This is a genomic window from Sagittula sp. SSi028 (assembly GCF_048553715.1).
GTDB lineage: Bacteria > Pseudomonadota > Alphaproteobacteria > Rhodobacterales > Rhodobacteraceae > Sagittula.
In genome coordinates this window covers 1-56,873 of the sequence record NZ_JBLZNC010000011.1, presented here as the reverse complement: position 1 = coordinate 56,873, position 56,873 = coordinate 1, and the positions used below count along the sequence as shown (strand labels likewise).

The window sequence follows — 56,873 nt, the reverse complement described above, 5'->3', positions numbered from 1 at the left end:
GGCCTTGGCGTCATAGGACAGAATGGTCTCGCCCTCCGCCTCGGTCAGGGTGACATCGGCACCGCCCTTGGCATGGCCTGCCGCCCCACCATTGCCCTGACCACTCAGCGACAAGGCATCCGGTGCCTGCGAGGTGTCCAGTTCCACAACGCCGCTAAAGCGTGCTTTGACCGGGCCGACCTTGAGCAGGATGGTCGCCTCGAATGTGTTCTCGGCGGTCTGTGTCAGCTCCTCACAGCCGGGAATACAGCGGCGCAGCACCTCGGGTTCTTGCAGCGACGCGCAGACCACGTCCTTGGAGGCATTGATGCGGATTTCGTCCTTGAGTTCCATGAAAGGGTCCTTTTGTCAGCAACAGGGAAATTTGATCTGGGCGAGGATGTCGGCCTGTTTGGCCGAAGGGGTCCATGTTTCGCGCAGCCGTGCCCACCAGCCTTGTGCGACTGGGGCTGCGGAGGCAGAGGGGGCGGGCGTTTGTGGATCACTCTGGGTCATGGGGGCCTCTGGTCTGGCGGCGGCGGATCTGGATTAGTTCGGCAAGGATCGACAGGGCGATCTCCTCGGGCGTGACCGCCCCGATATCGAGCCCCGCAGGCGCCGACACCGAAGCCACGCGATCCGCCGCGATGCCATCAGCGATCAGCTTTTCCGACAGGGCCGCATATTTCTTTTGACTGCCGACAAAGGAGACACTCTCGGCGCTTGAGGTCAGCGCATCCTTGAGCGCGGGCAGATCGCCTTGGCCTTGGGTCGCGATGACCACGGCGCGCAATCGGCGGCTTTGACCGGCCGGGCCGGGGGCATCGACCACCGACCACTGGAAACGCGGTGCGAGCTCGGCCAATGCCTTGGCCACGGGAGAGGCCCCCACCACCGCCAGTTCGGGCATTTGCAGGATCGGTTCGATAAAGATGTCGATGGTGCCGCGCGACGGACAGCCGTTGCGGGCATAGGTCACCCCGTCGCGTTCCGCGCCGGGCGTCAACCCGTTTTCGGTCAGGCGCTCCTCGGGGGTGACAGAGATCAGGCAGGGCGCTCCGCTGTCAAAGCTTTGCAATGCTGCGCGCCGAACGGCCCCCCGCGCGCAGCCGCCGCCCAGAAAACCGCTGAGGATATCGCCTTGGGCATTCAGGATCGCCTTTGCTCCCGGCTTGGCCGAGGTCGTGCCTGCCGTGCGCACGATGGTCGCAATGGCAAAGGCCTCCTCGCGGGCGCGCAGATCATCGGCCAGCGCGCGCATGTCTGTGTTCAGGATATCGACGTAGGTCACAGGCGTGTCAGCTCCGGTTCAAGGGCCGCCAGATCGGCCAGCGTGTTGGCGGGTTCAAACAGATCGAGATGCGGCAGCGCAGCCGCCATGCCGCTGGCGATCGGCTGGTAATCGGCCCAGCCTTTCAACGGGTTCAGCCATATGATCCGGCAACCCCGTTTGCGCAGTTTCGCCAAGGCGTCGCGCAGCTGGTCGGGGGGATCGGTGTCATAGCCGTCCGACAGGATCAAAACGACGCTGCGCCCGTCGACAAACCGCCGCGCGTAGGTCTCGCTGAACCGGGCCAGACTGGCACCGATGCGCGAGCCGCCGCCAAAGCCGTCCGCCATCAATGACATGCGGCCAATCGCGCGCATGGCGTCACGGTCTCGAAGCGCATCTGTGATCCGCACCAGACGGGTGTGAAACAGGTAGGCGTCCGCGCAGTCATCGCCGCCCATCAACCCCGCCAGAAAGGCCAGAAACACCTGCGCATAGACCCCCATCGACCCCGAAACATCGCACAGGGCCACGATCTTGCGGCTGCGATCGGGGCGCTTGCGCCGGTACAGGCGCAAGGGCTCGCCCCCCGTGGAAAGGCTGCGACGGATGGTCTTGCGGAAATGCAGCCGGTCGCCTTTGCGCGCGGCCACGCGACGGCGCGACCTGCAGTCCCGCAGGGCCAGACCTATTTTGCGGGCGACGGCCTCTGCCTCGGCAATGTCTTCGGGGCGGACCAGATCGCGCAGATCCCGCCGCGACAGGGCACGCATGTCCGTTGCCATCAGCTTGCCTTCGCCGTCTTGATCCGCAGCGCCGTCGCCGCCTGCATCCGGGGCGCTGGCCTGTCCTGCGCTGCCCAGATCCTCGCCCTTGCCATCACGGGACGAATGCACCGGATCATCGGCCTTGGGGGCGGTTTGCGCGGGCACGACCTTGGCGCGCACCCGTCCCATGTCCATCCAGTAGGCGGTGAACAGATCGTCGAACCGCGCGGCGTCTTCGGCGCATCCGGTGCATACGGCCCGCAAGGCCGCGCGCGCTACCATGGGGTCCGTGGCCCGTACATGTGTCAGCGCGGCCAGCGCTGTTTCGGTTTCCTGCGTTCCCAGCCGCAACCCGTTTTCGCGCAAATGCCCGAGAAAGCCTGCCATGCGCGCGGCAGGCCCGGGATCGCGGGCGGCAAATCGTGTGACGCGGCTCATGCGGCCTTGCCCGCCAGACGCTGCGCCACCTCTGTCGGGACTGAGGCCAGATCGGACTGCGTTTTCAAAAGCGTGGTCAGGCTGGCCTGTAACACGGCGGGATCGCGCGTCAGATCGGCAACGCCCAAACCCATCAGCGCGGCGGCAAAATCCAGCATCTCTGCGATGCCCGGCACCTTCTCCAGATCCTCGGCGCGCAAGGCCTGCACAAAGCCTATGACCTGCTCGGCCAGCCGGGCCTCGATCCCGGCGCAGCGCGTGGTCAGGATCGCAAGCTCGGTGTCGCGGTCGGGGTAGTCGACATAGGCGTACAGACACCTGCGGCGCAGCGCATCAGACAGATCGCGTGTCCCGTTCGAGGTGAGGATCACCACGGGTTTCGTGACCGCCGTAATGGTCCCCAGCTCGGGCACCGTAATTTGGTAGTCGGCCAGCATTTCCAGCAAGAACGCCTCGAATTCTTCGTCGGCGCGGTCGATTTCGTCGATCAGCAGCACCGGCGGATGCTCTTGGGTGATCGCCTGCAACAAAGGACGTTCCAGCAAATAATCGCGCGAGAATATGCGTGCTTCGACCTCGGCCGCGTTTGCGCCGCTTTCGGCATTGGCGCGGATCGCCAAAAGCTGGCGTTGATAATTCCATTCATAGATGGCCTGCGCCGCGTCCAGCCCTTCGTAGCATTGCAGACGGATCAGGCGGGTGTCGCGGGCCTTGGCCAGCACGCGCGCCACTTCGGTTTTGCCAACGCCTGCGGCCCCTTCCAGCAGCAAGGGCCGCTGCAACTGCAACGCCAGATGCAACGCCACGGCCAGATCGTCCGAGGCAATGTAATCCTGTGCCGCCAGGGCGGTTTGAACATCGGTCCAGATCATGTCGGTCCTCGTCAGCCGGGGCGGGCCAGACCGGCCCGCCCCATTGCCCTTAGCCGTGCAGGCCAAGCTGGTTCGCGGTCTTCCAGATGCGCCAGTGATCATGGGGCATATGGGTGTGACGCAGACCAAAGGCACGGAAAGCGTCGTTCACCGCGTTCGAGAAACAGGGCACACCGCCCACATGGGGACTTTCGCCCACGCCCTTTGCCCCAATGGGATGGTGCGGGCTGGGGGTGACGGTGTGGTCAGTCTCGTAGTTGGGGACCTCCCATGCGGTGGGCAGGAAAAAGTCCATCAAGGTACCGGTCTTGACGTTGCCCATCTCGTCATAGGCGATCTCTTGTCCCAGCGCGACGGCCAGCGCCTCTGTCAGACCGCCGTGGACCTGCCCCTCGATTATCATGGGGTTGATCCGCGTGCCGCAGTCGTCCAGCGCATAAAAGCGGCGGATGTCGACCTCGCCGGTGTCCACGTCGATGTCCATGACACAGACATAGGCACCAAAGGGGTAGGTCATATTGGGCGGGTCATAGTAGCTGACCGCCTCAAGGCCCGGCTCGACCCCCGGAATGGCCTGATTGTAGGCGGCAAAGGCGATCTCTTTCATGGTCTTGAACCGCTCGGGCGCGCCCTTGACCACGAAACGGTCGATGTCGAATTCGACATCGTCGTCGTGAACTTCCAAAAGGTAGGCCGCGATCATCTGTGCCTTGGCGCGGATCTTGCGTCCGGCCATAGCCGTGGCCGCCCCGGCCACCGGCGTGGACCGTGACCCGTAGGTGCCCAGACCATAAGGCGCGGTGTCGGTGTCGCCCTCTTCGATGGTGATGCTGTCGGCGGGGATGCCAATTTCCGAGGCAAGGATCTGGGCAAAGGTCGTGGCATGCCCCTGACCTTGCGAGATGGTGCCCAACCGCGCGATGGCCGATCCCGTGGGATGGATGCGGATTTCGCAACTGTCAAACATCCCCAGCCCAAGGATATCGCAGTTCTTGACCGGACCGGCGCCCACGATTTCGGTGAAGAACGTCAGCCCGACGCCCATCAGCTTGCGCGTCTTGCCTGCTTTGAAATCCTCGACCCGCTGTGCCTGTTCGGCGCGCAACCCGTCGTAATCCACCGCCTTCATCGCCTTGTCCCAAGCGGTGTGATAATCGCCGGAGTCGTACTCCCAGCCAAGAGCGGACTGGTAGGGGAACTGGTCCTTGCGGATAAAGTTGATGCGCCGCAGCTCTGCCGCGTCCATGTCCATCTCGATGGCCAGCACCTCGATCATGCGTTCGATGAAATACACCGCTTCGGTCACGCGGAAGGAACAGCGATAGCTGACGCCACCGGGGGCCTTGTTGGTATAGACGCCATCGACCTTCAGGTAAGCCGTTGGAATGTCGTAGGATCCCGTGCAGATGTTCATGAACCCTGCGGGGAATTTGGTGGGGTCCGCGCAGGCGTCAAAGCCGCCGTGATCTGCGGTGACCTCGCACCACAGGCCTGTGATCTTGCCCTCCGGCGTGGCGGAAATCTTGCCCTTCATCCAGTAGTCGCGGGCAAAGGCAGTGGTCATCAGGTTTTCCATCCGGTCCTCGACCCATTTCACCGGAACGCCGGTGACGATAGAGGCCACGACCGCACAGACATAGCCCGCGTAGGCCCCGACCTTGTTGCCGAAACCACCCCCGATGTCGGGAGAGATCACGCGGATGTTGTGCTCCTCGATGCCAGAGATCAGCGAGACCACGGTGCGGATCGCATGCGGTGCCTGAAAGGTGCCCCAGAGCGTCAGCTTGCCGTTGACCTTGTCCATGGACGCCACCGCGCCGCAGGTTTCCAGCGGGCAGGGGTGGGTGCGATGATAGTACATGGTTTCTTCGGCCACGATCTCTGCCGCGCCGATCACCTGATCGGTGGCGTCTTTTTCGCCCACCTCCCATGTGAAGATATGGTTGGGATGGTTGCGGGGGCCATGCGCGCCATCGGGCAGGCTGCCATCCTCGGCGACCAGATCCTCGCGCAGGACGACATCGGATTTCAGCGCCTCGAAAGGATCGACCACAACCGGCAGGTCTTCATATTCGACCTCGACCAGCTCGACCGCATCGGCGGCGATATAGCGGTCACGGGCCACGACAAAGGCGACCTCTTGGCCCTGAAACAGTACCTTGCCATCGGCCAGCACCATCTGTTTGTCGCCGGCAAGCGTCGGCATCCAGTGCAGGCCCAGCGGACGCAGGTCATCGGCGGTCAGCACCGCGATCACCCCGTCCAGCGCCAGCGCGGCAGAGGCATCAATCGATTTGATCCGGGCGTGGGCATAGGGCGAGCGAACGAAATCACCAAACAACATGCCGGGCAGTTTGATATCGTCGACGTAGTTCCCCTTGCCTTGGGTAAAGCGGGCATCTTCGACGCGCTTGCGTTTGCAGCCCATACCGCCAAGGGCGTCAACGCGGTCTTCGCGGGTCACATCATCCTTCATTGTGCTGCCTCCTTGGCTGAATTGAGTTCCTCGGCGGCGGCGAGGATGGATTTCACGATGTTCTGGTATCCGGTGCAACGGCAGATGTTACCTGCCATGCCAAAGCGCACCTCTTCCTCGGTGGGGGCGGGGTTTTCTTCCAGCAGCTTGGACGCCCGCGTGATCATCCCCGGCGTGCAGAACCCGCACTGAAGCCCGTGGTGTTCCTTGAACGCGTTTTGCAGCACGTGCAGGCTGTCGGGGCTGCCCAGTCCTTCGATGGTGGTGATCTCGGCGCCATTGGCCTGCGCCACGAACATGGTGCAGGATTTCACCGATTTCCCGTTCAACGTGACGGTGCAGGCCCCACAATGTGATGTCTCACAGCCGATATGCGGGCCGGTCAGGTTCAGCCGTTCGCGTAAGGTGTGGATTAAAAGCTCGCGCGGCTCAGCCAGAAACTCCTGTTCTTCGCCGTTGACCTTGAGCGTGATGTGCATCTTTTTCGACATGGTGTTTCCTTCGATCACGCGCGGGACCAGGCGCGCGCAATGGCGCGACGCAGGATCACAGCGGCGGCGTGGCGTTTGAATTCGACGGGTCCGCGGTTGTCTTGGGCGGGGTCAATGTCACCCAACATGGCGGCAACCGCCTGATCCACCGCAGCCTCGTCCACGGACGTGCCGATAAGCGCCTCGGCGGCGGCTTCGGACCAGATAGGCGTGTCACTGAGGTTGGTCATCGCGATGGATGCCGCCGCACAGTTGTCGCCGGCGCGGGTGATCTGCACCGCTGCGGCGGCGGTGGCGTAATCCCCGATCTTGCGCTTTTGTTTCTGGTAGGCGTAGCCGCCCTGCGGAATGGCAAAGCTGACAGCGGTCAGCACCTCGTCATCTTCGCGGTCGGTCATATAGGCCGCCTCGTAGAAGTCGCGGGCCTCGACCTCGCGGGTACCATCAGGGCCAACCAACGTGAATGTCGCGTCCAGACATTGCATCAGCCCGGGCATGTCATTGCCGGGATCGCCATTGGCGATGTTGCCGCCGACCGTGCCCATATAGCGCACCTGCGGGTCCGCGATCTGCAGCGCGGCTTCGCGCAGGATCGGCGCGGCAGAGGCAAGCTCTGCACTGCCGATAATATCCGCCTGCGTGGTCATAGCCCCGATGCGCACGCGCCCGTCTGCCACGGAAATGCCGCCCAACCCGTCCACCTCTTGCAGGTCGATCAGGTGCGGCACATCAGCCATACGCAGTTTCATCATAGGGATCAGACTGTGACCCCCGGCAAGCACGCGGGCGTCGTCTCCGTGCTCTTTGAGCACAGCAAGGACCCCGTCCATATCCTTTGGACGGTGGTATTCAAAGGCCGCTGGAATCATTGCCTCTCCTCCCTAAGCAATCAATCTGGCTGAGGATGAGGCTGGCGTGACGTTGCGATTTAGGCTTGCGAAAACACTTTAATTCCGCGTGTTTTGCACGAAATGCGCCGCTGGCTGCACGAGTTGCGCCACCGAATGCGCGCGCTTAGGCAAAGGCGGATTTGGCGTCTTTGAGGTGCGAGCGGCTGACTGGCACTTCGGGCAGATCCGCCCCGTCAAAACCGCAGCGGCCTTTGTCCTTACCCGGCTCGAAGCGGGTGACTTTGGCCGGATTCACAAGGTAGCTGCGATGCACCTTGATAAACCCCTCGGCGCGCAGGCGTTTGGTGGCTTCGGTGATCGGCCAGACGCAAAAGAACCGCCCCTCGGCGGTATAGATCTGCGTGTAATGCCCGTCGGCGCGGACAAAAGCCACGTCGCTTGCGGGCACGCGCACCTTGCCGCCGTCCTTTTCACAGGGCAGCCACAGGGCAGGCGCGGGCTGCGCTGCTGGGGTAGGGCTAAGCGGGGCGGCGGGCTCTGCCGGTTCGACCGGAACCAACAGCGTTGAGCCTACCCATAAGAACGCGCCGAAAATCACAAAACTGCTGAGGATCACGCCGATGGCCATGACTTCGTTGCTGATAAGCGGGCCGATTTCTTGCGTGGTGGCGACGGGCGTGAATTGGGTGCCCGCCATCGCAAGGTAATGGACCGCCGTGACCGCTGTGCCAAAACACAAGGTGCCAATCACAATGGTGCGGTTCGATCGGCTGTCATAGGCGACCCAGAACGCCAGAATGCACAAGCCAATGGCCAGCACCGACGAGCTGACGACGCCAAACACCGTGTAGACGGGGCGACACAGCTGCATGCCGGACATGCCCACGTAGTGCATCGCCAAAACGCCCATGCCCACCAAAGCACCGGCGGCCACAATGGTCAGGCGGGTGCGTTTGACGAAATGCAACAACAACAGCGCCAGCGTCACGATCAGGATCGCGATCAGCGCAGACACAAGGGTGATCGCCGCGTCGTAGTAGAACAGGATCGGCATTTGCAGGCCCAGCATGCCGACGAAATGCATCGACCAGATCCCGCCGCCCAAGGTGATCGCCGCCAGTGCAATCGACAGCTTGCGCTGGAATACGGTCTTTTTCGACAGATCTTTTGTCAGGGTCAGCCCGGTGCCCCCGGCGACCAAAGCCACCAAAAACGCGATCGAGATCAGCCAAGGGCTGTTTTGGTGGTTTATATATTCCATGGGCGGAACATTGCACGGGCCGCCGCGTTTGCGCAACATTGTGTTGCGTCATGCTGTCGCAAAGGTGATTTCACCCGCGAGGGCCTGACCCTTTGGCCCGCCGACGGGGCCAGCCAAAGGGCGTAAACGTATCAGCGCACCACGTAGACCGAACAATCCGAATGGCGCACAACGCGCGCCGCGTTCGGGCCAAGCAGGTAGTCCTTGAAGTCGGGACGGTGCGCACCGATCACGATCAGATCGGCACCGGAATAGCGCGCGGCCTTGAGCACTTCTTCGTAAACGTTGCCGATGGCGACCACGTGGCGGACGCCTGCATTGGCTTCGGCCCCCAGAACATCTGTCACCAGCTTGTTGAGCGCATCGGATGCCCCATCGCGCGCGGTTTTGACATGGTGGTCCTTGAAATAGGCCCCCACAACGCTGGCCCCGAAATCGGGCACCACCGTGATGACATCCAGTCGGGCATCATCCAGCGTGGCCAGTTTATGGGCCGTTTGCAGGACCGCGGTTTCTTCTGTGCCGCGGTTGATGTCGATGGCGCAAAGAACGGTCTTGGTCATGCGTGAGCTCCTTCCGGAAGGCGTTGCGCGCGGCGTGTTTGGGCGAATGCGATCAATGCCAGCAACAGCAGAGCGGGGATAAAGATCAGCTCTTTGGGCAGTTGGTCCGCCGTGGCCTGCACGCTGGAAATCTGCACCGGGTCATCCCCGTAGAAGTCAAAGCTCGACAGCGCATCGCCCAGATCGGTGCCAAACATCGGCTCGTCCAGCAATTGCAGATCGCCCTCGGGGATCAGCAAAAAGCCCAGTTCGTCCAGCCGTGCGTCTGCGCCGTCCACGTCGGGCACCGTGATCGGGACGGTGACTTCCTTGACCTCGAAGGTGTCGAAATCGGGGCCTTGCACGACCACGCGCCATTGGGCGCCGGGCTCTGCCTCTGCCAGGGTTTCGCTAAAGGCCGCAGGTGCGATATCTTCAAACGGGGGCTGGATCTGGTTCATGAAGAAACCGGGGCGGAACAGGGCAAAGGCGATCACCAGCATTGCCAAGGTTTCCCAGATGCGGTTGCGGGTCAGGAACCAGCCCATCGTGGCCGCGGTAAAGATCAAAATGCCGACGGTCGCGGTGATGAAGACAATGACGCCTTGCGTCCATGTCACATCAATCAACAACAGATCGGTGTTGAAGATAAACACAAACGGCAGTGCCACAGTCCGCAGGCTGTAGAAGAACGCGGTAAAGCCGGTGCGGATGGCATCGCCACCAGACACGGCGGCTGCCGCAAAACTGGCGAGGCCCACGGGCGGTGTCACATCGGCCATGATGCCGAAGTAGAACACGAACAGATGCACCGCGATCAGCGGCACGATCAGCCCCGATTGCGCGCCGAGCTCGACCACGACAGCGACCATCAGCGAGGAGACCACAATGTAGTTCGCGGTGGTCGGCAGGCCCATGCCAAGGATCAGCGACAGGATCGCCACAAAGATCAGCATCAGGATCAGGTTGCCGCCGGACAGGAATTCGACGAAATCCGCCATGACCTGCCCGATGCCGGTCAGCGACACGGTGCCCACGATGATGCCCGCCGTGGCCGTGGCCAGACCGATGCCGATCATGTTGCGTGCGCCGTCGATCATGCCTTCGACAAGGTCGATCAGGCCGTCTTTCAGACGTGCAATCGCGTTGTCCTCGCCACGGAAGAATGCCTTCAGCGTCTTCTGGGTCAGCAGAATAAAGAACAGCAGGAAGGTCGCCCAAAAGGCCGATAGCCCCGGCGATTTGCGTTCGATCATCAGGAAGTAGACCAGCACCACAATCGGCAGCAGGTAGTACAGACCGGATTTGTAGATCGCGGCCACGTCGGGCAGTTCGACCACTTCGGCGCTGGGGTCATCGGGTTCCAGATCAGGCGTCTGCGCCGCAAGGTAGATCAGACCCACATAGATTACGCCCAGAAGTGCTGCCAGAATCCAGCCCGAGCCTTCGGGGAACAGCGAGACGATCCAGCCCACGGGATATTGCGTGGCGTAGCACAGCAGCGCAAAGCCCGCGAAAAAGCCGAACATGCCAGCCACGGTGTTGAGCATATTCACCACCTTGTTGCCGATGGTGGGCATGTTGTTTTTCACCGCTTCGAGGTGCACGATATAGACCAGCGCGATGTAGGAAATGATCGCGGGCAGGAAGGCATGGGTGATGACCTCGACGTAGGAGATGCCCACGTATTCCACCATCAGGAACGCGGCAGCGCCCATCACCGGCGGCATGATCTGACCGTTGACCGAGGACGCCACCTCGACCGAGCCTGCCTTTTCCGCGGAAAAGCCCACCCGCTTCATCAAGGGAATGGTAAAGGTGCCGGTGGTCACCACGTTGGCGATGGACGACCCCGAGATGAGGCCAGTCGCGGCAGAGCCCACAACCGCCGCCTTGGCCGGGCCGCCTTTGAGGTGGCCAAGCGCGCCAAAGGCCATCTTGATAAAGTAGTTGCCCGCGCCGGCCTTATCCAGAAGCGCACCGAAGAGGACAAAAAGGAAGACGAATTTGGTCGAAACACCCAAAGCGATGCCAAAGACACCCTCGGAGGTGATCCACATATGGCTCATCGCCTTGCGCAGGCTGGCCCCGGCCCAGCGGATCTGGTCGGGCACCACCTCGGACGAGCCGAAGAAGACGTAGAACAGAAACACCACCGCAAGGATCACCATCACGGGTCCCAGCACGCGGTAGGAGGCAATGAACAGCAAGATCAGACCGGCCAGAGCGAAATAGGCGTCAGTGGTGTCGGCCAGCCCGCCGTTGCCCACGATCTTTCCGTAGAAGAAATAGCCGTAAAGGGCGAGAAACGCCCCCGCGATGCCAAGCACCCAGTCGTAGACCGGAATGTATTCACGCGGCGAGGATTTGAATAGCGGGTAGGCCATCGCCGCAAGGAAGATGGCAAAGGCCAAATGGATCTGGCGGGAGTTGTTGATGAGATCGCCGGGCAGCACATAGGGCGCGACCGGAGATGCCAACAATACTTGGAAAATTGACCACAAAAGGGCCACAGCGGCGACAAAGGTGCCAACGGCCCCCGTCGGACTGCGCGCTCCGCTGTCACTGGCGGCCACCAGTTCCTGAAGCTCTTCCTCGCTTAACGCGCGATTTTCTTGTGTCGACATCTGTCCCCCTTGGACCGTTTCATCCGGTGCGGTCTCTTGTCCGGTCACAGCAGGTCCCACATCCCGCTGCGATTGAATCGGGGGCGACCTGCGCCCCCGATGTTAGTATTGCGAAGATCGCTTATTCGATCCAGCCCTGCTCGCGATAGTATTTCGCGGCACCGTCATGCAGCGGCGCGGACAGACCTGCCGTTGCCATTTCTTCGGGCTTCAGGTTGGCGAAAGCCGGGTGCAGGGTTTTGAAGTCTTCGAAGTTTTCGAAGATCGAGCTGACCAGTGTGTAGACAACTTCTTCGGACACGTTGGAGGAGCTGACGAAGGTCGCGCCCACACCAAAGGTGGCGGTGTCCTCGTCGTTGCCACGGTACATGCCGCCGGGGATGGTCGCGGTACGGTAGAAGGAGTTCTCTTCGACAAGACCGTCGACCACGTCGCCGGCCACTTCGACCAGAACGGAATCACAGGCGGTGGTGGCTTCCTGGATGGAGCCCGACGGGTGACCCACGGTGTAGACCATTGCGTCGATCTGGTTGTCGCACAGGGCGGCGGACTGTTCTGCGGCCTTCAGCTCGGTTGCGAGCGCGAAATCGTCGTTGGTCCAGCCCATGGCTTCCATCAGCACTTCCATGGTGCCGCGCTGACCGGAACCGGGGTTGCCGATGTTGACGCGCTTGCCCTTGAGGTCTTCGATGGTTGCGATGTCCGCATCTGCGCGCGCCACAACGGTGAAGGGTTCGGGGTGCACAGAGAAGACGGCGCGCAGTTCTTCGAACGGGCCGGCCTCCTCAAAGCGCGAGGTGCCGTTGTAGGCGTGGTACTGCCAGTCGGACTGCGCCACACCGAATTCCAGTTCGCCTTCGCGAATGGTGTTGATGTTGTAGACCGACCCGCCGGTGGATTCGACGGAGCAGCGGATGCCGTGGTCGCGGCGGCCTTTGTTGACCAGACGGCAGATCGCGCCGCCGGTGGGGTAGTACACGCCGGTCACGCCGCCGGTGCCGATGGTGATGAATTCCTCGGCGTAAGCGGCCGGGGCCATCATGGCAGCGGCCACTGCGCCTGCGGCGGTGAATTTCAGTTTAGCGAACATCGTTTTCTCCCTTGGTGACATTCATTCAATGGTTCACAGGTCCCACACTTCTGCAAGAACCCGATTTGCATCTTCTACCCTTGCGATTCTGTTTCTAGCCTCTGGTCCGGAGCGGCTGATAAGCATACCGATCAGAGATTCCACAAGAAAAACAGTGACAACGTAAGAAGAATAAAAATGCGGGCTGTCGGTGGGCACAACAAAATGTGCCGAGGCATGTTTCAATGCCGGACAGCCCAGCGAATCGGTTATTAGCACCACATAGACCCCTTGGGCACGGGCCAGTTCGGCGGCGCGCAGGGCCTGACCTGAAAACGGCGGCTTGGTCACAATCAGCAGCGCATCGCGCGGGCCAAGGTCGGCCATGGCCGACCCCATCGACGCACCCATGCGCCCTGCAAGCGTCCAGTTTTCGGTGCAGAAATTGGCCATATAGGACAGATATTCGACCACGCCCGTCGACCCGAGCGCGCCCAAAAGCAACACGCGCCGCGCATCGCCCAGCCGTTCGGTGGCTGTCTCCAGCGCGCTGCGGTCGATGGTTTCCGAAAATGCCGCCAGATTGCGTTGGCAAGCGGCCAGATGGGCGTCAAAGAACCCTGTGGCGCGGTGCTGCGGGTCGCTGTGCAAACGCTCTGCCCGTTGGGCAAACCCTGTGACCCGCTGGTCGATTTGCAGGCGCATTTCGTCGCGCAAGTCGGCGAGGTCACCGTATCCCAGCGCGCGGGCCAGCCGCGAATAGGCCGCCGGAGACACGCCGCTGTCCTGTGACACGCTGCGCAGACTCCGCGTGGCCAGATCAACGGGGTGGCTGACGAGGTAATCGGCCGCCGCCCGCAAGGCACTGCTGAGATCGCCGTAGCGTTCTGCCAATCGCATCTCGAACGACGATGTCACGCTGGCCCCCCTTTGGTTTTGTTGACTGTCCAATTTGTTTCACTCATTGTCAACCGGCGAAACATCTGTTTCAGATGCGGCCATGTCCCTGCCGATGAAGGATCGCGCATGTCTCATGTTTTTCCGCGCCATACCAAGGCGACCCTGCCTTTGGCCACCCGTGGCGAAGGTATTTATATCTATGATTCTCATGGAAAAGCCTATTTGGACGGCTCTGGCGGGGCGGCGGTTTCCTGTCTTGGCCATGGTGACGCGGATGTTGTCGCGGCCATCAAAAGCCAACTCGATTCGCTGGAGTTCGCGCACACGGGGTTCTTCACCTCAGAGCCCGCAGAACAGCTGGCCGAGGCACTGGTCGCCAACGCGCCAGAGGGGATCGACCGTGTGTATCTGGTCTCTGGCGGGTCAGAGGCCGTCGAATCCGCGCTGAAACTGGCGCGGCAATATATGCTGGAAATCGGCCAGCCGCAGCGCAGGCGGTTCATCGCGCGGCGGCAAAGCTATCATGGCAACACGCTTGGCGCCTTGGGCACGGGCGGCAACATGTGGCGGCGCGCGCCATTTGATCCGGTGATGGTCTCCGCCAGCCATATCGCGCCCTGCTACGAATATCGCGGCCGCGCCGAGGGTGAGACCGCCGAGGCCTACGGCCTGCGCGTCGCGGATGAGCTGGAGGCCGAACTGCTGCGGCTTGGGCCCGAAACGGTGATCGGCTTTCTGGCAGAGCCGGTGGTAGGCGCTACGGCGGGAGCTGTGCCTGCGGTGCCGGGCTATTTCAAAAGACTACGGGAGATTTGCGACAAATACGGTGTTTTGCTGATCCTCGACGAGGTCATGTGTGGCATGGGGCGCACCGGCACCTTCTTTGCCTGCGAACAAGACGAGGTCCGCCCTGATATCGTCACCATCGCCAAGGGGCTGGGCGCAGGCTATCAGCCGATCGGCGCAATGCTGTGCAGCGGCGCAATTTACGAGGCCATCGAACAGGGCAGCGGGTTCTTCCAGCACGGGCACACCTATCTGGGCCATCCCGTGGCCTGTGCGGCCGCCCATGCCGTGGTGCAAAAGCTGACCATTGGCGGGATGACCGCGCGGGCCGCCACCATGGGCGGCTATCTGGCGGAGGCCTTGCACGACAGGTTCGGTGCGCACCCCCATGTGGGCGACATTCGCGGGCGCGGCATGTTCCGGGGGCTGGAATTTGTGGCCGACCGTGACACCAAAACCCCGTTTGATCCGGCAAAGGGACTGGCCAAACGGCTCAAGGCGGCGGCCATGGACAACGGGCTGATTTGCTATCCGATGAATGGCACGCTGGATGGGCAATCGGGGGATCACGTCCTGCTGGCACCGCCATTCATATGCACAAAGCCGCAGATCGACGAGCTGGTGGACAAGCTGGCCATCAGTCTGGAGGCGGTCCTATGATGGCGCTTCCACAAATCATGGTCGCACCCAATGGGGCCCGTCTGGGCCGCGCGGACCACCCTGCCTTGCCGATCACACAGGCCGAGGTTGTCGATTGCGCCCGCGCCTGTTTTGCCGCCGGGGCAGGGGGGCTGCACGCGCATTTGCGCGATGACGCGGGGGCGCACCTGTTGGATGCCGCCGCCTACCGCGATCTGTTGCGTGATTTGCGGCGCGCGGTGCCCGAAATGGCGCTGCAAATCACGACGGAGGCCGCCGGCATATACGAAGCCGACCATCAGATGCAGGTCGCTTTGGACGCGGGGGCCGACATGGTGTCCGCCTCGATACGCGAGATTTTGCGCGCAGGCCCCGAGGCGGCACGGGAATTCTACGCCGCTTGCGTGGCCCAGGGCATCGCGGTGCAGCATATCCTGTATGACATCGCGGATTGCGATCTATTGGCGCAAACGCTGGGGGCGGCGGCGCTCGCGCGGCCGGAGCTTCAGCTGATCTACGTGCTGGGCCGCTACAGCACGGATGGTCTGTCCGATCCTGCCGATCTGGATGGCTTTGTGTCGTGGCTGGGGGCGCGGCAGATCACGCCGGATTGGGCGCTGTGCGCCTTCGGCCCGACAGAGACCGCCTGCCTGACCAATGCCGCGCGCCACGGTGGCAAGTGCCGCGTTGGGTTCGAGAATTCGCTCTATCTGTCTGATGGCCGCATCGCGGCAGACAATGCGGAAAAGGTTGCGGATCTCAAACAGGCGCTGGCGGCGCAGGATTAGTCCTGCGCGCGCGCTTCGGCGTCTTTGACCGCAAGCTGGGCCATCTCGACAATCGCCTCGCGCGAGCTTGCCACGGCGATAAAGCGCCCGTTGTGACAGAACTTGGCCCCTTTGACGCCGCAGGCGTCCTCTAGCGCGGCATCGGTCAGCCCCGCCCATGCCTCTGGCAGATCGGCGCGCAGATCGAAGGTGTCGCCGCCCTTGCGGATGCCGGTCAGGGTCCAGTCCTCGGCGCGGGGGTGGATGCAGTACAGCAGGTGATCGGCGCCTGTATCCTCGACCGCGCTGCGGAACGGCATGCCCATGGGCAGTTCCAGAACGCGGTTTTCACCGGCCGCTTCGATGGCGGTGACGACCATCCCGTAGGCGCGCAGTTTACCCGCACGACCGCGCACGGCGGCCTCGACCAAGCTACGGGCCACGCCAAGCCCCTCGGCAAAGGCATTGTCATCCGCATCCGGGCGCGGATCATCAAAGGCGGGTTTGAGCGTTTCCAACAGCACCGGCAGCGTCAAACCCGACAACGGCCCCGCGACCGAGGGTTCCATCGCGCCATTGTCCATCAGGTCGATGGGCAGAACCACGCCTTTGTCGATCTTGGCATGCAAAGTGTCGATATGCGCGTCAGGGACGTCCATCGCCCGCAGGTAGTCCGCGCCAAAATGTTTCCAGATCAGCCCGAACGAGCTGTAGGGCTGCTCATCCTCGCGCAGCGGGGCGGGTTTCTGGTGGTGGTCGTAGATGTTGCGATCCGCATCGTATTCGCGGCCCACGTCGTAGATGATGCGGTCCTCGGCGGGGGTGGTCCAAGCCGCGTCCCGGCTGCGCACCAGCGTTGCTTGCGGAAACAGGCGTGTCAGGATCACCGACGACAGCAGCTCGTCTGCGTGGAACCCGCCGGAATGTGTCACGAGATACTGAATGGTCATGGCCTGCCCGCTTTGCATGGTCTGTCCTTGGGGGCCTTAGACCTGCGTGGCAGTTGTCGCAAGTGTTATCCCCCATCGCAATGAACGCGGAGCTTCCCGCTGGACAAGCCGCAGGCGGGGGGCAATGCTGTGGTCATGCGGATCTGGCTGTTTGTTTTTGCGATACTGGCGGCCTGTGGGCGCCCTTTGACAGAGGCGGAGACCGCCTATCTGGGCGCGATCCATGGCGATGCGCTGGACACCTCGCGCATGCGGTTGGTGGACGGGCATTTCGCGGGTGAATTTACCTATACCCTGCCGGTGCGGCCCCGCACCACCTGTCAGGAACGGCTTTGGCCGGCGCTGCAACAGGACACAGAGGTGACAGTCGCCCCCGCCGCGACCGTTCTGTTCAACAAGGTTCTGCTGCGGCAGGACCTGTTCCGCGAGGATATGCTGGCGGGCTTTCCCGAACAGATTGACCTGTACGATGCAATGTTGCTGGCGCATGAGGCGACCCACGTCTGGCAATGGCAAAACAGGGCGCGCACCGGTTATCATCCGCTCAAGGCCCTGCGGGAGCATGTCACCACCAAAGACCCCTATCTGTTTGATCCCGACAGTGCGGGGCGCTTTCTCGACTACGGCTACGAACAGCAAGGCACCATTGTCGAGGAATACGTCTGCTGTCGTCTGCTGGACCCCGACGCGCCACGGACCGAGCGGCTGCGGGCGATGATCTCTGCCGAGATGCCGCTGGACAGGCTGGACCAGATGATCGACGGCCCGCGCGTCACGCTGCCTTGGGCAGGTGCGCAGACCGAGGGCATTTGCAGCGCGTCATACAGCGGTTAGATGCGGCGTTGTTCGCAGCGTGTCACCGGGCCAGGGGGCTGGACGATTGCCACGGGTCAACACCGCCTGCCCGCGCGCGCCGAGCCCCTTGCGCAGATCGATGCGCAGCGGCTGCCCGCCAAAATCAACAAAGCTCAAGGTGGCGGGCCTGTTTGCCTGCTCCAGCCTGTCGCGCAGGATGTTCAGGGCGATCGCCTCGCCGCTGCGCAGATCCTGCGCGTTCTCGATGGGGTGGTGATGGCCTGCAATCAGTCGGGCGAGCGACACATTCGCCGCCATATGCGTGACCTCACGGCCCAGCGTCAGCGCCGCCACCTGCGGCTGGCAGGCGGGGTCGTGGACGGTGCGCGTGGTGTCGAACACCGCTTTGGCAAGCGTGGCCAAAGCGCCGGTCACCGCCACCTGCGGGGTCAGATCGGCGGCAACGGTGGTTTGCCGTTCGACCTCCTGAAGCGGTAAGAAGAGACTGGTGTCAAAGCGTGTCTGCCCCTGCCGCAAGCGGCGGTTCAGCACGCTGACCCAGTGCAAGAGCTGCGGCGCGTGGTGCTGCAGGATTTCTGCGGCGTGACGATAGGGCGTGTCATCGTTCGGATCGCTCGCCTCGGCGCGGGCAAGCCAGGCTGTCATGCGCGCGCTGGTGACGGCAGGGCGCGACCACCGCGCGGGCTGGTTCATTTGGTGCAGGGTGGTCCGGGTGGCGCGGCTCGTGGCCTCTGTAATCATGTCGGACATCCCGTCAGCCGCCGTCAGCGGATGATCAGCGCCGATGCCGGGGTCAAACGCTGTGCCATTCTGGACTGCGGTGATCATGGCGCTTTCGAACAGGTCGTGGACCGGCACGGACAACAGCCCATCGAGCATCGCTTGCAAACACGATGGTGCAGCATCTCCCCAAAGCGTCGACATTTGCGCAGGGGAATCCCCGGTAACGCCAGCAGACAGCATCGAGGTCAGCGTTAACTGGCCCGTGCGGTTCAGCCGCCGCGCCCGACGGGTCTTTGCACCGTCATCAAGCTGCTGGGCGAGCTGATCAAACCACGGCAGCGAGCGCAACTCGCACAGAATTTCATGCAGGTTTGGTTGCGTAAGCCCGTCCAGCGGTACCACATGATGCGGGTCTGCCAGCTGGTCCACCGGCACAAGGCGCATCAGGGAAATAGCAAATATTTCAGCCAGTTCGACGGCAAGTTCCGGTCCGCTCTCGGGCGGCGTGTCAAGCTGGGGCAGGCTGCTGTAGCGCGGACCGCTGCGCTGCGGTGCCCCGCCGATGATGGCAGTGAACGGGCTGGGCGTGGGCACGGTGGTCTTGGACATGAAATCCCCCTGATCGGCTGCGGCCTTTGGCCATCTGACGTTGCGTTAGGGCCAGCTTCCGCAGTCTCCGTGATCGCAGCGTGAGCAAACCGTGAGAGCGCTGTGAATTTGCAGGGCCGGAACGATGAAAATCAGGGTGAACCATGCTCATGGGGCGTTAATTTTTCGGTAATGATGCTGCGGTTTCAGAGGTTTGCTTGACGTAACGGCGCGAACCGCCTTTTGTTGACCTATTTTGTGACAAGGGGGAATTTTGATGACGATTTACCCGCATTTGAGCTGGAGCGCGCCTCGGGAGGCCGTCTTTCGCGATTCTTATCTGGATTGGCACGCGCTTTTGACCGGGCGGCTGGACGCTTTGGATCCGGTGACACCGACAAAAGGCACGGCGTTCGAGCCGGTCTTTGTCAGGTTGGTGGGCGAGGACAGGGCGGCCGCGCGCAAGGCATTGGGCTCCTTGCTTGTCACCGATCCGGCATTGCTGATCGACGAACACGAACGCGCCATACTTGAAGACACAGCCTCTGCCGACATAGAGGAATTTGCCCTCTATCGCAGGGTGGGCACGCAGGATGCGCGCCATGACGCGGTGTTCGAGGTGATCGATACCGGTGTGCCGCTTTTGCTGGCGGACGAGGACACCCCCGCCGTCGGGATCAGCCACCTGCAAGCGGCGGATGCGCCATGGGCCGCAGGACAGCCCATCGTGGCGGTGATCGACGATGGCATAGGCTTTCTGAACAAACGGTTTCGGCGCGGCAGCCAAAGCCGCTTTCACGCGGTCTGGCTGCAGGCGCTTGAAACACGTGCCGCCGATGGCGGTATCCTGTCGGGCATGGTGCTGGATCAGTCCCAGATCAGCGACATGTTCAGCCGTGACGAAGCGGCGGCCTACACCACGTTGGACGAGGTTCTCAAAGGGCCACCGGGACGGTTCGCCCGCGCCCATGGCACGCAGGTGCTGGATCTGGCGGCGGGGGCCGACAGCGACAGCGGGGATCCCGTGGCCGACTGGCCCTTGCTCGCCGTCAGCCTGCCGCCACAGATGGTCGATGATACCTCTGGCACGGGCATGGAAAGCTATATGCTGCAAGGGCTGCGCTGGGTGTTGCAACAGGCCCGACAGATCGACGCCACCGCACCTGTGATTGTGAACCTGTCCTTGGGTGTCTCGGCAGGGCCAAAAGACGGCTCAGGGTTTCTGGCCTGTCAAATGGCGCGCGAGGCGGAGCGCTGGGAGCAGCGGACCGGACAGCCGGTGCGGCTGGTCTGGTCCTTTGGCAACGGGTTTCGCGCCGATCTGGCCGCGCGGGTGCCGTCTGATATGCCATCCGCCGCAGTGGACATGCGGGTTTTGCCGGACGACCGGACCGCTTCCTATCTGGAAATTCGCCCATCAGGCGCGCTGTCGCTGCGGATCACCCCGCCCGAGGGGCCCGCGTCGGACTGGGTCACGCTGGACGAGGGCACAGTACAATCGCTGGAGGATGCGCAGGGCCGTGCGGTGGCGCGGCTGTACCATCAGCCCGCCCGAAGCCGTGGCGAAGGGGTAACAGAGCCCGCCCATTACGTGCTGGCGCTCGCCCCGACCACGGCGCGCAAAGCCGCCGAGCCGGTCGCCCCCGCAGGGCAATGGCGGCTGGAGCTGAGCGGGGATGGCGCGCGCGGCGCGGATATTGTCATTCAACGTGATGACAGTCTGCCGGGCAGCACGAAACGGGGCCGCCAAGCCTATTTCGACCATTCCGCGTCCTACAGCTGGGATACCGCGACCTCGGATTATACTTCGCCCAAGCCGCCAAGCCCTGTGCAGCGCGCGGGCGGGTGCAACAGCCTGTGCAGCGCAGCCTCGCGCCAGACCTTCGCGGTGGGGGCGGCGATGCACGTGGGGCGCACGGGTGCCAAGGATCCCGCCAATTATTTGCCAGCGGTCTACACGGCCCAAGGGGCGCCGTGGGGCATGGCGGGGCCTACGGTGTCCGCTGTGGTCGAGGACGGAATGGCGGGCCTCGGGTTACCTGCGACCGCGCTGTTGTCGGGCAGTGTCTCGCGCATCCGTGGGACCAGTGCTGCGGCAGGCGTGATCACCCGTGCGCTGGCTCTGTCGGCGGATCGGCTGCGCGTGAATGCCCGAAATCCGCAAAGCACCCATCTGCAGGATTTCGAACCCGACGCTCTGGATCTGTTCGAAGTGCCTGACTGTCACGCGGATCGTCTGGGCGGCTATGTGGTGGCCCCGCTGCCCGCGCGTGTGCCAAGCGAGACCGTGGCGGTGTGAAACGAAACAGGGTGCCCTTTTGATGGGGCACCCTGTTCCACGGGTTACTGCCTTTGGGGACAAAGGCGCACTGGCACGCAAGTTACGGTTTACTGGCACTGGTCAATCGGGTCACCACTCGGCTTTGGCCTCGGCCCACAGGTCGCGCAGCCATGCGGGCACCAAGGTGCCGTCGAGCGGCGCGGTGCCGGTGGTCACATATCCTTCGCCCTCAAAGGCGGCAGACAGGGCGGCAAGGGTAAAGTCGCCGGGGTAGCTTTCGCCGTGGTACAGACGCGTCGGCGTCTCTGAAGCACCGTCGAGCAGACGGATCAGCCCTTCGGCCAATGTCACACCCAGCACAGCGCCTGCCATGCTGTCGGTGGGGAAATGCACCCCCGCAATCGTGCGGTTCATGGCGATGCGTTCGGCATGGCGGTACAGCGGGTTGCCGTCCGCGATCTCCTTGGCCGGATCAAAGGGGCGGTCAAAGAAAAGCCGCGTCAGCAAGGTGGCCGATGCAAACGCCTCTGTCGCGTGGCCCGAGGGCCATGCGCCATGCGGCGGGGTCTGGATGACGGGCTGCACCTTGGACGACATGGCAATGGGGCGGGCCACGTCAAAACCATGTTTAAGCGGCATCTCCAACAGATTGCACAGACGATAGATCGCCTGATTAAGACACAGGGTCCATTTTGTAGCCTCCGGTGCCATATAGCCCACAAGCGCAAAGAACGACTGGATGTCGCCCGTCTGCATGATGATCTCGTTCAGCCGGTCGCTGCGCAGGTCCGAATAGGTGCGCAGCCACGGCAGCTGTTTTTCCTTCAAAAAGGTGGTGGTGGGCTTTTTAAGGGTGACGATGGTCTGCCCGGCCAGTCCGATATGGCCTTCGGTGTTGGCAGAGGTGCTATGGCTCAGCGACACAGACGACAGGCTGGACAGCGTCTGATCGATCACGGCGCGCCGTTGATCGGTCCCCATGACCTTGAGCGCGGCCCAGCCCGAACGGTTTTGTCCCAGCGGGTCACGGTCGGCGCTGCCATCCCAATGGCCCACAGTGCCCATGCGCGCAGCCCCCAGTGCCGAGCCTGTAAACCCGGTGTCAGGCCCGCCCTGATGGCTTTCCGTTGACTGGTGGCTTTGGTGGGACTGGTGGCTTTGATGCGATTGATGTGATTGATGCGACTGGTGAGATTGGTGCGACTGATGGCTCTGGTGGGACTGGTGACTTTGATGGGACTGATGACTGTCCAAACTGTACAATGGCATTTCAAAGGTCCTTTCTAAAATTAAGGCTATCTTGGGCCGCGACGCAAAATGCGTCAAAAGCTGTTCGCGGCGCTGTTTTCTTTTTACGCTATTTTAACGCCGGTTGTCGGAACAACCTGCGGATGCTACGTTTCCAGCGCTTGCGGAGGGTAGTATGGCTGGCTACAGGCAGGATCTGTTCCGAATTGACGTGTTGGGACCGCTTCGGTTGACCTCGGCCGATGGCGTGGATTGCACGCCGAAAGGGGCCAAGAACCAGGCGTTGATCGCGATGCTGGCGCTCAGCCCCGGCATGGAACGCCAGCGCCGCTGGCTGGAGGACAAGCTGTGGTCCACCTTCGGCCCTGAACAGGCCAGCGCGAACCTGCGTCAGGCCCTGTCCAAGCTACGCACCGCCCTTGGCGACGATGCGGACCTATTGCAGGCCAGCCGCGCGCGTGTCGGTCTGGATCGTGCGCGCATCCGCGTTGATCTGCACGAAGAGGTGGTGCCAGCCGACGACCGGACCGAATTGCTCGAAGGGATGGACGTCCGCGACGCCGAGTTCGAGGACTGGCTGCGTCAGGAACGGGCGCAACTGGACGCGATGGTGGCGCGGGCCGCACCGAAACCCGTGCGGGGCATCCTGATCACCTGCCGCACCGAGGACACAGCCCCCGGCCGCGACCGGATGAGCGTTGATGTCCTGTCGAACCAGATTGGCGAGAATATCGCAGAACATGTGCGGGCGTGGCGTCAGGTCGATCCCGATGACATCGGCGCGCCGGATGCGCCCATGTCGGACGTTGTGATCCACAGCCAGCTCACCGAGGACGGCAACGGCCATATGCTGTTTCTCAAGGCGGTGCATCAGCCGAGCGCCCGCATTCTCTATTCCAAACTGCAGCGTATCGATCAGCTTGAATCCATCCTGAACTTTGAAACCGACATCGCCCGCACGGTGTTCGAAGCGGCGGACCAGATTGTCGGCAAACTGCCGCATGTTCTGGACAAGGACCGCCCCGAGACCCGCGCCACAGCCCTGTCCCGCCTTGGCCTGTACCGGATGTTCAGCTTCGATCAGGACGCCCTGCGCGAGGCCTACGGCCTGATGGATCAGGCGTTCCGCCATGATGAAAACGGGCTGTATCTGGCGTGGAGCAGCCTGATCCGGCTGACGCAGATGATGGAGATGGCAGAGGCCGACAAGGCCGCCCTGCAAGAGGAGGCAGTCGCGCTGTATTATCGCGCGATGGAGCTGGATGCCGACAACGGGCTGGTGCAGGCAATTGTGTCCAAGGTCCGCAGCACCGCCTTTGGCGACACCGCCGGGGTGATGGATCTGGCCCGCACAGCGGTGGAGCGTAACCCCTCGGGGGCCTTTGCGCTCAAGGCGCTGTCAGAGGCCTATCTGGGCGCGGGCGATCTGGAAAAGGCGTTCGAGACCTCGGCAAAGGCTGTGTCGGTGGCGCGGTCCTCGCCGTTCAAACACTGGTGGGACACGGGGCATTGTTACGTGGCGCTGGCCTGTAACCGCAATGACGAGGCGATTGTTGCAGCCGAGGCCGCAACCCGCGCCGCCCCCTTGTCGCGCCCGGCGCAGCGGTCGCTGCTGGCGCTTTACGCGGCGCAGGGCGAGACCGAAAAGGCGCGCAAAGTGGCCAGCAAAATGGCCAAGATCGAGCCGGGTTTCAGCGTCGACAAGATGGTCAACGACCCCGAATATCCGGTCAGAACTTTACGCAATAAGGGCCTTCTGACACCCCTGCGGGCGCTGCTGTAGGCGCGGCATGTGTCGCGGTTGTAAGGCCTAACCCACTGTAAACCATAGTGTTGAATTCCGCCGGAACTCCGGCTGGTTTGCGCATTCCCGCCATAATTGTCGCGTCATTGGCGCCGCGGTACTGTGCGCACCCTCGACCGGCTCTTTTCCCCTGTAAGAGCCTTCCATGGGCTGTCCTTTGCCGCGCGCAGCGTATGAGGAATGGCACATGGCAACCTATTCGGTCACCACCGCGAACTGGAACGATGCGGGCTTTTGGTCCGGCATTTCGGCCACGCCGGGGGATAAGCTGGATTTCAGTGCCTTGGGGGATGCCTTTTCCGTCCGCTTCGACGCGGATACGGGCTATTTCCTGATCAGCGACGGCACCGCCAGCTATATCGTGGGGCAGGCCGACCGCAGCGGGGGAAATGCGCGTTTTGCCTCTGGCCGGTTGAGCGATTTCACCTTTGTCACCGCGCCCGATGGTGGCAGTGCAATGCAGAGCGGCGGGCGCGACGATACACTGTGGGGCGGGGACGGCTCCGATACGCTGATGGGCGGACGCGGTGACGATTCCATGGTCGGTGGCGCAGGGTCGGATGTGTTCGCCGTGGGTGAAGGGAATGACACGGTCGTGGGCGGGGACGACACCGCGACGGATTATTTGTCCTTTGTGGCGGATGGTGATGGCGTTTCGGTGACCTTCATTGACGAGGGAGAGGGCAGCTTTTCCGATGTCGACAGCGCGGGCAGTTTTGATGGCATCGAAGGGGTTGTTCTCAATGACAACGACGACAGCGTCGATGCCGGGGCGACAACCCAAGGGGTCGAACTCTATGGGGCCGGCGGCTCAGACACGCTGACCGGCGGGTCGGGTGACGACTATATCTCCGGCGGAGAGGGCGACGATTCCCTGACGGGCAATGCAGGCAACGACCAGATCAACGGCGGCGAGGGGCGCGATACCCTGTCGGGCGGCGACGGGTCCGACACCCTAGAGGGCGGGGCAGGCCGTGATAGTATCACCGCAGGCAGCGGCGACGATGTGGTCTTGGGCGGTGGCGGCGCTGATACGATCCTTGGCGGCACGGGCAATGATACGATCCACGGCGACAACGGGGATATCGGAACCGTGGCGGGCACGCTGTCGTCCTTTGATTGTTCCACGATATCCGAGACCGGCGGAACCGGCGACGGCATCATCGGGACTTATGCGGTTTATGACAATGTGGGCGTCACGGATATGGGCGTCACGGTGCAGATCCGCCTGACAATTGTCGACGCTGACGACCCCAATATGGATGTGTCTTTCGGCAACAACAGCGTCTGGATCAACGATAGCGGGATGAGCGCCTCTGGCACCTGCCTGAAGCTGCGGTTCGAGGCGTTTGATCAGGCCACCGGCGCACCGATCCTGATCTCTGGCGCGCTGACCTTTACCGATGTCGACACCACGTCCGAGACGGTCAGCGTCGATGCGTCGGATGTGACGGGGGTCTCGGTCTCCTCGACACCAGCGAGTCATCTGACCGTAAGCAGCACTGGCGAGATGATGACGGTGCAGTCGGACAATACCTCCTCCACCCCGGCGGACGAGGATCATTGGGCGCAGTTCCACTATGCGGACCAGCACAATCTGACCTTTGGTGTGACCGCGCGCGGGGCGGGGACGAATTACACCTTCTCCATGCAGGAATTCACCAATACGCCTGTCACAACCGCCCCTTCTGCCGATCCGCAATCGGATTCCATTGATGCGGGCGCGGGGGACGATCTGGTTTATGGCGGTGCAGGGGCGGACACCATTGATGGCGGCGCGGGCTCTGACACGTTGCAGGGCAACGGCGGCAATGATCTGCTGCGCGGCGGGGATGATGCGGATATCTTCGTGGTCTCTGACGCGTTCCACAACGATACGATTGTCGGGGGCGAAGGCGCAGGCACCACGTCCGACACGGACCGGCTGGACTTTGAAAACCTGAGCCATGGCGTCGATGTTACGCTGTCCGCAGACGAGGCAGGCAGCGCCAGTGACGGCGCAGATTCGGTCAACTTCTCCGAGATCGAAGCCTTCACGCTCACCACACAGGCCGACACCTTCGACGCATCTACGACCGGTGCGGGTGTGTTTGTGAATGCCTCAGGCGGCGATGACAGTGTGATCGGGTCCGGCGGCGATGACGAATTGCACGGCGGGTCAGGCGCGGACACGCTGCGCGGAGACGCGGGCGCAGACACGATCCACGGTGACGGTGGCGAAGACAGCGTCCATGGCAACGAAGGGGATGACAGTCTTGACGGTGGCGCAGGGAATGACTCCCTTTACGGGGATGCGGGCAACGACTGGGTCAGCGGCGGTGCCGGGGACGATACTGTCGAAGGCAACGAAGGCGATGACACGCTGCTTGGCGGAGAGGGCAACGACTGGTTGCGGGGCTCTTTTGGCAACGACGCGCTGCACGGCGGCGCGGGTGACGACTACCTTTGGGGGGGCTGGGGCGACGATACCTTTGTCATAGAAAACGGCTTCGGCAATGACACGGTGGACGCCGAGGGGGTGGATGAAACCACCGGCGATGTGCTGGACCTGTCCGCCGTGACGGATGATCTGACGATCAATCTGACCGCCGCCGATGGGGAAAGCGGCACCGTCAGCGATGGCACAGGCACCCTGTCCTTTGTCGAGATCGAGCGGATCGTGCTGGGCGGCGGTCGGGATACGATCATTCTGGCTGACGGGTCGGGCGTGGACCGGATCGAAGGGTTCGACCTGACCAACAGCGGCGATGGTTCGGCAAACGATCAACTCGATGTGTCCGGGCTGACCTCTGACGGGACAACACCCGTGACTGCGGGGGATGTGACCGTGACGGATGACGGCTCCGGCAATGCGGTTTTGTCCTTTCCAGGGGGGGAGCAGATCACGTTGATCGGGGTGGCGCCAGCGTCGCTGTCCACGTTGGATGATCTGTATGCCATAGGACTGCCAGCCACGCGCGACCACATCGTCGAGGGCACGGCAGGCGCGGATGTGATCGACGGCAGCTATGTCGGCGACCCTGACGGTGACCGTGTGGACGCGGGCGACAGCACTGCGGGCACCGATGATGACAGCATCGATGCGGGCGCTGGGGATGACGTAATCTCAGCCGGGGCAGGCAATGACACGGTCCGCGCGGACGAGGGGGACGATACCGTTTATGGCGGTGCGGGCGATGATGTGCTGTACGGGTATGAGGGGTCTGACAGCATCTATGGCGGGGATGGTGACGATCTGATCAACACGCGCACCTCTGTCGGGACGGCGCGACCGGATACACCCTACCCAAGCCTTTACTCCGCCGACACGGATCCGGGAAACGATCGGGACACGGCGATCGGTGGGGCTGGAAACGATACGATCCTGACAGGCGATGACGCCGATTATGTCGAGGGTGGCACGGGCAACGACTCTATTGAGGCGGGCATTGATGACGACACCGTTTTCGGGGGATCGGGCGCGGATACCATCCTTGCGGATGAGGGCAATGACAGCGTTGATGGGGGCACCGGTGACGACCTGATTTACGGTGATGGCACAGACACGGTCACAGGCCCGCTCAACGTGGCCGACGACACAGACCCCGCGCCGACCAACAGCCGCGACACCCTGTCGGGCGGTGACGGATCGGACAGCATCTACGGTATGGACGATGCGGACACGCTTTATGGTGATGCGGGCGACGATCTGGTCGACGGCGGCATCGATGATGACGTGGTGTATGGCGGCACAGGCCGCGATACGGTTCTGGGCGGAGACGGCTCTGACACGCTGTATGGCGGTCTTGGGGATGACAGGATTGACGGCGGTGCGGATGCGGACCGCATCGTCCTAGAAGACGGCTTTGGCGCGGACACGGTCAGCGGGGGCGAGACCGTCACCTATGGCACTGACGACGATACGCTGGATGCAGGCGGGCTGAGCGCGCCGGTGTCAGTCACCTACACCGGATCAGAGGCGGGGATGCTGCGATCCGGGACCAATACGGCGGAATTCGATGGGATCGAAGGTCTTACCCTGACCTCCGGCGATGACACTGTGGCAGGTGCGGGCGATAGCGCGGGGATCGACATTAACGCGGGCGCCGGGGCGGACCGTGTCACCGGCGGAGCAGGGGACGATTCCGTTTCGGGCGATGCTGGTGATGATACGCTCACCGGCGGCGCGGGCAGCGATACGCTGCGCGGCGGTGACGGCGCAGACCGACTGCGCGGCGGTGATGGCGGTGATCTTCTGGACGGTGGGTCCGGTGATGACAACATTCAGGCGGGGTCGGGCGATACGGTCCTTGGCGGCGCGGGCGACGATGTGTTCAACACCGGCCCGTCGCATATCACCGGCACGGATTTCAGCATCATCGGTGGTGAAACCGGCGAGACGTCGGGCGATACGCTGAATGTCACGGGGCCTGCAACGATCACCATGACCGGCGCAGAGTCGGGCACTGTGACTTGGTCGGACGGCACAACCCTGACCTTTTCGGAGATCGAGACGGTTAATTACGTTCCGTGTTTTACGCCCGGCACGCGGGTCAAGACGGATCAGGGCGAAATAGACGTGGCTGAGATTGCGGTCGGGGACCGTATTCTGACGCGGGACAATGGCTATCAGCCGGTACGCTGGCGGGGGACCAAGGCGCTTGGCCATCGCGAGCTGTGCCGCGATCCCAGCCTGCAGCCGGTCCTGATCCGCGCCCATGCCTTTGGTCCGGGACGCCCCGAACGCGACATGCTGGTGTCACCGCAGCACCGTTTGTCCTTTACCGGGGCGCAGGTGCAAATGTTGACCGGCGAGGAAGAGGTGCTTGCTGCCGCATGTCACGCATTGGATCATGCTGCGGTTCAACTGTCGCGGCCTGCGCAGGGGGTTGAATATATCCACTTCATGTTCGACCACCACGAGCTGGTGATGTCGGATGGGGTGTGGACCGAAAGCTTTCAGCCCGGCGTCATGTCTTTGGCCGGGTTGGATCAGCGCCAGCGGGTAGAACTGTTGCACCTTTTCCCTGAACTGGCACAAGGCGATTGGGAAACGGCTTATGCCAGCGCCCGTCCTGCCTTGCGGCAGTATCAGGCGCGGCTTTTGATGGCGGGCTGATCAGCCAAGCGAGGCCAGCAGCGACGGTGACGGGGAGCCGGTGACGGCCAGCCCTTTCGCACGCTGGTAGGCCGCGATGGCGGCCTCGGTCTTTTTGCCCAGCACGCCGTCGGGGGTGCCCGCGTCAAAACCGGCGCGCGTCAGTCGCGATTGCAGCGCCTTGCGATCCGCCAAGGTCAGCCCGTAGCGGTCAGAACCGAAGCTGCCGACCAATGGCCCGCCACCTGCCAGACGAGACGCCAGATAGCCGACGCCAAGGCCGTAGTTTTCCGACGGGTTGTAGCGCAACAGGATGTCAAAGTTCCGGAAAACCATAAAGGCCGGGCGTCCGATACCCATAGGGGCGAGGATGGCCGCGCTGCCGCCATTGGGCAGGCTCCCACGGGCCGCGCGGACACCCTGCGCCTGCCAATCGGCAGCGCTGCGCTTGCTGCCCCGCCCGACACCGGCAGAAAAACCGTTGGGCAGGATCACCTCCGCGCCCCAAGGCTGTCCGTTTTGCCAGCCGGACCGTTTGAGGAAATTCGCAGTGGTGGCAAAAGCATCGATTGGGTTGTCGCCCCATACATCGCGACGGCCGTTCCCGTCGAAATCTACGGCAAAGCGCTGAAATGCATTGGGCATCAACTGCGTGTGGCCAGAAGCACCGGCCCAACTGCCGCGCAATTCGTCTGGGCGGGCGTCCCCGGCTTGCAAGATGCGCAGGGCGTCGATCAGGTTTGATTCAAAAAACGCGCCGCGCCGTCCTTCCCACGCCAAAGTGGCCGTGGCCGAGATGACGGGGATCTCGCCGCGCCGCGTGCCGAAATAGCTCTCAACGCCCCAGATTGCGGCGATGATATCCGCGTCGACGCCGTAGCGGGCCGCGACCTGATCCAGTCCATTACGATGTTGCGCAGCAGCGCGGCGGCCAACGGCGACCTTTTCCTCTGGAGCAACCAGCGCTAGGTAGTCTTCCAGCGACCGTTTGAATTCGGTCTGGTTGCGGTCACGGTCCACCACGCCGGGCAGATAGCCCTGTCCGCGGAAGGCCGTGTTCAACGTGGCCTCGGAAATCCCCCGCGATCTGGCGCGCCCTTTGAAAGCTGCGAGCCAGCTGTCGAACGATGCGTTCGGCGTGGGGCGGAATTCTGGTCCAAGGGATGTTGTGGTGGGGCGCTGTGTCCCCGATCCCGCGCAGGCGGTCAGGGACAGTGCAGCGGCACCCGCAAGGAACGTTCGACGGTGGACGGTCATGATGTCTCTGCCAGTGGGAAACAGAGCAAGCTATCCCACGGATTTTCCGCCGAGAAAACCGTGGCGCGTTGCAATAGGCGTTAACCCGCCGCCATCGCAGGCGTTAGTCCAAACACAGTCGGTGCGAAGAAAAACACGGCGCCGATGCACAGAGCGCCTGCGGCCCCCCAGAACCAATAACGGTTCCGAAGCGGGGTCTTTCGAAAGCAATAGGGGCAGGTCGAGGTTCCAAAAGCAAGTTCGTAGTTACACTTGCAGCGCATTAGGCGTAGCTTGCGATCAGCCATATTTCCGTCCTTCTCCATGACCGAAATACGGCCACACTTTTGTTTCACTCGTAAACCTGCTCTCCAACACGGGACAGCTTTGATACAAAACCGGGTTCGTCAGCGCCTCGATGCGTCAGAAGTAACGGTCCTCAAAGAAAAGTTAATGGGGAAATGCCGGCCCGTTGTGCCAGCATCATCTCGTACGTTCAATAGAGCGGTGCACAGGAAACGGCATAAAATAAAATGTTCCGTTGCGTTTGGCGCACCGAGCCTCGCGAACCGTGCCTCTCGGATCGAAGCGGAACGTGAATAAAGGCGGCCCATAGGACCGCCCTTTTTCGTCTTAATATCCAGCGTATCAAATGTGGGCGTGACGTCCGCCGCGCGGGCCTGCCACCAGCCATGCGATAAAGCCCAGAACCGGCAGGATCAGGATGGCGAGGGTCCAGACGATTTTGGCAAGGGTGGAGGCACCCGAGGTCAGCGTCTGATAAATTGCGTAGATGTCAGCGATCAGGATCAGCAGACCCAAAAGACCATATTCCATTGTTTCAACTCCTGTCTGTGTCTCTGGCTGGAAAACGACGATAGGTGGATTTTTGTTCCCGAGATCGTGAGAACGGGTGTACGCAGGGTGCGGCGGTACATGCGCTCGCCTCATGATCTTATCCAGAATTATGAATTATCTTTCTGTGAGCGCAGGCGGTATGGATGCGCCCTCAAGAAAGGTGCCCCCATGCTCGATTTCACTTTGCCGCGCGCGCCGGCCTTTGACGCGCTGACCAAACTGGCAAAAGACCGCATTCTTATACTGGACGGTGCCATGGGCACGCAGATCCAGACGCTGGGCTTGGACGAGGATGCCTTTCGCGGTCACGGTGGCCACCAGTGCCGCCATCACAGCGATCACCCTCAAAAGGGCAATAACGACCTGCTGGTGCTGACACAGCCCGACGCGGTGGAGCAGATCCACTATGACTTTGCCATGGCGGGTGCGGATATTGTCGAGACGAACACCTTTTCCTCGACCACCATTGCGCAGGCAGATTATGCGCTGGAACAGGCCGTGTTTGACCTGAACGTGGCCGGGGCACAGGTGGCGCGCCGTGCCATGGATCGTGCGACGGCGACCGACGGCAAGCCCCGTTTCGTGGCGGGGGCTGTGGGACCTACGAACCGCACGGCCTCTATCAGCCCGGACGTGAATGATCCCGGCTACCGCGCGGTGACGTTTGATGATCTTCGCATGGCCTACGGGCAGCAGATCAAAGGGCTGATCGCCGGTGGGTCTGACCTGATCCTGATCGAGACGATCTTTGACACGCTGAACGCCAAAGCCGCAATTTTCGCCTGTTTCGAGGCCTTCGCCGAGCACGGGCAGCAATTGCCGATCATGATTTCGGGAACCATCACCGATGCATCGGGGCGGACCTTGTCCGGTCAGACGCCGACGGCCTTTTGGCATTCGGTGCGCCATGCCCAACCGCTGACGGTGGGCTTGAACTGCGCGCTGGGGGCGGATGCCATGCGCCCGCATCTGTCAGAGCTGGCAGGCGTGGCCGACAGTCTGATCTGCGCCTACCCGAACGCGGGGCTCCCCAATGCGTTCGGCGCCTATGATGAGACCGCCGAAGAGACCGCCGCCAAAGTCGCGGTTTTCGCCCGCGAGGGGTTGGTGAACGTGGTCGGCGGATGCTGCGGCACCACGCCTGACCACATCCGCGCCATCGCCGAACAGGTCGCCCCCTTTGCGCCGCGCCCGATCAAGGAGACATCCTATGTCTGATCATCTGTTGCGTCTTTCGGGGCTGGAGCCCTTTGTCCTGACGTCGGACATCCCCTTTGTAAACGTGGGCGAGCGGACAAATGTCACAGGCTCTGCCAAGTTCCGCAAACTGATCACCAACCGTGACTATGCGACCGCATTGGACGTGGCCCGCGATCAGGTGGAAAACGGTGCCCAGATCATCGACGTGAACATGGACGAGGGGTTGATCGACAGCAAACAGGCGATGATCGATTTCCTCAACCTGATTGCCGCCGAACCTGATATTGCCCGCGTTCCGATCATGATCGACAGCTCCAAATGGGAGGTGATCGAGGCCGGTCTGCAATGCGTGCAGGGCAAGCCTGTGGTCAACTCGATCTCGCTGAAAGAGGGAGAAGAGGCGTTTATCGCGCAGGCCCGCTTGTGTCTGGCCTATGGTGCGGCGGTTGTGGTTATGGCGTTTGACGAAACCGGACAGGCCGACACCTTGCAGCGCAAGATCGACATCTGCCAGCGCGCCTATACGGTGCTGACCCAGAAGGTCGGCTTCCCGCCCGAGGATATCATCTTTGACCCCAACGTCTTTGCCGTGGCGACGGGGATCGAGGAGCACGACAACTACGGCGTCGATTTCATCGAGGCCACGCGCTGGATCCGCCAGAACCTGCCGCATGCGCATGTGTCGGGTGGGGTGTCCAACTTGTCGTTCTCGTTCCGGGGCAACGACACGGTGCGCGAGGCGATGCATGCGGTGTTCCTGTATCACGCCATTCAGGCGGGCATGGATATGGGCATCGTCAATGCGGGCCAGCTTGCGGTTTATGACCAGATCGATGCGGATCTGCGCGAGGCCTGCGAGGATGTGGTTCTGAACCGCGCCCCCGCCAATGGCGGCAATGCAACCGAACACCTGCTGGAGATCGCCGACCGCTACCGTGGCGACAAGCGCGAGGCCAAGGTCCGTGATCTGGCATGGCGCGACTGGTCCGTGGAAAAGCGGCTGGAACATGCGCTGGTCAACGGGATCACTGAATTCGTCGAGGTTGACACCGAAGAGGCGCGGCAGGCGGCGGACAAACCCCTACACGTCATCGAAGGGCCGCTGATGGCGGGGATGAACGTGGTGGGTGATCTGTTCGGCGCGGGTAAGATGTTCCTGCCACAGGTGGTGAAATCCGCCCGCGTGATGAAACAGGCGGTGGCCGTTCTGTTGCCCTACATGGAAGAGGAAAAGCGCCTCAACGGAGGCGACGGGCGCGAAAGCGCGGGCAAGGTCCTGATGGCCACGGTCAAGGGCGATGTGCACGACATTGGCAAGAATATCGTCGGCGTTGTGCTGGCCTGCAACAACTACGAGATCATCGATCTGGGCGTGATGGTTCCGCCGCAAAAGATCCTAGAGGCCGCGCGCGAACATGATGTGGATGTGATCGGCCTGTCCGGTCTGATCACCCCGTCGCTGGATGAAATGGTGCATTTGGCCGCCGAGATGCAGCGAGAGGGCTTTGACATCCCCTTGCTGATTGGCGGGGCCACCACGTCCAAAGTGCACACCGCCGTAAAGGTCGCGCCGGAGTATATCAACGGGCAGGCGGTCTATGTCACCGATGCCAGCCGCGCGGTGGGTGTGGTGTCTGCCCTGCTGAGCGAAGCGCAAAAGCCGGACTATGTCGCCGGTATCCAGAAAGAATATGCAGAGGTGGCGGAGCGTCACGACCGCGCCGAACGGGCCAAGCAAAGGCTACCGCTGTCGGCGGCCCGCGCCAATGCCAAGCAGATCGACTGGACCGGCTACGCGGCACCGACACCGACCTTTACCGGCACGCAGGTGATTGACGATTGGGATCTCGCAGAGATCGCAAAATACATCGACTGGACACCGTTCTTCCAGACGTGGGAGCTCAAGGGCGTCTATCCGCGCATCTTGGAGGATGAAACCGTGGGCGCCGCTGCGCGGTCCTTGTTCGACGACGCGCAGGAGATGTTGGGCAAAATCATCTCGGAGCAGTGGTTCAAACCGCGTGCCGTTTTGGGGCTATGGCCTGCGAACCGGGACGGGGATGACATCCGCCTGTTCACCGACGACAGCCGCGCGGTTCCGCTGGATACCCTGCACACGCTGCGCCAACAGACGTCCAAACGCAAAGACAGCCCCAATCTTGCGCTGGCTGATTTTGTCGCCCCCGAAGGTGTGCGCGATTACGTCGGCGGGTTCGTCGTGACCGCCGGGCCTGAGGAAGATGCGCTTGCCAAATCCTTTGAGGCGGCGGGCGACGATTATTCGTCCATTATGGTCAAGGCGCTGGCCGACCGCTATGCCGAGGCCATGGCCGAGATGCTGCACGAACGGGTTCGGCGCACCCATTGGGGCTATGCCCCGGATGAGGCATTCGCCCCGCAGGAGCTGATCGGCGAGCCCTATGACGGCATCCGCCCCGCGCCGGGCTATCCCGCGCAGCCTGACCACACGGAAAAGCAAACCCTGTTCCGTCTGCTGAATGCCGAGGCGAACACCGGCGTCACCCTGACCGACAGCATGGCCATGTGGCCGGGGGCGTCCGTTTCCGGCCTGTATATCGGCCACCCTGACGCCTACTATTTCGGCGTCGCCAAGGTGGAGCGGGATCAGGTCGAAGATTACGCCGCGCGCAAAGGCATGAGCGTCGAAGAGGTCGAGCGCTGGCTGTCTCCGGTGCTGAACTACCGCCCGGCGGCGGTGGCGACCACCGCCGCCGCATAAGGGCAGACGGGATCACTGCGGCACGGTGATCCCGATTTTGCCGACGTGGGATTTGGTCAAAAAGGCCTCTTGCGCCTTGCGGATGTCGGCGAGCGCGAAGGTTTCGGCCACCACCGGCTTGATCTCGCCGCGTTCGATATAGCCGACCAGATCGCCAAAGACTGTTGCGTCCTGACGGGTGCTGCCAATCAGGGTCAGATCCTTCAGATAAAGGGTGCGCAGGTCCAGCTCGACAATGGGACCCGCAATCGCGCCGGAGGTTACGTAGCGGCCACGGGTTTTCAGCGCCTCCAGAAGTTCGGGCCAGCGGGGGCCGCCGACCAGATCCAGCACCACGTCAAAGGCGCTGTCCGGCAGCGGGTCGTCCCGCGTCAGCGCCGCGTCCGCGCCGAGGTCGCGCAATGTGTCGATCTTCGCCGCGCTGGTGACAACTGTCACATGTGCGCCGCGCCGTTTCGCCAACTGGATCGCGGCAGATCCCACACCGCCCGACGCGCCCGTGATCAGCACGCGTTCGGCGCCAAGGGTCGCGCGTTGGATCATGCCCTCTGCCGTGGAAAAGGCGCAGGGAAAGCTGGCAAGCTCTACATCGCTCAGCCTGCTGTCGACCTTGAGCGCGTGTTCCGACCGGATGGTTGTGTATTGCGCAAACGCCCCGTCCCGTTCAGAGCCAAAGGTCTCCAACGCATGCGGATCGGCATCGCCTGTGGGGTGGTACATCGGCTGAACCATGACCCTCTGCCCTATGCGGGCGGGGTCCACACCTTGGCCCACGGCCACGATCTCACCGCAGCAATCCGCACCTTGGATGCGCGGAAAGCTGAGCGCGCCAGACCATGCGCCATCGGCGTCTCCCGCCCCGTCGTAGCCATCTGTGGCAGCGGAATTGGTGTCGCCCCGCACCGCCTTGGAATACCAGCCGGTGCGCGTGTTGATGTCTGTGTTGTTGACCGCGGCGGCGCGGACACGGATCAGAACTTCGCCCGCAGCGGGCGTCGGCCGCGCCACATCCTCGCGGTATTCCAAACGGTCCAATCCGCCGTGTCCGGTCAGAACAATTGCTTTCATCGTATCGGGCAGCGTCATGTCGGGGTCCTTTGCTTGGCGTGTTTCTGGGTAGGAGATGGGGTAGAGTGAATCTTCTACTTGCGTAGGTAGAGTGATCTCTCTACTGCGTCAAGCATGACCGAAACACAGCAGAAAATCGCAGCAGGGCTCGAGGCGGGCTTTGCCGCCCACGGGTTCGCCACGCCGAACGTTGAAACCCTGCGGGATGCGGCGGGGGTCAGCCTGCGCACCTTGTACAAATATGCGCCGTCGCGGGCGGATATGGTGTTGATGGCGCTCGAACATCGCCACCAACGGTATCTGACGCATCTGTTCGACGCTCTGCCGTCCGACCCTGCCACAGTGCTGGATGCGATGTTGGATCGAGTGGGCGACTGGATGGAGGCCGAGACCACCCATGGCTGTCTGTTTCATTCCGCTGTTGCGGCAGATCCCGGCAATAGCGCCCTGCGGGCTTTGCTCGACCGGCACAAGGCGGAGGTCTCGCTTAAGGCGGTCGCTGTGACCGGGGCCGAGGGGCGCGGCATCGACCTGTTGTTGCTGATGGAGGGCGTGATGCAGACGTGGCCGCTGCACGGGCGTGCTTCCGTCACGGCTGCCAAGCGTTTGGGTCGAGGTTTGCGAGCAGAAAATCCATGAAACAGCGCACTTTGGGCGTCAGCACGTTGGATCTCGGGTAGATCAACCACAGCACGGACGCGTCATCGAGCTGCCAGTCCGGTAGAACGTGCACCAGACGGCCCGCAGCCAGATCATGTGCCACGCTCCAACGCGAGTTGATCGACACGCCCGCGCCTGCCAGCGTGGCAATGCGCTGCGACGTGCCATCGTCAAGGATGACGCGGCATTTCGTCTGCCTCGGGTCTAGGGTCACGCGCGCCCCGTCGGAATTAACCAGATCGCGCGGTGCTGCACTGGCCCAGGACAACAGGTGATGCTCGGTCAGCTCTTCGGGGCGGGAAGGCTGGCCGTGCTGCGCGAGGTAGTCGGGCGAGGCACACAAGATGCGGGTGTCATCGGCCAGCTTGCGCCCGCGCAGGCTGCTGTCCTTCAGTGGGGCATTGCGCAGGGCCAGATCATAGCTGCCTTCGATCAGGTCAAACCGTGTGTCGGACAGCCGCAAATCCAGCGTAATTTGCGGATATTGCGCGTGAAAATCCGGCAAGAGCGGCATGATGTGCAACTGGGCAAAGCTGCTTGGCGCGGCAAAGCGCAACGTCCCTGACGGCAGGGCGGCATTCAGACCCAGCGCTGCGCGGGCGGCCTCGGACTGGGCAAGGATTTCGCGCGCGTAAGGCAGAAACGCAGCGCCCTCTTCGGACAGGGACACCTTGCGCGTGGTGCGGTGCAGTAGCTCGGCCCCCAGTTCGTGTTCCAGCTTGGCCAGTCTGGCGCTGGCCATCGCAGGGGCGAGCCCGAGACTGCGGCCCGCCGCCGAAATATTCAGCCGCTCTGCGGCGGCCACAAATAGCCGCAGGTTGTCCGTGTCCATGCCGGCCCCACTATATCGGAATTCCGAATTCTAAAACCGTATATGCGCCGTTTTTCTTCAAAACCAAAGGGGTATGTTTGGCGCAAGGCAATCGAAGGATCACAGCAATGAAGGCAATTGGCTACACTCAGGCGGGACCGGTGGACGGTGAAGGCGCTTTGGTCGCGTTCGAGGCAACGCGCCCCGATCTGGGTCCGCAGGATGTTTTGGTCGCGGTCAAGGGGGTGTCGGTCAATCCGGTCGATACAAAGCTGCGCGCGGTCCGTGCGCCTGCAGGCGGTCACGGCATTTTGGGCTTTTAATGCCGCTGGTGTCGTGGTGGAGCTTGGCGCGGAGGTGACGGATTATGCCATCGGTGACGAGGTGTTCTATGCCGGGGATGTGACCCGCGCCGGATCGAATGCAGAGTTTCAGGCGGTCGACGCGCGTATCGTAGGCCGCAAACCGAGCAGCCTCGATTTTGTCGATGCCGCCGCTGTGCCGCTGACCGCCATCACGGCATGGGAGATGCTGTTCGACAGCTTCCGTCTGCAAGAAGGCACCGGCGCGGGCAATGCGCTGCTGGTTATCGGTGGCGCGGGCGGCGTGGGGTCCATCCTGATCCAGCTCGCCAAACAGCTGACCGATCTGACGGTCATCGCCACCGCCTCGCGGCCGGAAACGCAGGATTGGGTGCGCAAGATGGGTGCCGATCACGTGGTGGATCACCGTGGCGATATTTCAGCACAGCTGCGCGATCTGGCCATTGCGCCGGACTATGTCGCGGCCCTGACAGCTACGGACCAGCATTGGGCGGCCATCGTCGAGCTGATCGCGCCGCGCGGGCATATCGCGTTGATCGACGATCCGCAGGGGCTGGATATTTCGATCGCCAAGCCAAAGGCGCTGACCATGTCGTGGGAATTCATGTTCACACGGTCGATGTTCGAAACAGCGGATATCACCGCACAGCGTGACCTGCTGAACCGCGTGGCCGAAATACTGGACCGTGGTGTTCTGCAATCCACCGTGACCGAACGGGCGGAGGTTTTGACACCGGAAACCCTGACTGCCGCACACCAGCGTCAGGAAAGCGGACGCCTGATCGGCAAGCAGGTTCTGCCGGGCTTGTCGGCCTGAAGGTCGAAAGGGGAAACCATCATGCGCGGCGATCAACGCACGAGCTTCCCGCAGTTGAACCGGGGCTACAATGCGACGTTTAAACCGTTCAGGCTCAGCCTTGGGCTGGTGTTGCCGGTCGCGCGCTATGACAACAGCAGTCGCCCTGACATGGCGGGCCATCTGGAACGTGTCAAACTGGCCGAGGATCTGGGCTTTGGCGCGGTATGGCTGCGCGATGTGCCCTTTGACGTGCCAAGCTTTGGCGATGCGGGGCAGCTGTATGACCTACCCGCGTCCCGGTGAAAGCCTGGCCCCCCGCGTTTTGGAAGACTGGCGGCAACGATTGATGCAGGCGGGGGAACCCGACAAACCGGTGTTGCAGCCGCTGTATATCGACTTGTCGGACAATCCCGACGCAGGCTCCGAGCCGATACATTTGGGCGTGCGCACGGGGCGGCGTTGGCTGAAAACATATCTGGCCCTTCTCGAAGAGATCGGGGTGAACCACGTGGCGCTGAACCTTCGGTTTAATCAGCGTTCTATCGAAGAGGCATTGAAATCGCTGGCAAAAGATATCTTGCCTGCCTTCAGCTAAAAGGGCATTCCCATGACCAAGACGATCCTTATCACCGGTGCGACGGACGGGCTGGGGCGGGCGACTGCACAGAAACTGGCCGCTGATGGTCATCGCGTCATCATCCACGGGCGCAACGCGCAAAAACTGCAGGACACGGCGGCCGCCATCGGTGCCGCAGGTCAGGTGCGGGCGGATCTGTCGGACCTGACAGCCGTGGCACGTATGGCCGAACAGATCATGGTCGATCACCCCCGCATCGACGTTTTGATCAACAACGCGGGCGTGTTCAAAACCCAGAACCTGCGGACCGCCGAGGGTCACGATGTTCGTTTTGTGGTGAATACTCTGGCGGACGTGCTGCTGACGCGGCGGCTGATGCCGGTCATGTCGGCGGATGCGCGCGTGATCCATCTGTCGTCGGCGGCACAGTCGCCTGTGAATCTGAAGGCGTTGCAAGGGCGCGCGCCGCTACAGGATATGCCCGCCTATGCCCAAAGCAAGCTGGCCATCACACTCTGGAGCCAGCATTTCGCGGACACCTCCCCTGATGCGCCGGCGCAGATTGCCGTCAATCCCGGCTCGCTTCTTGCGACGCGGATGGTGCGCGAGGGCTTCGGCACCTCTGGCAATGACCTTAACATCGGGGTCGATATTCTGATGCGGGCCGCGCTGTCGGATGAGTTTGCGCAGGCGTCCGGGCGTTACTTCGACAATGACGCAGGCCGGTTCGGAAATCGCTACCGCGAGGCCATGGCCGCTGAAGTGGCAGAGGTCATCGACGCGATGGTTGACGCGGTATGACAAATCTTGCGCGGGCCAGTCGGGCTGGCCCTCGTAGGCGACAGGATTACACGTCCAACTCTTCGACGAAGCGCGCGTTTTCCTGAATGTACTGAAAGCGCAGCTCGGGCTTTTTGCCCATCAGCCGTTCCACAAGATCACCGGTTTCGCCCGGTTCGTCCTCGTCGATGGTGACGCGGATCAGGGTACGGGTGGCGGGGTCCATTGTGGTTTCTTTAAGATCCTTGGCGTCCATCTCGCCCAGACCCTTAAAGCGCTGCACGTCGATTTTACCCTTGCCGCCCAGACCTTTGGCCATGGCGGCCTCCTTGGCGGCATCGTCGGGCACATACAGGCGCTTGGCCCCTTGGGTCAGACGGTACAGCGGCGGGCAAGCCAGATACAGGTGGCCGCCATCAATCAGCGGGCGCATTTGGGTAAAGAAAAATGTCATCAACAGCGACGCGATATGGGCGCCGTCGACGTCCGCGTCGGTCATGATGATGATTTTTTCATAACGCAGGTCATCAAGGTTGAACTTGGTGCCCAGCTGCACGCCCAAGGCCTCGCACAGGTCGCGGATCTCGGCGTTGGAGCTGAGTTTATTGGACGCCGCCCCCAGTACGTTCAGGATCTTACCCTTGAGCGGCAGCAGCGCTTGCGTTTCGCGGAAACGCGCGCCTTTCGCGGAGCCACCGGCCGAGTCGCCCTCGACGATGAACAGCTCGGTCCCCTCGCGGGATTTGGCGGTACAGTCCGTCAGTTTGCCGGGCAGGCGCAGCTTTTTGGTGGCCGATTTGCGCGCGGTTTCCTTTTCCTGACGGCGGCGCAGGCGTTCCTCGGCGCGCAGGATCAGAAAGTCGAGGATCGCCCCGGCGGATTTCGTGTCCGACGCCAGCCAGTTGTCAAAGTGGTCACGCACGGCGTTTTCGACCAGTCTTTGCGCCTCGACCGTGGCGAGGCGGTCCTTGGTCTGGCCGACAAACTCGGGCTCGCGGATAAAACACGACACCAGTGCACAGCCGCCCGTGATCAGGTCGTCGCGGTTGATCTGCGCGGCCTTTTTGTTGTTCACCAATTCACCATAGGCGCGCACGCCTTTGAGGATCGCGGCCCAAAAACCGGCTTCGTGTGTGCCGCCCTCGGGGGTGGGGACGGTGTTACAGTAGGACTGGATGAAGCCGTCACGCGACGGGGTCCAGTTGATCGCCCATTCGACTTTGCCCGGTGTGTTGAACCGTTCCTTGAAGTCCACGACACCGGCAAACGGGCGGTCGGCATAGGTGGTGGATTTGCCCAGCGTCTCTGTCAGGTAATCCGCCAGACCACCGGGAAAGTGGAATGTCGCCTCTGTCGGGGTTTCCTTGTCGTCGATTTCGGACTTCCAACGGATTTCGACGCCGGAGAACAGATAGGCCTTGGAGCGGACCATTTTGAACAGGCGCGCGGGTTTGAACCGGTGCGAGCCAAAGATCTGTTCATCCGCGTGAAAGGTCACCGCAGTGCCGCGCCGGTTCGGGGCGGCACCGATCTGTTCCACCGGTCCTTGCGGAATGCCGCGGGAAAACCGCTGTTCGTACAGTTCCTTATTCTTGGCCACTTGCACGACCATAATGTCCGACAGCGCGTTTACCACGGATGCGCCAACACCGTGCAGACCGCCGGAGGTCTCATAGGCATCGCCAGAGAATTTACCGCCCGCATGCAGGGTGCACAGGATCACCTCCAGCGCGGATTTGTCGGGGAATTTCGGGTGCGGATCAATCGGGATGCCGCGCCCGTTGTCGCGGATTTCGACCGAGTAGTCCGCATATAGCGTGATTTCGATCCGGTTGGCGTGGCCTGCGACGGCCTCGTCCATAGAGTTGTCGAGGATCTCTGCCACCATGTGGTGCAGCGCGCGTTCATCGGTGCCACCGATATACATCCCGGGGCGCTTGCGCACCGGTTCCAGCCCTTCGAGCACCTCGATCGAGGAGGCGTCATAAGAAGGCTCGTTGGCGGGCTGGAGAAGGTCGTCGGCCATAGGGTGTCCTGCGCGTGTGCTCGGTTTGTTCTGATGCTTGGCGGTCAGTATGGCAGAAGCCAAAGGTGGGGACAACGGATTGCGCGGGTTGTCCACAACAGATGTGGCCCCGCAATCTAAAGCTGCTTTTTCCTCGGGCGGCTTAGCGGTCGCGCAGCAGTTCCACAGCTTTCGCCGGAATGTCGCTGGCCGTTAGATCCAGCGCGGCCCGCGTCTGCCAACCTGCGCCGATCTCGGGGAAATACGCGTCGGCCCCGTCCACGGCCGTGTCCACATGGGTCAGCAAAAGCCGGTCGGCCAAGGGCAACATTGCCTCGTAGATGCCTTGGCCGCCAATGCCGTAGAGGCGGAAATACCCTTCGGCCCGTGCCAGCGCTATGGCGTCATCAATCGAGCCTACGACATGTTCATGCAGGCTTGGATCGCGTGAGACGACAATGTTCAGCCGGTTTTTCAGCGGCTTGAAGGGGAGCGATTCCCACGTCTTGCGCCCCATGATAATCGCACCACCAAGGGTTTCGCGTTTGAACAGCGCAAGGTCCTCTGGGATGTGCCACGGAATGTCCCCGTCCTTGCCGATGGCGCGGTTGCGGTCGTGGGCGGCGATAAGCGTGATCATGGTGCTGGGCCTTTAAACTGCCACATCGGCTTTGATCGGGGGATGGGGGTCATAGCCCTCGACCGAGAAATCCTCGAACCTGTAGTCATCAATGCTCGCCGCCTTGCGGGTCAGCGACATCTTCGGGAAGGGGCGCGGGTCCCGGGACATCTGCAGCCGGGCTTGGTCGAAATGGTTGCTGTACAAATGGGTGTCGCCGCCCACCCAGACCAGTTCGCCCGGCGTCAGATCCGCCTGCTGGGCCAGCATCAACTGTAGTGCTGCGGCGCCGGTGAAATTGAACGGCGCCCCCAGCAGAAGATCGACAGAGCGTTGAAACAACAGGCAGTTCAGCCGCCCGTCCGATGTGACGTGATACTGATAAACCATATGGCAGGGCGGCAGCGCCATATCCCCCAGTTCCGGCACGTTCCAGCCGTGAAACAGCATCCGGCGGCTGGCCGGTGTTTCGCGTAGCGTCTTGACCAGCGTTGCGATTTGGTCGTGCTCGCGGCCATCGGCCCCTTGCCAGCGCCGCCACTGTTTGCCGTAAACAGGTCCCAGATCCCCCCACCGCGCGGCAAAAGCGTCGTCTTCAACGATCCTCTGTTCAAAGGCGTCCTGACTTATGTCCTCGCCGGTGGCGCGGCGATATTTGTCCAGCGGCCAGTCCGACCAGATCCGCACGTTTTCGCGCAAAAGGGGCTGGATGTTCGTGTTGCCGGTCAGGAACCACAGCATCTCTTTGACCGCTGGTTTCCAGTAGACGCGTTTCGTTGTCAGGATCGGGGCGTGGCCGTCAGACAGATCAAACCGCAGCATCGCGCCGAAAATTGACTTGGTGCCGACGCCTGTGCGGTCCATGCGGGCGTCGCCCTTTGTCAGGACCTGTTCCATCAGGTCGAGATACTGGTATTCGGCGTGACGCATGTCCGGCTCCGCTGGCGGTGTGTTGGTCCCCAGAGGGGGTCGCACAGGGTGTACCGCGCTGACGGCTGAATGCAAATAGGCCGAGCCAAGGCAGTTTCTGGGGCAAATGTGTCGCACATCGGGCCACAATCTGCACGCTCAATTGACTTTTCCAGCTTTGCGCAACATCGTGTTTGCAAAATAATAGGCAAGACCTGAGGCAGTCATCATGAAACGTATTTTCGCAGCGCTCGCGCTGACGGGCGCGCTTGGCGCGTGTGCGTCCAGCAGTGGCGGTTCTGACAGCGATGGCGCGGATGTTCTGCGCAGCACGGATACCGTGGGCATCGGCGAATGTGATCAGCCTTTGGTGTCCGAAGACACCGGCTGTGAGGATGACGCCGACGATGGCACGACGGACACGGACGAAACCGTCGATCCAAACCAGTACAATGGCAACGTCAGCAACATCGGCTTTGACACCGCCACCGGCGAGGTGGTGATCGACGGTCTGCCGTTTGACGGCGACAACAGCTATACCCGCAACGCATTTGCCTCGGACAGCAGCGCGCTGGCCACCAACAGCAGTTTTGACGCCTATACCGCTTCGAACGGGTCGACGACCTATTACGCTCTGTTTCGCCGCAGCGAGTCCGGCTACGCGCAGGTCGGCGCGTCGGCGACGGACCGCTATATTACCTTTGGGCCGACAGGGGCAGGCGCGCAGCGACTGGCAGGTGATGGGGCGCTGCCGTCATCGCAGAACTCCTATCAATTCAACGGTGAATACGCGGCGGTCCGCACCATCGTCGATGACGCTGCCGATACGGTGGTGCAATATGTGTCAGGGACCATACGGCTAGACGTTGACACTGACGACTTCGACGGGCGCGGAGAGGTCAGTGGTGTCGTTCAGGACCGCGTCTTCTATGACACCAACGGCAATACGCTCTTTACGACTGACACGTCCGTCGGCGGACGGGATCAGGAATATATCTCGCTGACAGATGGGGCGATCGATTTCGACGATTGGACGATCAGCAGCGCGTCGGGCAGCGCGGCGATTGTGGCCAATGGCGCATTGTCCGATCCGGGCGCGACAGGTGTGCCTGCAGATGCCGAAGGCAGCCGCCAGATCACGTCGGGCGATTGGTCCGGTGTTTTTGCAGGCCCGAACGGCGAGGAAGTCGCCGGTGTTCTTTTGGTTGAAGGGCAGGGCGCGGTCGGCATCGATGAGAGCACCGGCCAGACGATCATCCTGACCGCAGACAACATCCAAGAAGTCGGCACCTTTGTGGCGCGTCGCTAAGCACGGATGGGCCGCAGCCTATGCGCTAGGCTGTGCCTGTTTGGCGGGGGCCATCGGTTTGGCTGCAGGATCCGCAACGGCCGAAGAGGTCCGGCTCAGCCTGTCCGAGGCGCGCGCGGCGTCGGTCACGGCGCTTCAATCCGGTAGGCCCGAGCATGCGCTGACCTTTGCCAAGGGCGTTTTGCTGGGCGCGCCGGATGATACAACCGCATTGTTTGTGCGCGCGCAGGCCTTGAACGCCTTGGGTCAGCCGGATGCCGCCATAGATACCGCGCAGGCGCTGTGGAGCGTCTCGGACGATGCGACTGAACGCTATTTTGCCGCGCGGCTGATGGGGCGTTTGCGCAGCGAGGTGGGGCAGGGCACGGCGGCCCAGCTTTGGTTGCGCCGCGCCGCACAGCTTGCCCCCGAGGACGGGCTAAGGGCCGAGGCGGTTCAGGATTTCCGCGATGCGCGGGCCAAGACGCCATGGCGGTTTGCCATTGATGCCTATGCCGCACCTTCGGACAATCTGAACAATGCGCCAACCGAGGTTCAGGAAGTCGCGACGGGCTATGTGCGTGTCACAGCGCCGGTCTCGGGGTTGCGTTACGGGGCTTCCGTGGGGGCGCGCCGGACGGTGCAGATTGACCCTGTGTCGCGGTTGCAAATCGGCCTTCTGGCGATGGCCTCCGACGCAGACCCGTCGGACAGCGGGAGTAAGGTGGATGGCGCGGAAAACCTTGATTTTCGTCGCCACGCTGCAGGCTTGACCTTTGGCCTTGATCGAAGGTCGCGGAATGCCGACAGGCTGTACCGCGCCCAAATCGGCGTCTATCGGCATTGGCACGCGGCCGAGTTGCTGGCTGATGTAACTCGGCTGGATCTGGGTCTGGAGCAAGCCTTGGGCGACGCCACGCTGGGTCTGGGCATTGGCGCCGAGGCCGTGCGCCGGCATGATAGCGCGACGGGGGATGCAGACCGCAGGGACGCGGCGGTGTCGTTGGGCCATGGCTTTGGTCCCGGCCAATTGGCTCTGCGTCTGAGCGTGGGCGAAACGTTGTCTGCGGCGTCCAGTGTGGGCCGGCGCGATGGTCGCCTGTCGCTCAGCTATGGCCTGCGGCGGCCCGTTGTTGGTGTGCTGCCAAAACTGACGCTTGCCTATGGTGTCTACAACTACGACGATCCTTGGGGCGGCACGCCTGACGGGCCTGCGCGCAAGGATCGCGCGCGCAGGGTCGATCTGGACCTTCTGTTGCCGCAATTCGATTATTACGGTTTTGCGCCTGAAATCGGGGTTTCCTTCGAGGACCGAAGCTCCAATTATAACCTCTACGAGAGCCGCACCACCGATGTGCGGATCGGAGTGAAATCGATTTTCTGACCGTGGGCCTGTCCCCGGTCGCGGGAGGCGCCTTATGGGCATCAAATATCTGCACACCATGGTCCGTGTGAAGGATCTGGATAAATCCATCGAATTTTACAAACTTCTGGGTTTGGTCGAGCGCAATCGCAAGGAAAGCGAGCAGGGGCGGTTCACGCTGGTGTTCCTGTGCCCGCCGGATCAGGCGGATGGCCACCACGATGTCGAGCTGACCTACAACTGGGATGGTGACGACGCCCTGCCGTCGGATTCGCGCCATTTCGGCCACCTCGCCTACACCGTGCCCGACATCTACGAGATGTGCCAAAAGCTGCAGGATGCGGGCGTTGTGATCAACCGTCCGCCGCGCGATGGGCATATGGCCTTTGTCCGCTCGCCCGACAACGTGTCGGTGGAACTGCTGCAAGAGGGGGAGGCGCTGGCTCCGCAAGAACCCTGGGCCAGCATGGAAAACACAGGCCATTGGTAAGGGCAGCCGCCTGTCTGGCGGCGATGCTGCTGCCCGGTTCCGCGCAGGCGTGTAAGCTTGCGCTGATACTGGCGTTGGACGTGTCGTCGTCGGTGGACGGTCTGGAATATGCGCTTCAGCGTGATGGCTTGGCCGCCGCGCTGGAGTCGCCTGATGTGGTCGAGGCCATCACGCAAGACGGCCCAATCGCGCTGGCCATTTACGAATGGAGCGGCCGCAATCAATCGGTGATTGTTCAGGATTGGACCATGCTGGAGGATCGCGCTGGCGTGGCGCAGGTCGCCACCCATTTGCGGCAGCAAGAGCGCAGCTACCGCAGGTTTCCGACGGCTTTGGGCTATGCGCTGGGGTTCGGGGCAGGTCTGTTCCAGGCGGCCCCGCAATGCGAGCGCAAGGTCATCGATGTTTCCGGCGACGGTATGACCAACGATGGGTTCGGCCCGCAACATGCCTATCGTCATTTCCCCTTTGACGGGGTGACAGTGAACGGGCTGGTGGTGCTGGGGGCGGACCCGTCGGTCCTTGAGTATTATGAGATGGAAGTCATTCGCGGCCCAGGCGCGTTTGTGGAAATCGCCTACGGCTTTGAAGAGTTCGAGGACACGATGGCCCGAAAGCTGTATCGTGAAATCCGCGCGCAGGTCATCGGGCAGCTGTCACCCTAAGCCGTGCAGTCACTTCGCAAATGTCTGGAAAGAGGCCCCGTGTTGCGGTGCAACCATTGGCCTGTAAAGTAGGGAAGCCCGGCCATTCTGGCCTATGCGCAACCAATGGCGCGGGGCTTAGTAGATGTAACGGATCTGATCCGTCCAGTAGCGTTCCACGCGGCGCAGCGCGCCGGTGATGTCGTCGATGCCGTCAGAGGACAGGACGTTGCGCCCCTGAAGCCCCTCTGCGTGGCGACCAAACAGATCGGTCACGATATCGCGGATCTCGCGTCCGCGCTGGGTCAGACGCACGCGCACCGACCGTCGGTCGATTTCGCAGCGCTGATGGTGCATATAGCCCATCTCGACCAGTTTTTTCAGGTTATAGCTGACGTTCGACCCCTGATAGTAGCCGCGCGTCTTAAGCTCACCTGCCGTGACCTCGTTGTCGCCGATGTTGAACAGCAGCAGGGCCTGCACCGCATTCACATCGATGATGCCCAGCCGTTCAAATTCATCCTTGATCACATCCAGCAAAAGACGGTGGAGCCGTTCCACCAAGCTGAGCGCGTCGAGATAATTGGCCATGAAGCTCTGGTCCGAGCTTTGGTTCATGGCTGAATGTATGCTCATATCCGTTTCTCCGCCTGTTACGATGGGCGGAAGCTTTCGCGGATAAAGCCGAACATAGGGTTAAACCACGCTGAAACCCGCGAAAATTGGATATACTTTCGCTAGAAACTTGCCGAAACCTTATGGCAAAGCGCGCGCGATCAACCGTTGGCGGCGACCGATGTGATGTCTGCAACCAGCGGCGCGTGCTGTTCGGGCGCGGCTGTCTGCCCGGAAATCCACTGGTACAGATCCTGGTCGTTCTCGTCCAAGAGCGCCTCGTAGGCGTCGAGCCCTGCGTCATCCATGGCGGCAAGACGTGCCTCGGCATAGCGGATCAGGATGATGTCCATCTCTTTGGTGCCGCGGCGCATGGACCGCATGTTCAGACGTTTCAGACGGATGTCGCGGGGCTCGGTCTGGCTCACAGTTGGCCTTCCTCTTTCAGTTTCGCGCGCAGGCGCTTTTCGATCTGGGCCATCTTGTCGGCCTTTTGCACGATCTGGGCGCGCAGGGTGCGCAGTTCAAGGAACAGCGCGCTGACATCGGCGGATAAGGCGCCGTCTTCGGGCGCGGTGACCCCTTCGCCTTCGCCATTGATCAGCCACATCATCGACACGTTCAGAATGCCCGCAAGCATCTGCAGCCGGTTGGCGCGCGGCTCGGCCAGATCATTCTCCCACGTCTGGACGGTCTTGACCTTCAGGCCCAGCCGTTTGGCAAGGGCCTCCTGCGTCATGCCTTGTGCGTCGCGCGCAGCAGCCAGCCTGTCGCCTAATGTTGCGACTTCGGCGCTGTACCAGTCGGTCGTATCGTTTGCCATTCGTCTCTCTCCCTTGCGTTGCCGCTTGAACGGGGTTGGGGTGAAGCCTAAGACAGGCCGTGCCGGAACACAAACCGATGGAGATCCCATGCCCTTCTTGTCCGATACACTCGCGGCCGTAAAGCCAAGCCCCACCGTGGCGGTGACGCAATTGGCCCGAGAGCTGCAGGCCAAGGGGCGCGATATCATCAGTCTGGGTGCCGGTGAGCCCGACTTTGACACGCCTGACAACATCAAGGCTGCGGCGATTGCGGCAATCGAGGCGGGGAAAACGAAATACACTCCCCCCGATGGCATCCCCGAGCTGAAGCAGGCGATTTGCGACAAATTCGCCCGCGAGAACGGGCTGAGCTATCAGCCTTCACAGATCAGTGTCAGCACCGGCGGCAAACAGGTGTTGTACAACGCGTTGATGGCAACACTGAACCCGGGCGACGAGGTGATCATTCCCGCGCCCTATTGGGTCAGCTACCCCGATATCGTGCGGCTGGGGCAGGGGACGCCGGTCATCGTCGAAGGCGAAGAGGCGCGCGGGTTCAAAATCACCCCAGAGGCGTTGGAGGCCGCGATCACCCCCGCGACCAAGTGGTTTATCTTCAACTCGCCCTCGAACCCGACAGGTGCCGGCTACACCGAGGCTGAGCTGAAGGCGTTGACCGACGTGCTGCTGCGTCATGACCACGTCTGGATCATGTCCGATGATATGTACGAACACCTTGCGTTTGACGGGTTCCGCTTTGTCACGCCCGCGCAGGTGGAGCCGCGTCTGTACGACCGGACCCTGACGGTGAATGGCGTGTCCAAGGCCTATGCCATGACCGGCTGGCGCATCGGCTACGCCGGTGGCCCCGAGCATCTGATCGCCGCCATGCGCAAGATCCAGGGCCAGTCCACCACAAACCCGTCGTCGATCAGCCAATGGGCTGCGGTCGAGGCGCTCAATGGCCCACAGGACTACCTGTCCGAACGCTGTGCGGCCTTTTCTGCACGCCGTGATTTGGTGGTGGCGGGGCTGAATGCCTGCCCCGGCATCACTTGCGCGGTGCCCGAGGGGGCATTCTACGTCTACCCATCGGTGGCGGGCTGTATCGGTGCGGTGTCTTCCGGCGGCAAAATCATCGCCACGGACGAGGATTTCTGCACCGCGCTGCTGGAAGAGCAGGGCGTGGCGGTTGTCTTTGGCGCGGCCTTTGGCCTGTCCCCCTATTTCCGCGTCAGCTACGCTGAAAGCGAAGCGGTGCTGGCCGAGGCCTGCGCCCGTATCAAAACATTCTGCGAGGGGCTGCACCATGGCTGATTTGCCCAGCTACTACTTCCGCGTCCGCGAAAACGGCGCTTTGGTTTTTCGGGTCGATACGGAAAACCGTCAGCGCCGGATCGAGATGGAACAGATCGCCATCGTCAATCTCAACCGCAATGAGATCAAGCCGCAGGGGGACGAGACGCTCAGCGATACGGATCTGGCAGAGATCCGGCGCTGGATGGGGCAGCGCAAGGCGTTGTTGGCGATGCGTGACATCGACGACATCCATCGCGCGGTGGACTATCTCAACACCACCACGCAATGGGTGCAGTCCAAGGCCACGGACGATCAGTTGGAAGAGATCACAGATGATCTTTTGCTGGCGATGCACGATTTGCGCAGTGTTCTGGTGCGCAAAAAGGCAGATCGGGTCATGAAATCCTGACCTCACGCCGCGTTGCGGCAATTTATCGGAACGGCTTGGGGCCTGGCCGGTTGGTATTACAACCGCAACAGGAGCCAACCCCATGCCGACCCCCTCTGACACAGAGGGCGATACCAAGACTGTCCCCGATCGCCCGCGATTCTTCCCCCTGTCCCCCGCTGCCATCCGCGCCTTGCGCGCCGGGGATACGTAGGCGAGCCGGAAACAATCGTCAGATTGGCCCGTATTCGGAAACAATTCTCGCGATCTCCGCTGGAAAGACAGTTAAAATTTGACTTGCCCACAGGGGGTGGTAGCCTCCAGAGCGATTTCTGCGATTATTCGTAACCAGTCACCATGGGGGACAACATGAGACTTTTTTCCGCGGCTGTGACCGCATTTGCGCTCTCGGGCAGCGCGGCCTTTGCATGGGGCGACATGTACATGGGCGACGCCACCAACAATCCCAATTCCAATGCGCTGATGCACGCCTATGATGCGCCGAACTACTGCCCCGCAGGCTTGCAGCCGGTGATGATGGGCGGCGTGGTTTGCTGTGGCACCCCGAATGCAGGCGCGTATGTGAATCGCCCCGGCAAGGTTCACAAGAAAGTCGTGCACCGAGCGGCCACACCGGCCCCCCGCGCCTACGCTCCGGTGGGTGAAAAGGGCGTTGTTTACCGCTGATTGGTTGCGAATAGGGGCCGGTTTTGCGACAAACCGGCATCAACCCTTGGCAATTGCCGTCAGGCCGCGTATAGGCGCGGCCTGATTTCTTTATGTCGTCTGGAGGCAGGCCCATGCAAGGCAGCGCGAATCTCAACATCATGATGAAGGCGGCGCGCAAGGCGGGGCGGTCGCTGGTCAAGGACTTCCGCGAGGTGGAAAACCTGCAGGTCTCCGTCAAGGGCGCAGGCGATTTCGTCAGCCGCGCCGATCTGGCCTCCGAGGCGATCCTCAAAGAAGAGCTGATGGGCGCGCGGCCGACCTACGGCTGGCTGGGTGAGGAAACCGGCGAGATCGCGGGTGAGGACCCGACCCGCCGCTGGATTGTCGATCCGCTGGATGGCACGACCAACTTCCTGCACGGTCTGCCGCATTGGGCGATCTCCATCGCTCTGGAACACAAGGGCCAGATCGTGTCCGGCGTGGTCTATGACGCTGCCAAGGACGAGATGTTCTACGCCGAGCGCGGTTCGGGCGCGTGGCTGAACGACAGCAAACGCCTGCGGGTGTCCGGCCGTCGCCGCATGTTCGAGGCGCTTTTTGCCACCGGCGTGCCGTTTGGTGCGAAACGCACCTTGCCCGCCACGCTGAAGGATCTGGCCAAGCTGATGCCGGAATGCGCCGGTGTGCGCCGTATGGGGGCCGCGTCGCTTGATTTGGCGTATGTGGCCGCAGGGCGTTACGACGGCTACTGGGAGCGTGAGCTGGGCCTGTATGACTTTGCCGCGGGCTACCTGATCGCCAAAGAGGCCGGCGCCATTGTCGAAGGTGTCCGCGAGGATCAGGACCCCTTCGAGACCAACACCATCCTTGCGGCCAACAATGATATCTTCTCGAGCTTTGCCAAGGTGCTGCGTTCGGAATAAGTACTTTGCGCACGGCGCGGTGGCTCACGTAGGGCGGGGATCTTCCCCGCCCTTTTACGTGTCCGACGGGTGATTGACCCCGTCGTTCCAATGCACCGGTTCAAAGGCCTTCGGCTCCATCCCGTCGATGCAATACAGGTTCACGCCGAATTCGTTCGGGTTCGACCGGCGGCGGTGGTACATGTAGATGCCGCAAGTCTTGCAGAAATAATGCCGCGCCGTATGGGTGCCCCAGGTGTATTCGCTGAGATGGTCCGCCCCCTTGATCACGCGCACCCCGTCCAGCGGGGCTGACACCACCGCTGCGGGGCGGCGCCTACAGTAAGAACAATCGCATTTGCGCGGCGCATTGGGCCCATCGATCAGACGCACCTCCAGCGCGACGGCCCCGCAATGGCAGGTGGCCGTCAGCGGGGTACTGGGCAGGTCTGACATGCCAAGCGCTCCTTTAAGTTGCACTGACAAAGCTAAACCCGTCGTGTGACTTCTGCGCAAGCTTTTTCCAGTCTCTGTGAAGCTGCGGCGCGGCGACGCATGGTTGGAAAAATGTCCGGTAATGGGACTGAATAGCCCCGTGTATTGTGGACGCCTTCTACGCCAACTTTGAGGCAAGGAGACCATGATGGGCACAGGGAATTTCACAGGCGATTTCAAGCGAGATGCGGTCGCGCAAATTACTGGGCGAGGCTATCGGGTGAAGGAAGTGTCAGACCGGTTGGGTGTCAGCACGCATTCTCTGTATGCGTGGATGCGCAAGTTTGCGAAGGCAGTGTCAGGCGACACCGAGAAGGACGCCGAGATCCGCAGGCTGAAGCGCGCGCTGCTGCGTGTGACGTCGCTGCGGCAGACAGTGTCTGGGTGACAGACATCACCTCTATCCGGACCCATGAAGGCTTCGCCTATCTGGCTGTTGTCATCGACCTTTATTCCAGAAGGGACGTAGGTTGGTCGATGCACAGCAGGCAGACCACCGATGTGGTTCTGCAAGCTCTCTTGATGGCGATCTGGCGTCGAAAGCCCCGCGATAAGGTCCTGATCCACTCGGATCAGGGCAGCCAGTTCACCAGTAAGGGTTGGGCTGCGTTCCTACGCGCCCACAAACCGGAACATTCGATGAGCAGGCGAGGGAACTGCCATGATACTGCCGTTGCAGAGAGCCTCTTCAACCTGCTCAAGCGCGAGCGGATCCGGCGGCGGACATACCGCACACGTGCAGAAGCAAGGCAGGATGTGTTCGACTGCATCGAAATGTTCTACAATCCGAAACGCACCGCATCTTGCCGGAATGCGTCCGTCCGTTTCAGTCCCATAGTCAGTCTCCATTGTTGCAGTAAATGCTGTCAAAGGAGGGGCATCAAACCGCGACAGGTCCATCAGCGAGGGCTAATTCATGCAAGCGCCTTTTGAGAACCGATAATGATCTCGAAAAAAGCGTGTCGTAAGGAGATTGCTCCTTGTGAGCGTTATCGTCCTGTATCGACACGTTTTTAGATGTCCGCCGGTTGCAGGCTGCATTGCAGCGGCGCGGTGCCATATGAATTATCTGGAAAGGGCCAAAGGGTCCCGGAATGGCCGTCGGATATTGGCGCTAAGCGCCAATATCTGGGGCAACGTTCATCTGAGATGAATTCCACGTTATGGATCAGATGCAACGCTTACGGTCGATCAATCGACCTTAAATATCCTCGACCGGCAACAAACCTTCGTCTTGGGCTGCAATCATCTCGTCTTCGGTCACGATTTTACTGTCGTCGGTATCGACAAGTTCGAAAAAGTCCAACAGGCTCATCTGCCGATAGAGACGCTCGGATACGTATTCCTCGACCTCTTCGCGCGTAACGACACCATCCGCGTCAAGATCGCTGCCGTCAAACGCGTAAGGCGGGTCAACTTCTGCAAGCTCGTCTGCATTGAGTTCACCATCGGCGTCACTGTCGTATTTGTCGAAATACGCAACCATGCCGACCTGACGCTCCGGACCCATCGCCACGAAATTCTCCATTTCGGCATAGGTCACCTGACCGTCCCGATTTGCGTCGGACGCGCTGAGCGGGCCGTAGGGGCCGGGAACGCGTGGGCCATCGGCCAATGCATCCGATTGAGCGGGAGGCGTTTGCTGCGCGGCCGCGCCTGACGCAACGCCGGCGCTTAGCGCAAACATCAGGCCGTATAGGGCGCCTTTCAAGGGAGAAATCGACATAAGGAGCTTCCTGTGATTGGTCGTTTCATTCGACATATAACGAACGAACCACCGTCTGGTTTCCGTCGCTATACCGCTGAACTGTCTGACAGCGATGGTTCGCCGAAGATGCGCCATATCCCTTAAAGGCTCAGCACCGGACCCGAGCGGTCAACCTCGAGAGACGTCAGCCGAAGACATCTTCAGGAACGGGGGGTCACCACAGCACTTTCAGCGGTTGGGAAGGAGCCCTTCCTAAAATTCAAATCTACCATTGCGTGGCCAATGCCACCCATATGCCAGCGAACATCAATGTTCCGCCGATATTCACCCATTGGTGCCAAACGGCATACCGGTAAGGCATAGATTTTCGTGCGTAAAACACCGTTCCAATGGCATAGGCGGCGGCCCCCGCCAAAACGCACCATAAGGTCGCAATAGGGAAATCCGTGTAGTCCGGCAGGGCACATAACCCCATTCCGCCCAACCCAAGGTAGGATGCGGTTGACCATCGTGACTTTACAGTTTCATTCGTGATTTTGTTCCAGGCAGCCAAGGCTGTCAGACCCCAACAAATCCACAGTAAGGCCATCGTCCATGAAGTGCCTGCCAATACGAACAGGGGTGTAAAAGTGCCCGTAATACTGGGGTAGATCGCGGCATGATCAATGCGCCGCAATAGTTTGCGTCGGTTATGCCACGTGGAAAAGTGATAGGCGACAGATGCCAAATTGGACGCCAGTGCGCAAAGCACGTAAATCACGACCGCCAAAGCCAATGTGGGGTCAAGGTTGAGCACGGATTTGTAGACAAGCACTCCGCCAGCCGTAAGGATTGCCAAAAGTCCAATGGCGTGGACGGCAAGGTCGGCACGGCGGTGCGATAGCACGGGGCTTGGATATGTCTGTTCCGTCATCTTTTTCCGGCCAAAAGTTTTTCCGGCGCTACATCCAGGTAAACGGAATGTCCATTCGCGCGAACCCGCAAATGGCGGCGCTGTGACAGATAACCGCTCCTTTGCTTTTGCCGACATCCGACTGCGCAGCCATGCGGCACGACGCATTGAATAGGCGCTGTTAGGGAACAACGCCACAGCCAAGCCAGTTATGATCCTGGGCCAGATAGGGCCGATCCGTGAATGTAAAAAGGAAGAGCCCACGCTATGCCTAAACGCAACCCTGTTTCGACACTCGTTTTTGACGTCAACGAAACACTGCTGGACATCGCCACGCTTGAGCCTTTGTTCCAGCGTCTGTTTGGCAATGCGAACGTGCTGCGGGAATGGTTTGCCGAACTGATCTTGTATTCGCAGACGATCACGCTGTCCGGCCTTTATACGCCCTTTGGTGATCTGGCCGGAGGCGTGCTGCGCATGGTGGCCGAGAACAGGCGCGTTGCCGTGAGTGAAGACGACGTGGCCGAGCTGAAATCGCTCATCGGCTCCATGCCGGCGCATCCGGAAGTGAAGCCCGCGCTAACCCGTCTGCGCGAAGCTGGCTTCAAACTCGTCACGCTCACCAATTCCGCACCATCACCGTCACCCACGCCGCTGGAAAAGGCCGGGATCGCGTCGCTCTTTGACGGTCATTTCAGCGTCGCCGATGTGGGCAAGTTCAAACCCCACCGGGCGACCTACCAATTTGTGGCGGACAAAATGGACGTCGGTACATCGGATATGTGCATGGTCGCCTGCCACATCTGGGACATCATCGGTGCCCAAGCCGCCGGGTGTCAGGGTGCCTTCATCGTCCGACCGCACAACAGCGTGCTGAACATCCCGGAAGTGCCAAAGCCTGACTTTTCCTCAGCTGAGCTCGTTGACCTTGCAGACCAGATTATCTCAGCAAATTTCTCAGCCAGCTAAATGGGAACAATCCCATCTCGCCACTTACGCTGCTTTATCGCTGAGGTGACGAGAAGCATTCGCTATGGATCAGCGCGACCGTTCTGGGTCATGCGGCAGATCCCCCCGCTGGTACTGCGAGATAAGAGATATACGCAATGGTTGCGCCACTCAACACGACGGATGCAATAGATATTACGAGGTCGGATGTGGTCATGCGCTATCTTGGCACAACTGCAGGGAATTGGCACAGGTCGCTTTCTGCCTGTTAATTGTCACAAAGAACTGATGGGGTGGATTCCCCCTTCCAACGGCATCGCCATGTATCAAGGTGATCACACGTGAGGGCCAATTCCGATCGTTTGCTGCACGTCCGAACGAACGCTTGCTTCAACCAGCGCGCGGACATTCATCCGGGCTCATGCTGCCGAACCGTAGTGATGAACAGGCATGGGCGTATTTTGTTGAAAAGCTCGTGCTTGATCGAAGGGCCGTCGGCTGCTTCAATTCCTGAAGAGATTGGGAGGATCGGCGATGATGGGACCGCGGCAGGAGGCGCAAC

Annotated in this window: 51 protein-coding genes and 1 pseudogene (1 of these 52 running past the window's edge); 24 read left to right on the top strand and 28 right to left on the bottom strand. The window is 61.7% G+C overall.

Annotated elements, in window-relative coordinates; genetic code table 11:
• The 12 genes from ACN5AZ_RS16955 to ACN5AZ_RS16900 form a co-directional block, all read right to left on the bottom strand.
• On the bottom strand, positions 1-333 hold the 5' portion of the coding sequence (locus tag ACN5AZ_RS16955) for an SRPBCC family protein (protein ID WP_419430092.1). The gene continues 120 nt to the left of window position 1, outside the view; only the first 333 of its 453 coding nucleotides appear in the window; the start codon lies at positions 331-333; its stop codon lies off the left edge, out of view.
• A 148-nt stretch (positions 334-481) separates the two neighbouring features.
• Positions 482-1,270, bottom strand: a complete 789-nt coding sequence (locus ACN5AZ_RS16950) for an XdhC family protein (RefSeq protein ID WP_419430091.1) — start codon at positions 1,268-1,270, stop codon at positions 482-484.
• A complete protein-coding gene (locus tag ACN5AZ_RS16945) occupies positions 1,267-2,454 on the bottom strand; it encodes a vWA domain-containing protein (protein ID WP_419430090.1) in 1,188 nt (395 codons plus the stop codon). Before ACN5AZ_RS16945 ends, ACN5AZ_RS16950 begins: the two co-directional genes overlap by 4 nt.
• A complete protein-coding gene (locus ACN5AZ_RS16940; RefSeq protein WP_419430089.1) occupies positions 2,451-3,326 on the bottom strand; it encodes an AAA family ATPase in 876 nt (291 codons plus the stop codon). The genes ACN5AZ_RS16945 and ACN5AZ_RS16940 overlap by 4 nt, the downstream gene beginning before the upstream one ends.
• A gap of 49 nt (positions 3,327-3,375) precedes the next feature.
• The gene (locus ACN5AZ_RS16935) at positions 3,376-5,802 is read right to left on the bottom strand and encodes an aerobic carbon-monoxide dehydrogenase large subunit (protein ID WP_419430088.1); all 2,427 of its coding nucleotides are present in this window, start codon (positions 5,800-5,802) and stop codon (positions 3,376-3,378) included.
• Positions 5,799-6,293, bottom strand: a complete 495-nt coding sequence (locus ACN5AZ_RS16930) for a (2Fe-2S)-binding protein (protein ID WP_419430087.1) — start codon at positions 6,291-6,293, stop codon at positions 5,799-5,801. The genes ACN5AZ_RS16935 and ACN5AZ_RS16930 overlap by 4 nt, the downstream gene beginning before the upstream one ends.
• Positions 6,294-6,307: 14 nt before the next feature.
• The gene (locus ACN5AZ_RS16925) at positions 6,308-7,162 is read right to left on the bottom strand and encodes an FAD binding domain-containing protein (RefSeq protein ID WP_419430086.1); all 855 of its coding nucleotides are present in this window, start codon (positions 7,160-7,162) and stop codon (positions 6,308-6,310) included.
• A 145-nt stretch (positions 7,163-7,307) separates the two neighbouring features.
• Complete coding sequence (locus ACN5AZ_RS16920) at positions 7,308-8,405, bottom strand: MHYT domain-containing protein (RefSeq protein ID WP_419430085.1); 1,098 nt, start codon at positions 8,403-8,405, stop codon at positions 7,308-7,310.
• A 131-nt stretch (positions 8,406-8,536) separates the two neighbouring features.
• Positions 8,537-8,968 carry a universal stress protein gene (locus tag ACN5AZ_RS16915; protein ID WP_419430084.1) on the bottom strand — a complete coding sequence of 144 codons (432 nt, stop codon included), beginning with the start codon at positions 8,966-8,968 and terminating at the stop codon, positions 8,537-8,539.
• Positions 8,965-11,574, bottom strand: a complete 2,610-nt coding sequence (locus ACN5AZ_RS16910; protein ID WP_419430083.1) for a TRAP transporter permease — start codon at positions 11,572-11,574, stop codon at positions 8,965-8,967. The genes ACN5AZ_RS16915 and ACN5AZ_RS16910 overlap by 4 nt, the downstream gene beginning before the upstream one ends.
• A gap of 121 nt (positions 11,575-11,695) precedes the next feature.
• Positions 11,696-12,664, bottom strand: a complete 969-nt coding sequence (locus tag ACN5AZ_RS16905; protein WP_419430082.1) for a TAXI family TRAP transporter solute-binding subunit — start codon at positions 12,662-12,664, stop codon at positions 11,696-11,698.
• A gap of 33 nt (positions 12,665-12,697) precedes the next feature.
• Positions 12,698-13,561, bottom strand: coding sequence for a MurR/RpiR family transcriptional regulator (locus ACN5AZ_RS16900; protein WP_419430081.1), 864 nt, complete (start codon positions 13,559-13,561; stop codon positions 12,698-12,700).
• Between the two features lie 108 nt (positions 13,562-13,669).
• On the opposite strand from ACN5AZ_RS16900, the gene ACN5AZ_RS16895 reads away from it, so the two are divergent.
• Both ACN5AZ_RS16895 and ACN5AZ_RS16890 read left to right on the top strand, forming a co-directional pair.
• Complete coding sequence (locus ACN5AZ_RS16895) at positions 13,670-14,989, top strand: aspartate aminotransferase family protein (protein WP_419430080.1); 1,320 nt, start codon at positions 13,670-13,672, stop codon at positions 14,987-14,989.
• The gene (locus tag ACN5AZ_RS16890) at positions 14,986-15,756 is read left to right on the top strand and encodes a 3-keto-5-aminohexanoate cleavage protein (protein WP_419430079.1); all 771 of its coding nucleotides are present in this window, start codon (positions 14,986-14,988) and stop codon (positions 15,754-15,756) included. The genes ACN5AZ_RS16895 and ACN5AZ_RS16890 overlap by 4 nt, the downstream gene beginning before the upstream one ends.
• On the opposite strand, the gene ACN5AZ_RS16885 is transcribed toward ACN5AZ_RS16890, so the two are convergent.
• Positions 15,753-16,685, bottom strand: coding sequence for an MYG1 family protein (locus ACN5AZ_RS16885; protein WP_419430100.1), 933 nt, complete (start codon positions 16,683-16,685; stop codon positions 15,753-15,755). The two genes, ACN5AZ_RS16890 and ACN5AZ_RS16885, sit on opposite strands and share 4 nt — an antisense overlap.
• Before the next feature lie 135 nt (positions 16,686-16,820).
• Here ACN5AZ_RS16885 and ACN5AZ_RS16880 point away from each other — a divergent pair, with 135 nt between their 5' ends.
• A complete protein-coding gene (locus ACN5AZ_RS16880; protein ID WP_419430078.1) occupies positions 16,821-17,519 on the top strand; it encodes a hypothetical protein in 699 nt (232 codons plus the stop codon).
• Here the strand turns inward: ACN5AZ_RS16880 and ACN5AZ_RS16875 are convergent.
• Entirely contained in the window at positions 17,505-18,833 is a 1,329-nt protein-coding gene (locus ACN5AZ_RS16875) for a hypothetical protein (protein ID WP_419430077.1), read from the bottom strand. The two genes, ACN5AZ_RS16880 and ACN5AZ_RS16875, sit on opposite strands and share 15 nt — an antisense overlap.
• A gap of 256 nt (positions 18,834-19,089) precedes the next feature.
• Between ACN5AZ_RS16875 and ACN5AZ_RS16870 the strand changes: the two genes are divergently transcribed.
• Positions 19,090-21,111 carry a hypothetical protein gene (locus tag ACN5AZ_RS16870; protein ID WP_419430076.1) on the top strand — a complete coding sequence of 674 codons (2,022 nt, stop codon included), beginning with the start codon at positions 19,090-19,092 and terminating at the stop codon, positions 21,109-21,111.
• Between the two features lie 111 nt (positions 21,112-21,222).
• Here the strand turns inward: ACN5AZ_RS16870 and ACN5AZ_RS16865 are convergent, their stop codons facing one another.
• Positions 21,223-22,158, bottom strand: a complete 936-nt coding sequence (locus ACN5AZ_RS16865; RefSeq protein WP_419430075.1) for a phosphatase PAP2 family protein — start codon at positions 22,156-22,158, stop codon at positions 21,223-21,225.
• Between the two features lie 358 nt (positions 22,159-22,516).
• Here ACN5AZ_RS16865 and ACN5AZ_RS16860 point away from each other — a divergent pair, with 358 nt between their 5' ends.
• Entirely contained in the window at positions 22,517-24,124 is a 1,608-nt protein-coding gene (locus tag ACN5AZ_RS16860; protein ID WP_419430074.1) for a transcriptional regulator, read from the top strand.
• A 208-nt stretch (positions 24,125-24,332) separates the two neighbouring features.
• Entirely contained in the window at positions 24,333-29,243 is a 4,911-nt protein-coding gene (locus ACN5AZ_RS16855; protein WP_419430073.1) for a Hint domain-containing protein, read from the top strand.
• Here ACN5AZ_RS16855 and ACN5AZ_RS16850 read toward each other — a convergent pair whose 3' ends face one another.
• Together ACN5AZ_RS16850 and ACN5AZ_RS16845 are read right to left on the bottom strand one after the other, a co-directional pair.
• The gene (locus tag ACN5AZ_RS16850) at positions 29,244-30,479 is read right to left on the bottom strand and encodes a lytic murein transglycosylase (protein WP_419430072.1); all 1,236 of its coding nucleotides are present in this window, start codon (positions 30,477-30,479) and stop codon (positions 29,244-29,246) included.
• 627 nt (positions 30,480-31,106) lie between these two features.
• Positions 31,107-31,295: a PLD nuclease N-terminal domain-containing protein gene (locus ACN5AZ_RS16845; RefSeq protein ID WP_419430071.1), complete on the bottom strand. Its 189-nt coding sequence runs from the start codon at positions 31,293-31,295 to the stop codon at positions 31,107-31,109.
• Between the two features lie 189 nt (positions 31,296-31,484).
• On the opposite strand from ACN5AZ_RS16845, the gene ACN5AZ_RS16840 reads away from it, so the two are divergent.
• Positions 31,485-32,534, top strand: a complete 1,050-nt coding sequence (locus ACN5AZ_RS16840) for a homocysteine S-methyltransferase family protein (RefSeq protein WP_419430070.1) — start codon at positions 31,485-31,487, stop codon at positions 32,532-32,534.
• Entirely contained in the window at positions 32,527-35,256 is a 2,730-nt protein-coding gene (metH, locus tag ACN5AZ_RS16835; protein WP_419430069.1) for a methionine synthase, read from the top strand. Before ACN5AZ_RS16840 ends, metH begins: the two co-directional genes overlap by 8 nt.
• A 12-nt stretch (positions 35,257-35,268) precedes the next feature.
• Here metH and ACN5AZ_RS16830 read toward each other — a convergent pair whose 3' ends face one another.
• Positions 35,269-36,342, bottom strand: a complete 1,074-nt coding sequence (locus tag ACN5AZ_RS16830; RefSeq protein WP_419430068.1) for an alcohol dehydrogenase family protein — start codon at positions 36,340-36,342, stop codon at positions 35,269-35,271.
• Positions 36,343-36,438: 96 nt separating this feature from the next.
• Between ACN5AZ_RS16830 and ACN5AZ_RS16825 the strand changes: the two genes are divergently transcribed.
• Entirely contained in the window at positions 36,439-36,963 is a 525-nt protein-coding gene (locus ACN5AZ_RS16825) for a TetR/AcrR family transcriptional regulator (RefSeq protein WP_419430067.1), read from the top strand.
• On the opposite strand, the gene ACN5AZ_RS16820 is transcribed toward ACN5AZ_RS16825, so the two are convergent.
• Positions 36,914-37,816 (bottom strand): LysR substrate-binding domain-containing protein, encoded by a 903-nt coding sequence (locus ACN5AZ_RS16820; RefSeq protein ID WP_419430066.1) that lies wholly within the window; start codon positions 37,814-37,816, stop codon positions 36,914-36,916. The two genes, ACN5AZ_RS16825 and ACN5AZ_RS16820, sit on opposite strands and share 50 nt — an antisense overlap.
• Before the next feature lie 107 nt (positions 37,817-37,923).
• Between ACN5AZ_RS16820 and ACN5AZ_RS16815 the strand changes: the two genes are divergently transcribed.
• The 5 genes from ACN5AZ_RS16815 to ACN5AZ_RS16795 are packed head-to-tail and all read left to right on the top strand — an operon-like array spanning position 37,924 to position 40,295.
• Positions 37,924-38,118, top strand: coding sequence for a hypothetical protein (locus tag ACN5AZ_RS16815; RefSeq protein ID WP_419430065.1), 195 nt, complete (start codon positions 37,924-37,926; stop codon positions 38,116-38,118).
• Positions 38,081-38,935, top strand: coding sequence for a zinc-binding alcohol dehydrogenase family protein (locus tag ACN5AZ_RS16810; RefSeq protein ID WP_419430064.1), 855 nt, complete (start codon positions 38,081-38,083; stop codon positions 38,933-38,935). Before ACN5AZ_RS16815 ends, ACN5AZ_RS16810 begins: the two co-directional genes overlap by 38 nt.
• Before the next feature lie 21 nt (positions 38,936-38,956).
• Complete coding sequence (locus ACN5AZ_RS16805) at positions 38,957-39,220, top strand: hypothetical protein (protein WP_419430063.1); 264 nt, start codon at positions 38,957-38,959, stop codon at positions 39,218-39,220.
• A complete protein-coding gene (locus tag ACN5AZ_RS16800) occupies positions 39,198-39,512 on the top strand; it encodes a hypothetical protein (RefSeq protein ID WP_419430062.1) in 315 nt (104 codons plus the stop codon). The genes ACN5AZ_RS16805 and ACN5AZ_RS16800 overlap by 23 nt, the downstream gene beginning before the upstream one ends.
• A 12-nt stretch (positions 39,513-39,524) precedes the next feature.
• A complete protein-coding gene (locus ACN5AZ_RS16795; RefSeq protein WP_419430061.1) occupies positions 39,525-40,295 on the top strand; it encodes an SDR family NAD(P)-dependent oxidoreductase in 771 nt (256 codons plus the stop codon).
• Between the two features lie 46 nt (positions 40,296-40,341).
• Here the strand turns inward: ACN5AZ_RS16795 and parE are convergent, their stop codons facing one another.
• The 3 genes from parE to ACN5AZ_RS16780 form a co-directional block, all read right to left on the bottom strand.
• Positions 40,342-42,300 carry a DNA topoisomerase IV subunit B gene (parE, locus tag ACN5AZ_RS16790; RefSeq protein WP_419430060.1) on the bottom strand — a complete coding sequence of 653 codons (1,959 nt, stop codon included), beginning with the start codon at positions 42,298-42,300 and terminating at the stop codon, positions 40,342-40,344.
• Positions 42,301-42,442: 142 nt separating this feature from the next.
• Positions 42,443-42,919: a dihydrofolate reductase gene (locus ACN5AZ_RS16785; protein ID WP_419430059.1), complete on the bottom strand. Its 477-nt coding sequence runs from the start codon at positions 42,917-42,919 to the stop codon at positions 42,443-42,445.
• Positions 42,920-42,931: 12 nt separating this feature from the next.
• Positions 42,932-43,828, bottom strand: a complete 897-nt coding sequence (locus tag ACN5AZ_RS16780; RefSeq protein ID WP_419430058.1) for a thymidylate synthase — start codon at positions 43,826-43,828, stop codon at positions 42,932-42,934.
• A 208-nt stretch (positions 43,829-44,036) separates the two neighbouring features.
• Between ACN5AZ_RS16780 and ACN5AZ_RS16775 the strand changes: the two genes are divergently transcribed.
• From ACN5AZ_RS16775 to ACN5AZ_RS16760, 4 genes are read left to right on the top strand one after another with little or no spacing between them, the layout of a single operon-like run.
• Positions 44,037-45,116: a hypothetical protein gene (locus tag ACN5AZ_RS16775; RefSeq protein ID WP_419430057.1), complete on the top strand. Its 1,080-nt coding sequence runs from the start codon at positions 44,037-44,039 to the stop codon at positions 45,114-45,116.
• The gene (locus ACN5AZ_RS16770) at positions 45,100-46,479 is read left to right on the top strand and encodes a hypothetical protein (protein WP_419430056.1); all 1,380 of its coding nucleotides are present in this window, start codon (positions 45,100-45,102) and stop codon (positions 46,477-46,479) included. Before ACN5AZ_RS16775 ends, ACN5AZ_RS16770 begins: the two co-directional genes overlap by 17 nt.
• A 34-nt stretch (positions 46,480-46,513) precedes the next feature.
• A complete protein-coding gene (locus ACN5AZ_RS16765) occupies positions 46,514-46,948 on the top strand; it encodes a VOC family protein (protein WP_419430055.1) in 435 nt (144 codons plus the stop codon).
• A 23-nt stretch (positions 46,949-46,971) separates the two neighbouring features.
• Positions 46,972-47,613 (top strand): DUF1194 domain-containing protein, encoded by a 642-nt coding sequence (locus tag ACN5AZ_RS16760; RefSeq protein WP_419430054.1) that lies wholly within the window; start codon positions 46,972-46,974, stop codon positions 47,611-47,613.
• 117 nt (positions 47,614-47,730) lie between these two features.
• On the opposite strand, the gene ACN5AZ_RS16755 is transcribed toward ACN5AZ_RS16760, so the two are convergent.
• From ACN5AZ_RS16755 to ACN5AZ_RS16745, 3 genes are all read right to left on the bottom strand, one after another.
• A complete protein-coding gene (locus tag ACN5AZ_RS16755) occupies positions 47,731-48,228 on the bottom strand; it encodes a MarR family winged helix-turn-helix transcriptional regulator (RefSeq protein ID WP_419430053.1) in 498 nt (165 codons plus the stop codon).
• 140 nt (positions 48,229-48,368) lie between these two features.
• Positions 48,369-48,590, bottom strand: coding sequence for a succinate dehydrogenase assembly factor 2 (locus ACN5AZ_RS16750; RefSeq protein WP_419430099.1), 222 nt, complete (start codon positions 48,588-48,590; stop codon positions 48,369-48,371).
• A gap of 41 nt (positions 48,591-48,631) precedes the next feature.
• Positions 48,632-49,030 (bottom strand): helix-turn-helix domain-containing protein, encoded by a 399-nt coding sequence (locus ACN5AZ_RS16745; protein WP_419430052.1) that lies wholly within the window; start codon positions 49,028-49,030, stop codon positions 48,632-48,634.
• A gap of 88 nt (positions 49,031-49,118) precedes the next feature.
• On the opposite strand from ACN5AZ_RS16745, the gene ACN5AZ_RS16740 reads away from it, so the two are divergent.
• From ACN5AZ_RS16740 to ACN5AZ_RS16725, 4 genes are all read left to right on the top strand, one after another.
• Positions 49,119-50,327, top strand: coding sequence for a pyridoxal phosphate-dependent aminotransferase (locus ACN5AZ_RS16740; protein WP_419430051.1), 1,209 nt, complete (start codon positions 49,119-49,121; stop codon positions 50,325-50,327).
• Positions 50,320-50,718 carry a hypothetical protein gene (locus ACN5AZ_RS16735; protein WP_419430050.1) on the top strand — a complete coding sequence of 133 codons (399 nt, stop codon included), beginning with the start codon at positions 50,320-50,322 and terminating at the stop codon, positions 50,716-50,718. The genes ACN5AZ_RS16740 and ACN5AZ_RS16735 overlap by 8 nt, the downstream gene beginning before the upstream one ends.
• A gap of 348 nt (positions 50,719-51,066) precedes the next feature.
• Positions 51,067-51,384 carry a hypothetical protein gene (locus ACN5AZ_RS16730; protein ID WP_419430049.1) on the top strand — a complete coding sequence of 106 codons (318 nt, stop codon included), beginning with the start codon at positions 51,067-51,069 and terminating at the stop codon, positions 51,382-51,384.
• A gap of 113 nt (positions 51,385-51,497) precedes the next feature.
• Complete coding sequence (locus tag ACN5AZ_RS16725; RefSeq protein ID WP_419430048.1) at positions 51,498-52,289, top strand: inositol monophosphatase family protein; 792 nt, start codon at positions 51,498-51,500, stop codon at positions 52,287-52,289.
• A gap of 54 nt (positions 52,290-52,343) precedes the next feature.
• On the opposite strand, the gene ACN5AZ_RS16720 is transcribed toward ACN5AZ_RS16725, so the two are convergent.
• Entirely contained in the window at positions 52,344-52,724 is a 381-nt protein-coding gene (locus ACN5AZ_RS16720) for a GFA family protein (RefSeq protein WP_419430047.1), read from the bottom strand.
• 187 nt (positions 52,725-52,911) lie between these two features.
• Here ACN5AZ_RS16720 and ACN5AZ_RS16715 point away from each other — a divergent pair.
• Positions 52,912-53,696: pseudogene (locus ACN5AZ_RS16715) on the top strand (IS3 family transposase).
• A 268-nt stretch (positions 53,697-53,964) separates the two neighbouring features.
• On the opposite strand, the gene ACN5AZ_RS16710 reads toward ACN5AZ_RS16715, so the two are convergent.
• Both ACN5AZ_RS16710 and trhA read right to left on the bottom strand, forming a co-directional pair.
• The gene (locus ACN5AZ_RS16710; RefSeq protein ID WP_419430046.1) at positions 53,965-54,489 is read right to left on the bottom strand and encodes an EF-hand domain-containing protein; all 525 of its coding nucleotides are present in this window, start codon (positions 54,487-54,489) and stop codon (positions 53,965-53,967) included.
• 247 nt (positions 54,490-54,736) lie between these two features.
• A complete protein-coding gene (gene trhA / locus ACN5AZ_RS16705; RefSeq protein WP_419430098.1) occupies positions 54,737-55,561 on the bottom strand; it encodes a PAQR family membrane homeostasis protein TrhA in 825 nt (274 codons plus the stop codon).
• 69 nt (positions 55,562-55,630) lie between these two features.
• Here trhA and ACN5AZ_RS16700 point away from each other — a divergent pair, with 69 nt between their 5' ends.
• The gene (locus ACN5AZ_RS16700; RefSeq protein WP_419430045.1) at positions 55,631-56,332 is read left to right on the top strand and encodes a haloacid dehalogenase type II; all 702 of its coding nucleotides are present in this window, start codon (positions 55,631-55,633) and stop codon (positions 56,330-56,332) included.
• Positions 56,333-56,873: the final 541 nt, after the last annotated feature.

Coding starts and splice junctions, on each gene's coding strand:
- ACN5AZ_RS16945 (WP_419430090.1), bottom strand. CDS start 2,454: ATGAGCCGCGTCACACGATTTGCCGCCCGCGATCCCGGGCCTGCCGCG.
- ACN5AZ_RS16940 (WP_419430089.1), bottom strand. CDS start 3,326: ATGATCTGGACCGATGTTCAAACCGCCCTGGCGGCACAGGATTACATT.
- ACN5AZ_RS16935 (WP_419430088.1), bottom strand. CDS start 5,802: ATGAAGGATGATGTGACCCGCGAAGACCGCGTTGACGCCCTTGGCGGT.
- ACN5AZ_RS16930 (WP_419430087.1), bottom strand. CDS start 6,293: ATGTCGAAAAAGATGCACATCACGCTCAAGGTCAACGGCGAAGAACAG.
- ACN5AZ_RS16925 (WP_419430086.1), bottom strand. CDS start 7,162: ATGATTCCAGCGGCCTTTGAATACCACCGTCCAAAGGATATGGACGGG.
- ACN5AZ_RS16920 (WP_419430085.1), bottom strand. CDS start 8,405: ATGGAATATATAAACCACCAAAACAGCCCTTGGCTGATCTCGATCGCG.
- ACN5AZ_RS16915 (WP_419430084.1), bottom strand. CDS start 8,968: ATGACCAAGACCGTTCTTTGCGCCATCGACATCAACCGCGGCACAGAA.
- ACN5AZ_RS16910 (WP_419430083.1), bottom strand. CDS start 11,574: ATGTCGACACAAGAAAATCGCGCGTTAAGCGAGGAAGAGCTTCAGGAA.
- ACN5AZ_RS16905 (WP_419430082.1), bottom strand. CDS start 12,664: ATGTTCGCTAAACTGAAATTCACCGCCGCAGGCGCAGTGGCCGCTGCC.
- ACN5AZ_RS16895 (WP_419430080.1), top strand. CDS start 13,670: ATGTCTCATGTTTTTCCGCGCCATACCAAGGCGACCCTGCCTTTGGCC.
- ACN5AZ_RS16890 (WP_419430079.1), top strand. CDS start 14,986: ATGATGGCGCTTCCACAAATCATGGTCGCACCCAATGGGGCCCGTCTG.
- ACN5AZ_RS16885 (WP_419430100.1), bottom strand. CDS start 16,685: ATGACCATTCAGTATCTCGTGACACATTCCGGCGGGTTCCACGCAGAC.
- ACN5AZ_RS16880 (WP_419430078.1), top strand. CDS start 16,821: ATGCGGATCTGGCTGTTTGTTTTTGCGATACTGGCGGCCTGTGGGCGC.
- ACN5AZ_RS16875 (WP_419430077.1), bottom strand. CDS start 18,833: ATGTCCAAGACCACCGTGCCCACGCCCAGCCCGTTCACTGCCATCATC.
- ACN5AZ_RS16870 (WP_419430076.1), top strand. CDS start 19,090: ATGACGATTTACCCGCATTTGAGCTGGAGCGCGCCTCGGGAGGCCGTC.
- ACN5AZ_RS16865 (WP_419430075.1), bottom strand. CDS start 22,158: ATGGGCACTGTGGGCCATTGGGATGGCAGCGCCGACCGTGACCCGCTG.
- ACN5AZ_RS16860 (WP_419430074.1), top strand. CDS start 22,517: ATGGCTGGCTACAGGCAGGATCTGTTCCGAATTGACGTGTTGGGACCG.
- ACN5AZ_RS16855 (WP_419430073.1), top strand. CDS start 24,333: ATGGCAACCTATTCGGTCACCACCGCGAACTGGAACGATGCGGGCTTT.
- ACN5AZ_RS16850 (WP_419430072.1), bottom strand. CDS start 30,479: ATGACCGTCCACCGTCGAACGTTCCTTGCGGGTGCCGCTGCACTGTCC.
- ACN5AZ_RS16845 (WP_419430071.1), bottom strand. CDS start 31,295: ATGGAATATGGTCTTTTGGGTCTGCTGATCCTGATCGCTGACATCTAC.
- ACN5AZ_RS16840 (WP_419430070.1), top strand. CDS start 31,485: ATGCTCGATTTCACTTTGCCGCGCGCGCCGGCCTTTGACGCGCTGACC.
- metH (WP_419430069.1), top strand. CDS start 32,527: ATGTCTGATCATCTGTTGCGTCTTTCGGGGCTGGAGCCCTTTGTCCTG.
- ACN5AZ_RS16830 (WP_419430068.1), bottom strand. CDS start 36,342: ATGACGCTGCCCGATACGATGAAAGCAATTGTTCTGACCGGACACGGC.
- ACN5AZ_RS16825 (WP_419430067.1), top strand. CDS start 36,439: ATGACCGAAACACAGCAGAAAATCGCAGCAGGGCTCGAGGCGGGCTTT.
- ACN5AZ_RS16820 (WP_419430066.1), bottom strand. CDS start 37,816: ATGGACACGGACAACCTGCGGCTATTTGTGGCCGCCGCAGAGCGGCTG.
- ACN5AZ_RS16815 (WP_419430065.1), top strand. CDS start 37,924: ATGAAGGCAATTGGCTACACTCAGGCGGGACCGGTGGACGGTGAAGGC.
- ACN5AZ_RS16805 (WP_419430063.1), top strand. CDS start 38,957: ATGCGCGGCGATCAACGCACGAGCTTCCCGCAGTTGAACCGGGGCTAC.
- ACN5AZ_RS16800 (WP_419430062.1), top strand. CDS start 39,198: ATGACCTACCCGCGTCCCGGTGAAAGCCTGGCCCCCCGCGTTTTGGAA.
- ACN5AZ_RS16795 (WP_419430061.1), top strand. CDS start 39,525: ATGACCAAGACGATCCTTATCACCGGTGCGACGGACGGGCTGGGGCGG.
- parE (WP_419430060.1), bottom strand. CDS start 42,300: ATGGCCGACGACCTTCTCCAGCCCGCCAACGAGCCTTCTTATGACGCC.
- ACN5AZ_RS16785 (WP_419430059.1), bottom strand. CDS start 42,919: ATGATCACGCTTATCGCCGCCCACGACCGCAACCGCGCCATCGGCAAG.
- ACN5AZ_RS16780 (WP_419430058.1), bottom strand. CDS start 43,828: ATGCGTCACGCCGAATACCAGTATCTCGACCTGATGGAACAGGTCCTG.
- ACN5AZ_RS16775 (WP_419430057.1), top strand. CDS start 44,037: ATGAAACGTATTTTCGCAGCGCTCGCGCTGACGGGCGCGCTTGGCGCG.
- ACN5AZ_RS16765 (WP_419430055.1), top strand. CDS start 46,514: ATGGGCATCAAATATCTGCACACCATGGTCCGTGTGAAGGATCTGGAT.
- ACN5AZ_RS16760 (WP_419430054.1), top strand. CDS start 46,972: ATGCTGCTGCCCGGTTCCGCGCAGGCGTGTAAGCTTGCGCTGATACTG.
- ACN5AZ_RS16755 (WP_419430053.1), bottom strand. CDS start 48,228: ATGAGCATACATTCAGCCATGAACCAAAGCTCGGACCAGAGCTTCATG.
- ACN5AZ_RS16750 (WP_419430099.1), bottom strand. CDS start 48,590: ATGCGGTCCATGCGCCGCGGCACCAAAGAGATGGACATCATCCTGATC.
- ACN5AZ_RS16745 (WP_419430052.1), bottom strand. CDS start 49,030: ATGGCAAACGATACGACCGACTGGTACAGCGCCGAAGTCGCAACATTA.
- ACN5AZ_RS16740 (WP_419430051.1), top strand. CDS start 49,119: ATGCCCTTCTTGTCCGATACACTCGCGGCCGTAAAGCCAAGCCCCACC.
- ACN5AZ_RS16735 (WP_419430050.1), top strand. CDS start 50,320: ATGGCTGATTTGCCCAGCTACTACTTCCGCGTCCGCGAAAACGGCGCT.
- ACN5AZ_RS16730 (WP_419430049.1), top strand. CDS start 51,067: ATGAGACTTTTTTCCGCGGCTGTGACCGCATTTGCGCTCTCGGGCAGC.
- ACN5AZ_RS16725 (WP_419430048.1), top strand. CDS start 51,498: ATGCAAGGCAGCGCGAATCTCAACATCATGATGAAGGCGGCGCGCAAG.
- ACN5AZ_RS16720 (WP_419430047.1), bottom strand. CDS start 52,724: ATGTCAGACCTGCCCAGTACCCCGCTGACGGCCACCTGCCATTGCGGG.
- ACN5AZ_RS16710 (WP_419430046.1), bottom strand. CDS start 54,489: ATGTCGATTTCTCCCTTGAAAGGCGCCCTATACGGCCTGATGTTTGCG.
- ACN5AZ_RS16700 (WP_419430045.1), top strand. CDS start 55,631: ATGCCTAAACGCAACCCTGTTTCGACACTCGTTTTTGACGTCAACGAA.